Origin of the sequence: Amycolatopsis sp. WAC 04169, from assembly GCF_003947535.1 — a bacterium.
Classification (GTDB): Bacteria; Actinomycetota; Actinomycetes; order Mycobacteriales; family Pseudonocardiaceae; genus Amycolatopsis; species Amycolatopsis keratiniphila.
Genome location: NZ_QHJI01000014.1, coordinates 224,060 through 280,267 on the forward strand (window position 1 = coordinate 224,060; position 56,208 = coordinate 280,267).

58 protein-coding genes and 1 pseudogene (2 of these 59 only partly in view) are annotated in these 56,208 nt (G+C 68.5%); 23 read left to right on the plus strand and 36 right to left on the minus strand.

Features of this window, described 5'->3' with window-relative positions; genetic code table 11:
- A protein-coding gene (locus DMC61_RS35870) for an ATP-binding cassette domain-containing protein (RefSeq protein ID WP_125694982.1) crosses the window boundary here: on the minus strand, positions 1 to 652 show its 5' portion. 326 nt of this gene lie to the left of the window's left edge; 652 of the gene's 978 nt are visible here — the first part of the coding sequence; the start codon lies at positions 650 to 652; its stop codon lies beyond the left edge, outside the window.
- Positions 653 to 789: 137 nt separating this feature from the next.
- Here DMC61_RS35870 and DMC61_RS35875 point away from each other — a divergent pair, with 137 nt between their 5' ends.
- Complete coding sequence (locus tag DMC61_RS35875; protein WP_125694983.1) at positions 790 to 1,812, plus strand: endonuclease/exonuclease/phosphatase family protein; 1,023 nt, start codon at positions 790 to 792, stop codon at positions 1,810 to 1,812.
- Here DMC61_RS35875 and DMC61_RS35880 read toward each other — a convergent pair.
- Together DMC61_RS35880 and DMC61_RS35885 are read right to left on the minus strand one after the other, a co-directional pair.
- Positions 1,809 to 2,621, minus strand: a complete 813-nt coding sequence (locus DMC61_RS35880) for a Sir2 family NAD-dependent protein deacetylase (protein ID WP_125694984.1) — start codon at positions 2,619 to 2,621, stop codon at positions 1,809 to 1,811. The two genes, DMC61_RS35875 and DMC61_RS35880, sit on opposite strands and share 4 nt — an antisense overlap.
- The gene (locus tag DMC61_RS35885; protein ID WP_016337748.1) at positions 2,614 to 2,922 is read right to left on the minus strand and encodes an antibiotic biosynthesis monooxygenase; all 309 of its coding nucleotides are present in this window, start codon (positions 2,920 to 2,922) and stop codon (positions 2,614 to 2,616) included. Before DMC61_RS35885 ends, DMC61_RS35880 begins: the two co-directional genes overlap by 8 nt.
- Positions 2,923 to 2,983: 61 nt before the next feature.
- On the opposite strand from DMC61_RS35885, the gene DMC61_RS35890 reads away from it, so the two are divergent.
- Positions 2,984 to 4,174, plus strand: a complete 1,191-nt coding sequence (locus DMC61_RS35890; protein WP_233595060.1) for an FAD-dependent monooxygenase — start codon at positions 2,984 to 2,986, stop codon at positions 4,172 to 4,174.
- A gap of 67 nt (positions 4,175 to 4,241) precedes the next feature.
- Here the strand turns inward: DMC61_RS35890 and DMC61_RS35895 are convergent, their stop codons facing one another.
- Positions 4,242 to 5,684, minus strand: coding sequence for a M1 family metallopeptidase (locus DMC61_RS35895; protein WP_370456442.1), 1,443 nt, complete (start codon positions 5,682 to 5,684; stop codon positions 4,242 to 4,244).
- On the opposite strand from DMC61_RS35895, the gene DMC61_RS35900 reads away from it, so the two are divergent.
- Positions 5,683 to 6,480, plus strand: coding sequence for an alpha/beta fold hydrolase (locus DMC61_RS35900; RefSeq protein ID WP_125694986.1), 798 nt, complete (start codon positions 5,683 to 5,685; stop codon positions 6,478 to 6,480). The genes DMC61_RS35895 and DMC61_RS35900 overlap by 2 nt on opposite strands.
- Here the strand turns inward: DMC61_RS35900 and DMC61_RS35905 are convergent.
- The 3 genes from DMC61_RS35905 to DMC61_RS35915 form a co-directional block, all read right to left on the minus strand.
- The gene (locus DMC61_RS35905; RefSeq protein ID WP_063273490.1) at positions 6,462 to 6,896 is read right to left on the minus strand and encodes a co-chaperone YbbN; all 435 of its coding nucleotides are present in this window, start codon (positions 6,894 to 6,896) and stop codon (positions 6,462 to 6,464) included. The two genes, DMC61_RS35900 and DMC61_RS35905, sit on opposite strands and share 19 nt — an antisense overlap.
- 12 nt (positions 6,897 to 6,908) lie before the next feature.
- A complete protein-coding gene (locus tag DMC61_RS35910; RefSeq protein WP_016337743.1) occupies positions 6,909 to 7,259 on the minus strand; it encodes a rhodanese-like domain-containing protein in 351 nt (116 codons plus the stop codon).
- Positions 7,260 to 7,352: 93 nt separating this feature from the next.
- A complete protein-coding gene (locus tag DMC61_RS35915; RefSeq protein WP_125694987.1) occupies positions 7,353 to 8,306 on the minus strand; it encodes a LysR family transcriptional regulator in 954 nt (317 codons plus the stop codon).
- A 159-nt stretch (positions 8,307 to 8,465) separates the two neighbouring features.
- On the opposite strand from DMC61_RS35915, the gene DMC61_RS35920 reads away from it, so the two are divergent.
- Genes DMC61_RS35920 through DMC61_RS35930 form a run of 3 tightly spaced genes read left to right on the plus strand, consistent with a single transcriptional unit; the run spans position 8,466 to position 11,445 of the window.
- Positions 8,466 to 9,152 (plus strand): tRNA-dependent cyclodipeptide synthase, encoded by a 687-nt coding sequence (locus tag DMC61_RS35920; RefSeq protein WP_125694988.1) that lies wholly within the window; start codon positions 8,466 to 8,468, stop codon positions 9,150 to 9,152.
- A 2-nt stretch (positions 9,153 to 9,154) separates the two neighbouring features.
- On the plus strand, positions 9,155 to 10,468 hold the full coding sequence (locus DMC61_RS35925; RefSeq protein ID WP_125694989.1) for a cytosine permease: 1,314 nt from the start codon (positions 9,155 to 9,157) through the stop codon (positions 10,466 to 10,468).
- Positions 10,465 to 11,445, plus strand: a complete 981-nt coding sequence (locus tag DMC61_RS35930) for a LysR family transcriptional regulator (RefSeq protein WP_125694990.1) — start codon at positions 10,465 to 10,467, stop codon at positions 11,443 to 11,445. The genes DMC61_RS35925 and DMC61_RS35930 overlap by 4 nt, the downstream gene beginning before the upstream one ends.
- 212 nt (positions 11,446 to 11,657) lie before the next feature.
- Here the strand turns inward: DMC61_RS35930 and DMC61_RS35935 are convergent, their stop codons facing one another.
- Positions 11,658 to 13,097: a M1 family metallopeptidase gene (locus DMC61_RS35935; RefSeq protein WP_125694991.1), complete on the minus strand. Its 1,440-nt coding sequence runs from the start codon at positions 13,095 to 13,097 to the stop codon at positions 11,658 to 11,660.
- A gap of 166 nt (positions 13,098 to 13,263) precedes the next feature.
- Here DMC61_RS35935 and DMC61_RS35940 point away from each other — a divergent pair, with 166 nt between their 5' ends.
- Positions 13,264 to 14,418: an MFS transporter gene (locus tag DMC61_RS35940; protein WP_125694992.1), complete on the plus strand. Its 1,155-nt coding sequence runs from the start codon at positions 13,264 to 13,266 to the stop codon at positions 14,416 to 14,418.
- On the opposite strand, the gene DMC61_RS35945 is transcribed toward DMC61_RS35940, so the two are convergent.
- From DMC61_RS35945 to DMC61_RS35960, 4 genes are all read right to left on the minus strand, one after another.
- The gene (locus tag DMC61_RS35945; RefSeq protein ID WP_125694993.1) at positions 14,363 to 15,325 is read right to left on the minus strand and encodes an N-acetylmuramoyl-L-alanine amidase; all 963 of its coding nucleotides are present in this window, start codon (positions 15,323 to 15,325) and stop codon (positions 14,363 to 14,365) included. The genes DMC61_RS35940 and DMC61_RS35945 overlap by 56 nt on opposite strands.
- Before the next feature lie 88 nt (positions 15,326 to 15,413).
- Positions 15,414 to 16,289, minus strand: coding sequence for an A/G-specific adenine glycosylase (locus tag DMC61_RS35950; protein WP_125694994.1), 876 nt, complete (start codon positions 16,287 to 16,289; stop codon positions 15,414 to 15,416).
- A gap of 18 nt (positions 16,290 to 16,307) precedes the next feature.
- Positions 16,308 to 16,799 carry a carbonic anhydrase gene (locus tag DMC61_RS35955; RefSeq protein WP_125694995.1) on the minus strand — a complete coding sequence of 164 codons (492 nt, stop codon included), beginning with the start codon at positions 16,797 to 16,799 and terminating at the stop codon, positions 16,308 to 16,310.
- A 51-nt stretch (positions 16,800 to 16,850) separates the two neighbouring features.
- The gene (locus DMC61_RS35960) at positions 16,851 to 17,951 is read right to left on the minus strand and encodes a LacI family DNA-binding transcriptional regulator (protein ID WP_125694996.1); all 1,101 of its coding nucleotides are present in this window, start codon (positions 17,949 to 17,951) and stop codon (positions 16,851 to 16,853) included.
- A gap of 200 nt (positions 17,952 to 18,151) precedes the next feature.
- Between DMC61_RS35960 and DMC61_RS35965 the strand changes: the two genes are divergently transcribed.
- Genes DMC61_RS35965 through DMC61_RS35975 form a run of 3 tightly spaced genes read left to right on the plus strand, consistent with a single transcriptional unit; the run spans position 18,152 to position 20,803 of the window.
- Positions 18,152 to 19,084 carry a metal ABC transporter solute-binding protein, Zn/Mn family gene (locus DMC61_RS35965; protein WP_016337731.1) on the plus strand — a complete coding sequence of 311 codons (933 nt, stop codon included), beginning with the start codon at positions 18,152 to 18,154 and terminating at the stop codon, positions 19,082 to 19,084.
- On the plus strand, positions 19,084 to 19,917 hold the full coding sequence (locus DMC61_RS35970; RefSeq protein ID WP_016337730.1) for a metal ABC transporter ATP-binding protein: 834 nt from the start codon (positions 19,084 to 19,086) through the stop codon (positions 19,915 to 19,917). Before DMC61_RS35965 ends, DMC61_RS35970 begins: the two co-directional genes overlap by 1 nt.
- 4 nt (positions 19,918 to 19,921) lie before the next feature.
- Positions 19,922 to 20,803: a metal ABC transporter permease gene (locus tag DMC61_RS35975; RefSeq protein WP_063274691.1), complete on the plus strand. Its 882-nt coding sequence runs from the start codon at positions 19,922 to 19,924 to the stop codon at positions 20,801 to 20,803.
- On the opposite strand, the gene DMC61_RS35980 is transcribed toward DMC61_RS35975, so the two are convergent.
- From DMC61_RS35980 to DMC61_RS35995, 4 genes are all read right to left on the minus strand, one after another.
- A complete protein-coding gene (locus DMC61_RS35980; protein ID WP_125694997.1) occupies positions 20,800 to 22,113 on the minus strand; it encodes a hypothetical protein in 1,314 nt (437 codons plus the stop codon). The genes DMC61_RS35975 and DMC61_RS35980 overlap by 4 nt on opposite strands.
- A 312-nt stretch (positions 22,114 to 22,425) precedes the next feature.
- Positions 22,426 to 23,649, minus strand: a complete 1,224-nt coding sequence (locus DMC61_RS35985) for a DUF445 domain-containing protein (protein WP_125694998.1) — start codon at positions 23,647 to 23,649, stop codon at positions 22,426 to 22,428.
- 50 nt (positions 23,650 to 23,699) lie between these two features.
- Positions 23,700 to 24,926: a DUF445 domain-containing protein gene (locus DMC61_RS35990; protein ID WP_125694999.1), complete on the minus strand. Its 1,227-nt coding sequence runs from the start codon at positions 24,924 to 24,926 to the stop codon at positions 23,700 to 23,702.
- A gap of 50 nt (positions 24,927 to 24,976) precedes the next feature.
- On the minus strand, positions 24,977 to 26,206 hold the full coding sequence (locus DMC61_RS35995) for a DUF445 family protein (RefSeq protein WP_016337725.1): 1,230 nt from the start codon (positions 26,204 to 26,206) through the stop codon (positions 24,977 to 24,979).
- 123 nt (positions 26,207 to 26,329) lie between these two features.
- Here DMC61_RS35995 and DMC61_RS36000 point away from each other — a divergent pair, with 123 nt between their 5' ends.
- The 4 genes and pseudogenes from DMC61_RS36000 (at position 26,330) to DMC61_RS36015 (ending at position 29,209) form a co-directional block, all read left to right on the plus strand.
- On the plus strand, positions 26,330 to 27,289 hold the full coding sequence (locus tag DMC61_RS36000; RefSeq protein WP_125695000.1) for a hypothetical protein: 960 nt from the start codon (positions 26,330 to 26,332) through the stop codon (positions 27,287 to 27,289).
- Between the two features lie 87 nt (positions 27,290 to 27,376).
- Positions 27,377 to 27,838: pseudogene (locus DMC61_RS36005) on the plus strand (FGGY-family carbohydrate kinase); the annotation flags it as partial.
- A 2-nt stretch (positions 27,839 to 27,840) separates the two neighbouring features.
- The gene (locus DMC61_RS36010) at positions 27,841 to 28,491 is read left to right on the plus strand and encodes a class II aldolase/adducin family protein (protein WP_125695001.1); all 651 of its coding nucleotides are present in this window, start codon (positions 27,841 to 27,843) and stop codon (positions 28,489 to 28,491) included.
- A 121-nt stretch (positions 28,492 to 28,612) separates the two neighbouring features.
- Positions 28,613 to 29,209: a hypothetical protein gene (locus tag DMC61_RS36015; RefSeq protein ID WP_125695002.1), complete on the plus strand. Its 597-nt coding sequence runs from the start codon at positions 28,613 to 28,615 to the stop codon at positions 29,207 to 29,209.
- A gap of 4 nt (positions 29,210 to 29,213) precedes the next feature.
- Here DMC61_RS36015 and DMC61_RS36020 read toward each other — a convergent pair whose 3' ends face one another.
- From DMC61_RS36020 to DMC61_RS36040, 5 genes are all read right to left on the minus strand, one after another.
- Complete coding sequence (locus tag DMC61_RS36020; protein ID WP_125695003.1) at positions 29,214 to 29,906, minus strand: HD domain-containing protein; 693 nt, start codon at positions 29,904 to 29,906, stop codon at positions 29,214 to 29,216.
- A 67-nt stretch (positions 29,907 to 29,973) separates the two neighbouring features.
- A complete protein-coding gene (locus DMC61_RS36025; protein ID WP_016337711.1) occupies positions 29,974 to 30,612 on the minus strand; it encodes a hypothetical protein in 639 nt (212 codons plus the stop codon).
- Between the two features lie 40 nt (positions 30,613 to 30,652).
- A complete protein-coding gene (locus DMC61_RS36030; RefSeq protein ID WP_228688429.1) occupies positions 30,653 to 31,699 on the minus strand; it encodes a hypothetical protein in 1,047 nt (348 codons plus the stop codon).
- Positions 31,700 to 31,848: 149 nt separating this feature from the next.
- Positions 31,849 to 32,454, minus strand: a complete 606-nt coding sequence (locus tag DMC61_RS36035) for a transglutaminase family protein (RefSeq protein ID WP_125695004.1) — start codon at positions 32,452 to 32,454, stop codon at positions 31,849 to 31,851.
- Positions 32,451 to 33,011: a TetR/AcrR family transcriptional regulator gene (locus DMC61_RS36040; RefSeq protein ID WP_125695005.1), complete on the minus strand. Its 561-nt coding sequence runs from the start codon at positions 33,009 to 33,011 to the stop codon at positions 32,451 to 32,453. The genes DMC61_RS36035 and DMC61_RS36040 overlap by 4 nt, the downstream gene beginning before the upstream one ends.
- An 87-nt stretch (positions 33,012 to 33,098) precedes the next feature.
- Between DMC61_RS36040 and DMC61_RS36045 the strand changes: the two genes are divergently transcribed.
- Complete coding sequence (locus DMC61_RS36045; RefSeq protein ID WP_125695006.1) at positions 33,099 to 33,818, plus strand: alpha/beta fold hydrolase; 720 nt, start codon at positions 33,099 to 33,101, stop codon at positions 33,816 to 33,818.
- A gap of 193 nt (positions 33,819 to 34,011) precedes the next feature.
- On the opposite strand, the gene DMC61_RS36055 is transcribed toward DMC61_RS36045, so the two are convergent.
- The 10 genes from DMC61_RS36055 to DMC61_RS36100 form a co-directional block, all read right to left on the minus strand.
- Entirely contained in the window at positions 34,012 to 34,356 is a 345-nt protein-coding gene (locus DMC61_RS36055; RefSeq protein WP_125695007.1) for a hypothetical protein, read from the minus strand.
- A 12-nt stretch (positions 34,357 to 34,368) separates the two neighbouring features.
- Positions 34,369 to 35,802 carry an MBOAT family protein gene (locus tag DMC61_RS36060; protein WP_016337705.1) on the minus strand — a complete coding sequence of 478 codons (1,434 nt, stop codon included), beginning with the start codon at positions 35,800 to 35,802 and terminating at the stop codon, positions 34,369 to 34,371.
- Positions 35,803 to 36,058: 256 nt separating this feature from the next.
- On the minus strand, positions 36,059 to 37,015 hold the full coding sequence (rlmB, locus tag DMC61_RS36065; protein ID WP_016337704.1) for a 23S rRNA (guanosine(2251)-2'-O)-methyltransferase RlmB: 957 nt from the start codon (positions 37,013 to 37,015) through the stop codon (positions 36,059 to 36,061).
- Between the two features lie 35 nt (positions 37,016 to 37,050).
- A complete protein-coding gene (cysS, locus tag DMC61_RS36070; RefSeq protein WP_125695008.1) occupies positions 37,051 to 38,442 on the minus strand; it encodes a cysteine--tRNA ligase in 1,392 nt (463 codons plus the stop codon).
- A 46-nt stretch (positions 38,443 to 38,488) separates the two neighbouring features.
- Positions 38,489 to 39,175 (minus strand): HAD family hydrolase, encoded by a 687-nt coding sequence (locus DMC61_RS36075; RefSeq protein WP_125695009.1) that lies wholly within the window; start codon positions 39,173 to 39,175, stop codon positions 38,489 to 38,491.
- 107 nt (positions 39,176 to 39,282) lie between these two features.
- Complete coding sequence (locus DMC61_RS36080) at positions 39,283 to 39,678, minus strand: PPOX class F420-dependent oxidoreductase (protein WP_016337701.1); 396 nt, start codon at positions 39,676 to 39,678, stop codon at positions 39,283 to 39,285.
- Between the two features lie 14 nt (positions 39,679 to 39,692).
- Positions 39,693 to 40,088, minus strand: coding sequence for a PPOX class F420-dependent oxidoreductase (locus DMC61_RS36085; RefSeq protein WP_125695010.1), 396 nt, complete (start codon positions 40,086 to 40,088; stop codon positions 39,693 to 39,695).
- Positions 40,089 to 40,116: 28 nt separating this feature from the next.
- Positions 40,117 to 40,587: a 2-C-methyl-D-erythritol 2,4-cyclodiphosphate synthase gene (ispF, locus tag DMC61_RS36090; protein ID WP_125695011.1), complete on the minus strand. Its 471-nt coding sequence runs from the start codon at positions 40,585 to 40,587 to the stop codon at positions 40,117 to 40,119.
- A 170-nt stretch (positions 40,588 to 40,757) separates the two neighbouring features.
- A complete protein-coding gene (locus tag DMC61_RS36095) occupies positions 40,758 to 41,408 on the minus strand; it encodes a 2-C-methyl-D-erythritol 4-phosphate cytidylyltransferase (protein WP_370456443.1) in 651 nt (216 codons plus the stop codon).
- Positions 41,409 to 41,467: 59 nt separating this feature from the next.
- Positions 41,468 to 41,959, minus strand: a complete 492-nt coding sequence (locus DMC61_RS36100) for a CarD family transcriptional regulator (protein WP_005165253.1) — start codon at positions 41,957 to 41,959, stop codon at positions 41,468 to 41,470.
- Between the two features lie 297 nt (positions 41,960 to 42,256).
- On the opposite strand from DMC61_RS36100, the gene DMC61_RS36105 reads away from it, so the two are divergent.
- The 4 genes from DMC61_RS36105 (at position 42,257) to DMC61_RS36120 (ending at position 45,499) form a co-directional block, all read left to right on the plus strand.
- Positions 42,257 to 42,976 (plus strand): hypothetical protein, encoded by a 720-nt coding sequence (locus DMC61_RS36105; RefSeq protein WP_125695012.1) that lies wholly within the window; start codon positions 42,257 to 42,259, stop codon positions 42,974 to 42,976.
- A 111-nt stretch (positions 42,977 to 43,087) separates the two neighbouring features.
- Positions 43,088 to 44,446, plus strand: coding sequence for a DNA repair protein RadA (gene radA, locus DMC61_RS36110; protein WP_016337697.1), 1,359 nt, complete (start codon positions 43,088 to 43,090; stop codon positions 44,444 to 44,446).
- A gap of 156 nt (positions 44,447 to 44,602) precedes the next feature.
- Positions 44,603 to 44,890 carry a hypothetical protein gene (locus DMC61_RS36115; RefSeq protein WP_125695013.1) on the plus strand — a complete coding sequence of 96 codons (288 nt, stop codon included), beginning with the start codon at positions 44,603 to 44,605 and terminating at the stop codon, positions 44,888 to 44,890.
- A gap of 6 nt (positions 44,891 to 44,896) precedes the next feature.
- On the plus strand, positions 44,897 to 45,499 hold the full coding sequence (locus DMC61_RS36120) for a hypothetical protein (RefSeq protein WP_125695014.1): 603 nt from the start codon (positions 44,897 to 44,899) through the stop codon (positions 45,497 to 45,499).
- Here the strand turns inward: DMC61_RS36120 and DMC61_RS36125 are convergent.
- On the minus strand, positions 45,496 to 46,629 hold the full coding sequence (locus DMC61_RS36125) for a CU044_5270 family protein (protein ID WP_125695015.1): 1,134 nt from the start codon (positions 46,627 to 46,629) through the stop codon (positions 45,496 to 45,498). The two genes, DMC61_RS36120 and DMC61_RS36125, sit on opposite strands and share 4 nt — an antisense overlap.
- Positions 46,616 to 47,245, minus strand: coding sequence for an RNA polymerase sigma factor (locus DMC61_RS36130; RefSeq protein ID WP_199750180.1), 630 nt, complete (start codon positions 47,243 to 47,245; stop codon positions 46,616 to 46,618). The genes DMC61_RS36125 and DMC61_RS36130 overlap by 14 nt, the downstream gene beginning before the upstream one ends.
- Before the next feature lie 158 nt (positions 47,246 to 47,403).
- Here DMC61_RS36130 and DMC61_RS36135 point away from each other — a divergent pair, with 158 nt between their 5' ends.
- The 4 genes from DMC61_RS36135 (at position 47,404) to DMC61_RS36150 (ending at position 50,596) form a co-directional block, all read left to right on the plus strand.
- On the plus strand, positions 47,404 to 48,057 hold the full coding sequence (locus DMC61_RS36135) for a C39 family peptidase (RefSeq protein WP_125695017.1): 654 nt from the start codon (positions 47,404 to 47,406) through the stop codon (positions 48,055 to 48,057).
- A gap of 91 nt (positions 48,058 to 48,148) precedes the next feature.
- The gene (locus tag DMC61_RS36140) at positions 48,149 to 49,105 is read left to right on the plus strand and encodes a glycoside hydrolase family 6 protein (protein WP_125695018.1); all 957 of its coding nucleotides are present in this window, start codon (positions 48,149 to 48,151) and stop codon (positions 49,103 to 49,105) included.
- Positions 49,106 to 49,270: 165 nt separating this feature from the next.
- The gene (locus tag DMC61_RS36145; RefSeq protein ID WP_125695019.1) at positions 49,271 to 50,323 is read left to right on the plus strand and encodes an exo-alpha-sialidase; all 1,053 of its coding nucleotides are present in this window, start codon (positions 49,271 to 49,273) and stop codon (positions 50,321 to 50,323) included.
- Positions 50,324 to 50,596 (plus strand): MoaD/ThiS family protein, encoded by a 273-nt coding sequence (locus DMC61_RS36150; RefSeq protein WP_016337690.1) that lies wholly within the window; start codon positions 50,324 to 50,326, stop codon positions 50,594 to 50,596.
- A gap of 46 nt (positions 50,597 to 50,642) precedes the next feature.
- On the opposite strand, the gene otsB is transcribed toward DMC61_RS36150, so the two are convergent.
- The 3 genes from otsB to DMC61_RS36165 form a co-directional block, all read right to left on the minus strand.
- Positions 50,643 to 53,171: a trehalose-phosphatase gene (gene otsB / locus DMC61_RS36155; protein WP_016337689.1), complete on the minus strand. Its 2,529-nt coding sequence runs from the start codon at positions 53,169 to 53,171 to the stop codon at positions 50,643 to 50,645.
- 36 nt (positions 53,172 to 53,207) lie between these two features.
- Positions 53,208 to 54,659, minus strand: coding sequence for a trehalose-6-phosphate synthase (locus DMC61_RS36160; protein WP_016337688.1), 1,452 nt, complete (start codon positions 54,657 to 54,659; stop codon positions 53,208 to 53,210).
- Between the two features lie 81 nt (positions 54,660 to 54,740).
- On the minus strand, positions 54,741 to 56,208 hold the 3' portion of the coding sequence (locus DMC61_RS36165) for a threonine/serine exporter ThrE family protein (protein WP_125695020.1). It continues 98 nt past the right edge of the window; the window shows 1,468 of its 1,566 coding nt (coding positions 99-1,566); its start codon lies beyond the right edge, outside the window — the gene reads right to left on this strand; its stop codon occupies positions 54,741 to 54,743.

Consider the following 56,208-nt stretch of genomic DNA (forward strand, 5'->3'; position numbering starts at 1 on the left):
GCCCGTTCGCCACGACGTGCCCGTGGTCGAACACGGTGATCGTGTCGGCCAGCTGGTCGGCCTCCTCCAGGTACTGCGTGGTGAGCAGCACCGTCGTGCCGTCGGCGACCAGCGTCCGGACCACGGCCCAGACCTCGTTGCGGGCGTGCGGGTCGAGGCCCGTGGTCGGCTCGTCCAGGTACAGCACCTTGGGACGGCCGACCAGGCTCGCGGCTAGGTCGAGCCGCCGCCGCATCCCGCCCGAGTAGGTCTTGATCGCGCGGCCGGCGGCGTCGGTCAGCTCGAACCGCTCCAGCAGTTCGGCCGCGCGCTTCTTCGCGTCCGCCCTCGAGAACTCCAGCAGCCTGCCGATCAGGACGAGGTTCTCCGTACCGGAAAGGTCCTCGTCGACCGACGCGTACTGCCCGGTCAGCCCGATCATGCTCCGGACCGCCATCGGGTTCTTGACGACGTCGTACCCGAAGACGCTCGCGTGGCCGCGGTCCGGCCGGATCAAGGTGGCCAGGATCCGGACGGCGGTCGTCTTCCCCGCGCCGTTCGGCCCCAGCACCCCGACCACCTTGCCCGCCGGCACCTCCAGATCGACCCCGTCGAGCGCCTTCGTCTCCCCATAGTGTTTGACCAGGCCCTCGGCCCTGATCGCGTGAGTCATCGCTTTCCTCCTGTGGATCTCGCCCCGCGGACAAAGGTGCCCGCCGGTGCTGGCAGATCGCGCACAGCGCGCTGTCAGCGGCTGACAGGAACTGATAAGCGCTGGTAGACGCCGTGTGAGGAGGTTGTGAAGGTGTTGTGGAGACCGCCGCCCCGCCGCGCGTGATCGGCATACTCGACGGCATGGTGATCGAAGAACGTCCGGTTCGTCCGGCGGCGCGTCCCGGCACCGGACGGAAGCTGGTCGGCGGGCTCCTCATCGCGGCGGTCGTTCCGTTCGCGGTGCTGACCGCGCTGCGGCTGGTCGGCTACGACGGCAACACGTACACGATCGCGGCGCTCGCGCTCACCCCGTACGCCGGGATCGCGACGCTCGTGCTCGGCGTCCTCGCGCTGGTCCTGCGGCGCTGGTGGACCGCGGTCGTCGCACTGGCGCTGACTTGCACGATCGCGTCGATGGTCCTGCCGCGCGCGTTCGCGAACGAGCAGAAGGCGCTCGACGGGAAGCACGTCCGCGTCCTGGCGTCGAACATGCTCGGCGGCGGGGCGGATCCGGACAGGATCGTCGGCTACGTGAAGGAACACCAGGTCGACGTGCTGAGCCTGACCGAGCTGACCCCCGAGGCGATCACCGCGCTCGACCGGGCGGGGCTGTTCCAGGTCCTGCCGTACCGCGTGCTGCATCCGGCCGAGTGGGCGTCCGGCTCCGGGCTGGTGTCGAAGTACCCGCTCACGCCGTTGAAGCTCAGCGGCGACTCGGACTACAAGCAGCCCAGCGCGAGCGTGGATCTCGGGGACGGCGTCCGCGTCGAGGTCGTCGCGGTCCATCCGTCGGCGCCGATGTGGGACCGGTACGAGTGGGTCGCCGAGGCCAAGGACCTGCCGTACGCCGACGCGGAGCACGACATCCGGATCCTGGCGGGCGACTTCAACGCGAGCCTCGACCACGCGCTCTTCCGCGAGCTGCTGACCAGGGGATACGTGGACGCGGCCGACGAGCTGGGAAAGGCGTTGCAGGGGACCTGGACGAACGGGATCGCGCCGCCGGTGGCGATCGACCACGTGCTGGCGGACAAACGGACGGCCGTCGCGGACTTCAAGGTGCTGGAGACGCCGGGGAGCGATCACGACGCCGTCTACGCGGAAATCGTGCTGCCTTAGGCCAGCAGCGCGTCCAGTGCCTTGAGCGTTTCCAGGCCGTTGGTCGCGAGGGAGACCCCGCGACCGTGCCGGATCGCGGGTTCACGCGGGTTGATCCGCACGAGGGCACCGGTCGCGGCGCTGGCCAGCTCCGAATACCGCCGCACCGTCGGCACGGCCTGTCCGGCGCCGAGTTCCACCACCACGAGGTCGCGATGCGCGCGGCGCCACGCGTTCAGCTCGTCGAGCTGGGCCTGGCTGCGCTGCCCGAGCCAGTCGTAGTCGCCGAACATGAGGATGTTGGGCCTGGCGAGACCGCCGCAGCGCGGGCAGGACGGCAAGGGCGCCTGCGCGCGCATGGTGTCTTCGTCGATCGGGACCTCGACGTCGTCCGCGGGCCAGATCTCCTTGGTGCACCTGTCGAGGCACTGCAGGTGATGGATGGAGCCGTGCGCCTCGGCGACCTGCGGATAACCCGCCTTCTGGAACTGTCCGTCCACATTGGACGTAAACGCGCGGGTGCCGCCCGGTTTCCGCGCTCCCCAGGACAGCAGGAGCCGGAACCCGTCGTGCGGGACGGTGGCGCGGTACAGCGCGAGCCGGTGCCCGTAGAAACCCCAGGCCAGCTCGGGATCTTCGGCGAAATGCCGCGGGTCGGCGAGCTCGACGAAGCTGATGCCCAGCCGCTCGTACGGCGGATACGCCTTCCAGAAACCTTCATCGCCCCGGAAATCGGGCAGGCCGGAGTCGACGCCCATCCCGGCGCCGGCGCAGACGAGCAGCGCGCCGGCGCCGTCGATCAGTTCCGCGGCTCGTTCGAGTTCACTCACCCGGCTTCGAAGCCTGGACGACCTCGAATTCCAGCAGGTTCGCACCCGTGGAGACCGGCTTCGCGCGCTCGCCCGCGTGCGCCTCACGCGCCGGGCCGGACGCCCACGCCTGGTACGCCTCTTCGGACTCCCACTTGGTGTAGACGAAGTAGCGCGACTCGCCGGAGACCGGGCGGAGCAGCTCGAAGCCGAGGAAGCCGGGCTGATTGTCGACGGCGTGCAGCCGCGCGGCGAACCGCTTCTCCAGCTCGGGGCCAGCGCCTTCGGGGACCTCGATCGCGTTGATCTTCACGACAGCCATGCCGCCAGCCTACGACGAAATCGTTTTGCGCCGCGATGTGATGCGTGGGACCTTCCAGATGATGGCTGACACCAAGATCCTCATCTCCGGAGCGAGCGTCGCCGGACCGGCACTGGCCTTCTGGCTCACCCGGTACGGCTTCCAGGTGACCGTCGTGGAGCGCGCGCCGTCGCTGCGCCCCGGCGGCCAGGCCGTCGACCTGCGCGGAACGGCCAAGGAGGTCGTCCGCCGGATGGGGCTGGACGAACGCATCCGCGCGGCCTGCACGGACACGAAGGGCGAGACCCTCGTCGACCGGAAGAACCGCACGAAGGCCACCATCCGCGCCGACGACTCCGACGGCGACGGCGTCGTCGCGGAGATCGAGATCCTCCGCGGCGACCTGACCGAAGTGCTCTACGAAGCGACCAACGAGCGGACGGAGTACGTCTTCGGCGACCGGATCACCGCGCTGGACGAGCGGGACGACGGCGTCGGCGTCACCTTCGCGAGTGGTTCGAGGGCGACGTTCGACCTGGTCATCGGGGCGGACGGGCTGCATTCGGGCGTGCGGGCGCTGGCCTTCGGCGAGGAGTCCCGGTTCGTCCGGCATCTGGGTTCGTACCTGGCGTTCTTCAGTGTGCCGAACCGGCTCGGGCTGCGGAGCTGGGCCGTCGGCTACGACGACGTCGGCCGGTCAGCCGGGATCCGCGCAGTCCGCGACGGCGACGAGGCGATGGCGTACTTCGGGTTCGCTTCGCCGAAGATCGACTACGACTATCGCGACGTCGAGGCGCAGAAGGCGCTGGTCCGCCGGTTCGCCGCCGGGATGGAGTGGGAGGCGCCCTGGCTGCTCGACCGGATGGACGAGGCGCCCGACTTCTACTTCGACTCGTGCGCCCAGGTGATCATGGACTCCTGGTCGCGCGGTCGCGTCGGGCTGCTGGGCGACGCCGCTTTCTGCCCGTCGCCGCTGTCCGGGCAGGGCACGAGCCTGGCGTTCGTCGGCGCGTACGTGCTCGCCGGGGAACTCGCCGCCGGTCTCGACACCGGGCTCAAGCGCTACGAAGCCGTCATGCGCGAGTTCGTCGAGAAGACGCAGGAGCTGGGGCGGGAGAACGCGGAGTCGATCTTCGCGAAGTCGCGGACGGGCTTGCGGATGCGGTACCTGGCGATGCGGGTCATGCGGCTGAAGCCGTTCGCCGCGCTGGCCTCGCGGAAGATGCGGGACGTCGTGAACGGCATCGACCTGCCGGACTACCCCCGCATTTAGAGGACTAAATGCGTGGATCGGGTGCCCCGCACGACACGCATTTAGAGGACGAAATGCGGGGGTGTTGTCAGCCGCGCAGGGTGCCCGGAAGCAGTTCGGCGTCCGGCGGGATCGTCGTCCCGTGGAACCACGCGTCGAAGAACGGCCGCAGGTCCTGCTCCGAAAGCTTGATCGTGAACGCCTCGAAGTCCGCCCAGGTCGCGTTGGCGTTCCGGTACGCCGCCGGCCATTCCTTCAGCAGCCGCGCGAACGCGCCTTCGCCGATCTTCCGCCGCAGCGCGTGGACGGCCAGGATCCCCTTGTCGTAGACGCCGCGGAATTCCTGCCCGGCCCCCATGCCGACCAGCTTCGGCTTCCAGAAATCCGCGCTGCCCCGCATGATCTCCAGCGCGGCGCGATAACGGACGTCCAGGTTCTCGTTGTCCCGCGACTCCTGCCACAGCCATTGCGCGTACGAGGCGAGACATTCGTTGAGGCAGATGTCCGACCACGAATTCAGCGTCACCGAATCGCCGAACCACTGGTGCGCGGTTTCGTGCACCACGGTGATCAGGTCGGCCCATTTCGCGTAGGTCGGCCTGGCCTGGGTCTCCAGTGAGAAGTGGATGTCCTCGTCGAGGTAGATACCGCCCGCCGCGTCCACCGGATACGGCCCGAACTTCGAGCTCAGGAAGCCGATGATCTCCGGCAGCCGCCTGCCGGTGTCGCGCCGGTCCTCGGCGCCCGGCGCGTACGCGTTGACCACCGGCGTCCCGTCCGGGAGCGCCATCCGGTCGACGGTGAACTTGTCGATCGCCACCGTGGTCAGGTACGCCGCGACGGGGGTCCGTTCCTGCCAGGACGTCGTCGTCCAGCCGTTCGCCGCGGCCTTCTGGATCTCGCGCCCGTTCGAGATGACGGTCCAGCCGTCCGGCACGCGGGCGGTGAGGGTGAACATCGCCTTGTCGCGCGGGGTCTCGTTGACGGGATACCAGAACGACGCCGAATGCGGCTCGCCGACGATGAACGCGCCGCCGTCCTTCGACTTCTGCCAGCCGTTCTCGCTGCCACCCGCCTTGGGCGTCGTCGACGGGTCCCCGCCGTAGAGGACCTTCGTGCGGAAGGAAGTCCCGTTCCGGATCGGCTCGGCGGGCGTCACCACCAGCTCGAACTCGCCCTCGCGGGCGAACTTCGCCGGTTTACCGTCCACTTCAACGGATTGGACCGTCAAGCCGCGTAAGTCCAAGTTGTACCGATTGAGGTCTTGGGTCGCTTTCGCGATCACCGTGGTGTCGCCGTCGAGCCGCCCTTTCGCGGGGTCGTAAGTGATCCCGACCTGGTATTCGGTCGCGTCGTAGCCGCCGTTGCCGTCCATCGGGTAGTACGGGTCGCCCGCGCCAGGAGCACCCGGCGCCGGGTTCATCGGCGGCGGCGGAGGGGGCGTGGCCGGAGGGGGATCGGCACTGCAGCCGATAATCAGGGCGCAGACGACCCCCAGGACCAGACCGGCGGCGGGGACACGGCTGCGCATGGAGGGGAGCTTAGTGGTGATTCAGCGCGACGGGTTGGTCACTTTCGGCGGCGATGGGCCGCCGATCGTCCTTCTGCACGGGTTGATGGGCAGGGCGACGACGTGGTGGCGGGTCGCGCGAAGGCTCGAACCGTACGGGCGTGTCCACGGCCTCGACGCGCGCGGACACGGGCGGGGACCACGCGGCGGGCCCTGGCGCACCGAACGGTTCGCCGACGACGTCGCCGAGGTGCTGCGGACCTTCGACGAACCCGCGGTCCTGATCGGACATTCGATGGGCGGCTTGCACGCGTGGGTCACCGCGGCCACGCATCCCGAGCTCGTCCGCGCCGTGGTCTGCGAGGACTTCGCGCCGGATCAGCGCGGCCGGACCGTGGACACCTGGCGCGGGTATTTCGAGTCGTGGCCGGTCCCGTTCCGGTCGCTGGCCCACGTGCGCGAATTCTTCGGCGACACCGGCGACTACTTCATCGAGTGCGTCGAGGAACGCGAAGACGGCTACCACCTCATCGCGTCGCTCGCGGACCTGTACGAGATCGCGGCCGAGTGGGGACGGCGCGATTTCTGGGAGTTCGTCGAACGCGTCGAGTGCCCGCTGCTCGCGATCGAGGGTGAACGCACCGCGATGCCGCACGGTCAGCAGGCCGAACTGGCGGCGCGTGTGCCCGGCGGCCTCGGACGGCACATCGTCGTCCAAGGCGCCGGGCACGTGGTGCACGACGAAGCGCCGGAGACCTACCTCGGTGCCGTCGAAGCGTTTCTCTCCGACGTCATCGGTCAGCCCTTCGCGAGCTGAGCGTCGATCCACGCGCGCAACCGCGCTTCGCCCGGGTAACCGATGTTCCGCGACGACGGCAGTTCAGCGGCGTTGCGGACACCGACCAGCGTCGGGAGATAGCGGATGTTGTACCGGGTGGACAGGTCACGGCTCTGGTCGACGTCGACCTCTCCCAGCAGGAACCGCCCGCCGTATTCACCGGCGAGCCGCTCGATCACCGGCTTCATCTGACGGCACGGCGGGCACCAGGTCGCGCCGAAGTCCATGATGACCAGCTTCTGCTTCGAGATGTTCATGACCTCGGCGTAGTTGGCCGAGGTCACCGTCATCACGTTCTCGGCCGTCGGCGCGGCCGAAGCCACTCCGCCGCCGAATCCGGTGACGAGTGCCAGCGCACCGGCCAGCACGCAGACGAATCGTTTGACCTTGGACAAGACGATCTCCTTTCAGGACGAAGACCAGGTCGGAAGATCGTTCGCGACCCAGTCTTCGATGCCTTCGCGGTACTTGCGGACGTTCGTGTACCCGAGCTCCAGCAGGCGCCGCCCGACGAATTCGCTGTTGCGGCACGGCGTGTTCGCGCAATAGACGACGATCGCGGCGCCCTTGTCCGGAAGCACCGTGGGTGCCAGCCGGTCGGTGAATTCGGCGGCCTGCTCGTACGGGAAACCCGGAATGTTGCGCGCTTCCGGCAGATGCTCCTTTTCGAAATAGGCGACCGGCATCGTGTCGACCACGACCACCGAGCCGGACTCCATCCGGGAAAGCAGTTCCGTACGGGTGATCAACGGCAGCATGGTGCCCCTTCTTTCCGGCGACCGTGATTGACGATTCACATCGTCGGCCGCCTCGCGGGACACGCTCTAGTGCCGCCTCGGCATGCCGAGGGGTTATCCGGCGGCCACCCTGCCGTGGCGATGCAGCCAGGAGCGGTACGACGCCGTCCGTTCGGCGAGCCGCCAATAGCCCGCCCTCGCCTCGGTGGCGAGTTCCGGGACACCGCGTGCGCACGGACCGTCTTCCCGCCACGCGAGCACATGCCGCACGCACATCGGCGCGCCCGCCAGCGGCCGGATGGCCAGCCCGTCGGCCGGTGGCCGGGTCGGCTGGACCAGCCCGACCCCGTATCCGCCGCTGACCAGGTCTTCCCGCACGGTGTCGATGTCGACGTCGTGGGTGATCCGCGGATCGAAACCGTGCGCGAGACACATTTCCCGGAACACCACCCGGCAGCCGTCGCCGCCGCTCGACACGATCCAGTCCTCCCCGGCGAGTTCGGCGAGCTCGATCTCCTCTTCGCCGGCGAGCGGGTGTTCCGCGGGGATGGCGACGAAAGACGGCTCCTCGACCAGGGTCAGCGTCCGCACTTCCGGTGGTACCGGAAGACCGCGACGGCCGCAGATCATGATCAGCGCGAGGTCGATGCCCCGGTTCGCGACCTGCGCCAGCAGCCGCGTGCGCGAAGTGTCGGCGCGCGTGCGGAACGGCTCGCCGGGGCGCAGGTCGCGCAGGCCGCCGAGCAGGGAACCCGTGATGGCGCTGTCGTTCCAGCCGATCCGGATCGATTCGCCCGTCTCGGGTTCCTGGCGGTGGAAGTCGTGCTCCAGTTCGTCGAAGGTGAGCACGATCGCGCGTGCCCGTCGCAGGATCAGGGCGCCGAGTTCGGTGGGCCGCACCCCGTGCTGGTCGCGGTGGAACAGCGGGCCGCCGACCATCCGCTCGATCCGGCGCAACTGGTGGCTGAGCGCCGGTTGACCGAGCCCCAGCCCGGCCGCGGCACGATTGAGACTGCCGGCGGCGGCGATCTCACAGATCACGCGAAGATGCCGAACCTGAATCTCCATGACTTCGTATACCGCGACCGGTTCGCGCCCGGCACCCCCGAAAGTAGAGACAGCCGATTTCTCATAACCCGGTGACAACATTCGACGGCAATACCCGCACGACCGTGCCGTGGCTACGTTCGGTCGACGCCTTGCAGATCACGCGAATCAGGAGCCGTCTTGCCGCGACCACTGCCACTCACGGAGCATTGCGCCGATCCGCTGGCGCGGGCCGAGCACGTTTGTCTCGGCGTCAGCCCGTTCAACAGCCATTTCACCGTGGAACGTATCGCCGATCTCGCCCGCTGGGCCATGTCGGCCTTTCGGGGATTCCATTTCTTCGTCCCGGACGGCCCGTCCGCGTTCACGCTCGAAGCGCTCGGTTACGACCCGGTCCGCGCCGCGCAAAAGGCGCAACGACAGGGGAATTACACGCGTAACAAGATCGTCCGCGCGCTACAGCAGGTCTGCCCTTCGGATCCGCACACGTTGATACTGGACGCCTCGATGCTGGAGGCCGACAGCGCGTATCTCGGCCTGCTTTCCGAGGCACACCACCGGTTCGCCACCGATCCGGAGTTCGCCGAGCAGTGCCTCGGCGCCACGGGCTGGGTGCTGGACCGGCGCCTGCCCGAAGGCGAACACCCCACTCGTGACCAGCTGCGCAGTGCGGTCCGGTACTTCCTCGCCGAATTGCCGATGTTCGTCGGCACCGTCGCCGTGGCCGGCGTCGAAAGCTCCGTGTTCGCCTATCACCAGCGGGTCGGTTTCCTCGAACGGCTCTACCGCGGCGAACTCTCGTGGCGGCCGTTGCCGGGCCAAGGTTTCGTCGTCCTCGAACAAGCCGTCCCGGAACCGGTGGAGTGAGCGTGGAACACGACGACTTCTCCTTGCGCCGGGTGCCCGCCGACCGCCGCTACTCCTGGGTGTCCGTCGCGCTGCAACGGTTCGGGCAGGTTTCCTCGTTCCATCAGTTCCTGCTCGGCGCGGTGCTGGGCTTCGGGATGACGTTCTGGGACGCGGTACTCGCCATCACGATCGGCTCCGTGCTGCTGGAGATCATCACCATCCTGATGGGGGTCGCCGGCACGCGGGAAGGGCTTTCGACGTCGGTGCTCGCACGCTGGGCCGGCTTCGGCACCGGCGGATCGTCGCTGGTGGGGCTCCTGATGACGGTGAGCCTGGCCGGCTGGTTCGGGGTGCAGAACGACGTCTTCGCCCACGGTCTGCACGCGTTGATGGGCGGCCCGCCGGTGTGGGTGTGGGCGCTCGCGGGCGGTGCGCTGGTCACCGCGATCGTCGTGTTCGGCTTCCACGCGATGGCCTGGACGGCGTATCTGACGGTGCCCGCTTTCCTGGCGCTGGCGGGGTTTTCGATCATTTCCGCCCTCGGCGACCATTCGTTGCCCACGCTGATGTCCGAGCCGCCGCCGGGCCCGGCGATGTCGCTGGCGCAGGGCACCACGCTGGTGGCGGGCGCCTTCATCATGGGCGCGATCATGACGCCGGACATGACCCGGTTCAACCGCACCGCGTCCGACGTGGTGAAGCAGACCCTGGTCAGCGTCACCCTCGGCCAGTACCTGATCGGCCTGATCGGGGTGCTGCTCGCGCACGCGGCGAAAAGCGCCGACGTGGTCGGGATCATCACCTCGTCGTCCGGGGTGCTCGGCACGCTGATCCTGGTCACCGCGATCCTGAAGATCAACGACTGGAACCTCTATTCGTCCTCGCTCGGGCTGGTGAACGCCGTGCAGGTGCTGCTGTCCCGGCGGCTGGACCGCACCACCGCGACCCTGCTGCTCGGCGGCCTCGGCACGGTGCTCTCCGCGATCGGCATCCTCGACCACTTCACCACCTTCCTGACGTGGGTCGGCGTGCTCACGCCGCCGGTGGCGGGGGTGGTGATCGCCGAGTACTACGTGGTCCGGCGCTGGAAACCGGATCTGGAGGCCGGCCGCGCGTCGGGGGAGCTGCCGTCCACCTGCCCGTCCTGGGTGCCCGCCGCGCTGATCTGCTGGGCGGCCGGAGCGGCGGTGGGGATCTGGCTGCCGTGGGGGATCCCCACGGTGAACTCCGTTTTCGGCGCTTTTCTGCTGTATGTTCTTCTCGGCAGACGGACCACGGCCGCGGCGGTTCCCGCGGCCACGACTTCTTTCGGCGGGTCGAAAACCCGTTCGTGACAAAGGAGTTCGACGTCGTACAGCTGGATGTCCACCACCTGCGGGTGATCCGGGCGATCGCGGACACGGGCAGCCTTTCCCGTGCCGCGATCGCGCTGGGCGTCACCCAGCCCGCGGTTTCCGCGCAACTCAAACGGCTGGAGAACATGCTGGGCTACCAGCTGTTCGATCGGTGCGAGGGCGGCGTGACCCCGACCCCGATGGGGGAGCTGCTGTTGCGCCGCACCGCCGCTTTGCTGCCACAGCTGGACAAACTTCTCGAAGACATCGAGCAACGCGTCTGCCCCAGCGGCCCGCCCGCCGTCGTCCGGGTGGCCGCGGTGGCCAGCGCGCTGGTGGCGTGCCTGCCGTCGCTGGTGACCCGGTTGTGGCCGGAGGTCACCGAGGTGCAGGTCGTGCACGACGACCATCCCGAGCGGCTGCTGCCGCTGCTGGCCCAGCGCCGCGCGGAATTGGCGCTGGTCAAGGACTATCCGGGCTACGAGCTCGAAATCCCCGAGAATGTGGACACCGCGGTCGTGGTGACCGAGCCGACCTTCGTCCTGCTGCCCGCCTGCCATCCGCTGGCGCGGGAGAAGGTCGTCGACCTGCGCGACCTGCGGGACGAATCGTGGGTGATGGTGTCCGATTCGTCGGCGGCCACGTTCACCAAGTACTTCGCCGACACCTGCGCGCGGCACGGCTTCACGCCGAAATTCACCCATCAGGTGACTTCGCAGCAGGTGGCGCTGCTGGTGGTCAAGGCGGGTGCGATCGGACTGTCCCAGCCGATCTGCGTCCCGGGTGACCACGGCATCGTGACGCGTCCGTTGCGCGGGGATGTGTTGCCGCGCAGGCATGTTCTCGCTTGGAACAAGGAGACCTTCGTGGCGGGGCGGCGGGAAGAGCTGCTCTCCGCGGTGGTCGACGCGTACTGGGCCGAGGCGCGGACGGCACCCGTTTATGCGGAATACCTGGACAGGCCTCGTGAGTGGTGAGGACGGTCTTGGGCGGTAAGGCAAAGGTGGCATCTTGTGCGCGGTCCATCGTCCACAAGGGACACCGAGGGGGTCTGTGCGGGTGAAGGCTCCCTTCACCGCATTAGACGCGGCGAAGGGAGCCTTCACCTCACCACCGACCCGCCCGCGATCACGACACCTCTGCCCTACCCCTCAATAGAACCACTGTCCTCACTCGCTCACGAGGTCGTTCAGCTCCCGGGAAAGAGCAGCGAGTCCGGCGGCCGCACCGTGCCGTCCAGCCAAGCGTGGGTGAACTCGCCGAGATCGCGTTGCGTCATCGCGGAGACGTAGAGCTCGAAGTCGTGCCAGTTCTGGTTTCCCTGCGGGTTGATCACCGGAAAGCCCGCCAGGATCTGGAAGAACGCGTCGTCGCCGACGAGACGGCGCAGCGCGTGCACCATCAGCACCGCTTTGGCCGTCGGCGCGAATTCTCTGCCCTTCCCGGGATCGGTGAGCTTCGGCGCCCAGAAAGCCGCGTCGTCGCGCACCTTCGCGACCATTTCGCGGTAACGCCGATCCAGATCGACGCCGTTCTTCTCGTCCCACAGCCACACCGCGTACCGCGCGATGGACTCGGGCATCAGCGCGTCGCGCCACATCTTGCCGCTCACGCCGGCTCCCCACCATTGGTACGCGCTGGCGTACACGAGATCGGCGATGCCGGCGGCGCGGCCGTGCACCGGCCTGGTCTGGGCGCCGTGCGTGTAGCCGAGGGAGCGGTCGAGGAACAGCCCGCCCGCCGCCGACTGCGGATAGTCGCCGAACTTCCCGGTGAGGAATTCCAGCACCTCGGGTAGCCGCCCGCCGATCTTCCGCTTGTCCACGGCGCACGGGTGGTAGGCGTTGATCGCGGTCCGCCCACCGGGAAGGGTGATCCTCTCGACCTCCCAGCGGCCGATGCCGAGCATCGCCGTGCTCGGCGCGAGGGCGGTTTCCTCCGACCAGGTGACGGTGTGCCGCCCGACGCCCGCGGGCACGTCGGAGACCTGGAAACCATTGCCCAGAACGGAGAATTCGTCCAAGACGGTGACGGAAACGCGCAGGGTCGCTTTGTCGGCCTCGGTGCCGTTGACGGGGAACCAGGTCATCGCCGAACGCGGCTGCCCGGTGGCGACGGCGGAATCGCCGTACGCGGCCAGCCACCCGACGCGTCCCCGCGCCGTGGGGATCGGTTCCGGACGCCCGTCGTAACCGACCACCACGGTGAACCGCGCTCCGTTGGCGAGCGGGGTGCGAGGCGTGATCACCAGCTCGTGTTCGCCCTCCCGGCGGAACGCCGCGGCCACGCCGTCGACGGTGACCGACCGGACGGTGAGACCACGCAGATCGAGGTCGAACCGGTCCAGGTCCTGTGTCGCGGTCGCGGTGATGGTCGCCTTGCCGCTCAAGAACATCGAGTACGGCGCGTAGTCCAACGCGAGTGAGTACCGATCGACGTCGTAGCCGCCGTTGCCGTCCTTCGGGTAGTAAGGATCGGGTCCGAGGACGGTGCCGTCGGGTGAGACGTGCACGTATCCGTCGCTGCCGGGGGCCGGCTTGGCCACCGCCGAAGCCGGGCAGGCGCCGAGCACCGTGGTGGCGAGCAACGCGGTGCACAGTGGCTCCTGCCACCGAATCCGCACGGTCATGAACGAGCCTTCTCTCTAACGGGGAGGATGCCCGGCCATCGTGCGTACGCCCGCGCGGCGCGCGGCACTGCCAGCCGGTCATGCCGCCGGGTTATCCCGGCCGATAACCGCGCGGCATACCCGCCAGGTACTACCCGCGTCGTCCAGGGGAAGAGATCGTCGGGGCATGCTGCCCCTCCCGGCGCTGCTCGCGCTGACGACCACGGTGTTCCTCGGCTGCCTCACCGAAGTGCTGCCCGCCGGGCTGCTGCTGGGCATGTCCGAGGAGTTGGGCGTTTCGCCGTCGGCCACCGGGCAGCTGGTGACGGTCTACGCGATCACGACCGCGCTCACCGCCGTCCCGCTCACCGGCGCGACCCTCCGGGTGCCGCGCAAACGCCTGCTGCTGGTGCTGATCTTCGGCTTCCTGGCGACCAATCTGGTGATCGCCGTGTCCTCGTCGTACCCGCTGATCCTGGCCACTCGGGTCGTTTCCGGTGCGCTGACCGGGGTGATGTGGTCGCTCGTCGCGGGTTATGCGATGCGGCTCGCTCCAGCGGGACTCACCGGGCGCGCGCTGGCCGTGGCCATGTCCGGCACACCGATCGGCTTCGCGCTGGGCGTGCCCGCCGGTACCGCGCTCGGTGAATTCGCCGACTGGCGCTGGGCGTTCGCCGCGATGGCGCTGATCTCCGTGCCGTTGCTGGCGTGGGTGTCCGTCGCGGTGCCCGCCGTACCCGCGGAACGGACGGAAGTCACCCGCCCGCTGGCCGCGTCGAGGCTGCCGGGAATGCGCCCCGTACTGGCGACGGTGGCGTTGTTCTCCTTGGGGCACAACGTGGCCTACACCTACATCGGCCCGGTGCTCGCCGGGCTGGGCGTGGAGCAGATGCTGGGCGCCGCGCTCCTGGTGTTCGGCTGCGCCACGGTGGGCGGGTTGATCGCGGTCGGCTCCGCGCTCGACAGCCGTCCGCGCGCCGTGCTCCTGTCGTGCTCCGTCGCGACCGCCGCCGCCATCGTCCTGATGGGGATCAGCGACGGCGTCCACGGACTGGTGCTGGCCGCCGCGGGCTTGTGGGGCCTGGGGTTCGGCGGCGCGCCGACCGCTTTCCAGGCCGTCACCGCGGTGCTCGCGGGCCCCACGGCCGACGCCGCCCAGTCGCTCACGATCGCGGCCTGGAACGGCGCCGTCGCCGGGGGAGCCCTCGTCGGCGGGCTGCTGCTGCCGCTGGGAACGTCGTCGCTCCCGTGGTGCGCGGCCTTGCTGATCCTCGTGCCGCTGCTGTTCAGCCGGCGAGTCGTGCTTTCAGCGCCCGCGGATCGGTGCCGGAGCCGACGATGAGCGGCCAGACGTCGGAGCCGAGGAAGCCGGTCTCGTCGGTCGCCGCCGTCGCACCGCAGGTATCGCGTTCCAGCCCGTGCCGGGCAGCCACCGCGGCGACCGCGTCCTTTGTGGACTGTCCGAACAGGCCGTCGACCGGGACCGCGAAACCGCGTGCCCGCAGGAGTTCCTGCGCCATCCGCACGCGAGGCCCGGAGTCGCCGGGTTTGAGCAGCGGCCACTCCGGCAGGTCGACCTTGGGCGACGCGGTGCCCAGCAGCTTGCCGACCTCCGTGCGCAGCTCGGGAAGCCGGTTGTACAGCACGGTTCCCGGGCATTCGGTCGAGTTGAAGTCCCGGTGCCCCTTGATGAACTCGGGTGAGATGTCGTACTGCGACGCGATGTACGCGACCAGCTTCACCAGCGAGTCCCAAAGCGCGGGCGTGACGTCCTCTTTGCTGTAGAGGCCCTCGTTCTCGATCCCGATGCAGGTGCTGTTGTTGTTGCCCACGTTCGCGCCCAGCACGTGCTGGGTCCCGCCGCGCAGGATCTCCAGGCTGCGGTGCCGCCCTTCGGTGATGTGCCCGCCGCGGCTGTTCGTGAACTGCTGGCCGGTGTCGATCCAGCCACGGGTGTCCATGTGGAAGTTCTGGATCGAACGTGACGCCCAGAAGGCGTGTTCGAGCGTGTAGTCGGTGACGTTCCCGGGCTCGACCGTGTGGTGCACGACGATGTACGTCGGTTTGTGGTTCTGCACCTCGATCGCCCCGCTCGGCGGCCGCGCGTTCCACGCGGCCGTTCCGTAGATCTTCGGTTCCGCCACCCCGGAGGCCGCGTTCGCGGCGGAAATCGTCGTTGTCCCCAGTAGCCCGACGGCGCTTACCGTCAGGCCGCCCTTGAGCGCGGTACGTCGGTCGAAGTCGGCCACGGGCGTAACTCCCATCATGCGCGTTGGCCGGAAAACTAACCCGCCATCGCGCCGATGACAACCATTGACCAACTTTTGTCGTAATGCGTTAGTGTTCGCCAGGTAGGGCGAACAGGCCGTCCCGGGTCTGTTCGAGGAGGCCGTCGACGAGCAGGGAGTCGAGGCACCGGTCGCGCTGCCCGGATTCGTGCCACACGAGATCGAGCCGCGCCTTCTCGACCGGGCCTTCGCTGCCGCGCAGGACGTCGAGCAGCAAACCGCGCACCTGGCGGTCGGTGCCGGCGAACTTCTGGACCTGCTTCGCTGGCCCGGCGTAGGCGGGTCTGCCCGCGTGCTGCCACGCGCAGTCTTCGTAGATCGGGCAGTCGGCGCAGCGCGGCGAGCGCGCGGTGCAGACGAGGGCGCCGAGTTCCATCAGGGCCGCGGAGAGTTTCGCCGCGGGCGCGTCCTCCGGCGGGAGCAGCGCCTCGACGTCGGCCATGTCGCGGGTGTTCGACGGCGGCCCGGCGTCGCCCGCTCCGTGCACCGCCCTGGCGACCACGCGCCGGACGTTCGTGTCCACCACCGGCGCCCGCTTGCCGTAGGCGAAGGCCGCGACCGCGCGGGCGGTGTACGCGCCGATACCCGGCAACGCGAGCAGAGTGTCCACATCGGACGGAACGACGTCGCCGTGTTCGGCGGCGATGACGGCCGCCGCGGCATGCAGCCGCAGCGCGCGCCGCGGGTAGCCGAGTTTGCCCCAGGCGCGCACGACCTCGCCCTGCGACGACGCCGCCAGCGCCGACGGCACCGGCCAGCGCGCCATCCATTCGAGCCAGATCGGCTGGACGCGCGCGACCGGGGTCTGCTGCAACATGATCTCGCTGACGAGCACGCCCCAGGCGGAGCATTCCGGTTCACGCCAGGGCAGGTCGCGCCCCACTTCGTCGAACCAGCCGGTCAGCACATCCGCGTCGACGCCCACCGGGCCAGCTTAAAACCCTTACTCGACCTCGGTCAGGCGACCCGTCTTCACGTCGTAGACGAAGCCGCGCACGTTGTCGGTATGCGCCAGGAAGTCGCTGCGCCGCACGCGCTGCACCGACCGCCGCACACTGTCCTCCACCACCCGGAACGCCTCGACCGACCACGTCGGGCGCAGCCCGCTGGCGGCTTCGAGTTCGTCCTTGAAGTCGTCTTCGGTGACCATGGACAGGCCGCAGTCGGTGTGCTGCACGATCAGCACCTCACGCGTGCCGAGCTTCCGCTGGCTGAGCGCGAGCGAGCGGATCATGTCGTCGGTGACGACGCCGCCCGCGTTGCGCAGGATATGCGCTTCACCCTGGATCAGGCCGAAGATCTCGAACACCCGGATCCGGGCGTCCATGCAGGTCAGGATCGTCACGTGGAGCGATGGCCTCGGAGACGAGCGGTCACCGGGAGTGACATCACCCAGCTCCTGGTTCCGCTTGAGCAGTACGTCGATTGAGGTCACGTGTTCATTGGAACCGACGCGCGGAGCGACGGCAACGCGGGTGGACGCGGATCACGGTCCGAACCAGCGTTCTTCGGCCGTCCGCGGCGGCGCGGACGTGCGCCCGACGCGGAGTTCCGTCTGCAGGGTGATCACCTTCGGCCCGACCCGGTCGGCGGAGCTGAGCAGCAGCTTGCCCGCAGCCTTGCCCTTTTCCAGCACCGGCTGGTGGACCGTGGTGAGCCCGGAACGCTCGGCCTCGGTGATGCCGTCGAATCCGGTGACCGTCAGATCCTGCGGCACCCGCAGCCCGCGGCGCTCCGCCTCGGCCAGCGCGCCGAGGGCGAGGATGTCCGAAGTGCAGATCGCGGCCGTGACCTGCGGATACGCGTCGAGCAGCTGGCGCGCGGCCGACGCGCCGTCGTCCACGGTGTGGTCGAAGCGCTCGACCACCGGCACGGTCGCCCAGTCGACCCCGGCCGCCGAGAACGCGGCGGCCAGCGCCTCCAGCCGGATCCGCTGGACGTGGAAGTGGGCGGCGCTCTGCCGCTGGATGGAGACGAAGTCGTCGTTGCGCTCGCGGGCCAGCCGCATGCACAGCACGCCGATCTGCCGGTGGCCCAGCGAGATGAGGTGCTCGGCCATGGCGGTGACCGCGGCCGCGTCGTCCGGGCCGACCCGGTCGACGCCGTCCACCCGCGGCTGGTCGACGATCACCGTCGGCACCGGGCGCTCCAGCACGGCGCCCAGATGCGGGTCGTCGTCGGGCACCGAGTAGACGACGAAGCCGTCGACACCGGCACGGTGCACGGCCGCGACGTCCTCACGGCCCGGGCTGGCCGGGACCAGGTGCAGGCCGACGCCCGCGTCCTCGCAGGCCAGCGCGAGCCCTTCGAGCACGCCGACGGCGGCGGGGTCGCGGAAGGCGTAGGAGAGGTTCTCGGTGAGCAAAAGACCGACAGCGCCGGCCTTGCGCGTCCGCAGTGAACGGGCCACCGGGTCCGGGCCCGGGTAGCCGAGGCGGCGCGCGGTCTCGAGGACGCGGCGGCGCAGCTCAGGGGACAGCTGGTCGGGTCGGTTGTAGGCGTTGGAGACGGTGGTCCTCGACACACCGAGCTCTGCGGCCAACGACGCCAGTGTCGCCTGCCTCCTGGTGCGGATAGGACGGCCCATCCGCAAACCGTAACGGTTCAGAACGTTTTGCAGAAGCATCACCCGACGTGTGGCAGGTCTCGATTCAGAGTGACCCTGGGTACAGCTCGCGCCTGGACGGGCAACGCGGTAATCCGGATGGGGTACAGTTGAATCTGACAACGGTTTCCATTACCCGGCATTGGGGACACCTGGCCTGGGCATCCGCAGGAGTGCAGTAAATGAATTCCCGCCGTACTAAGAGTGTTTTCGCGGCCGTGTCGGCCCTGGCCGTCCTCGCGCTCGGCGCGACGGCTTGCGCGTCGAGCGACAAGGCGTCGACGGGCTCCGGTTCGCCGAACGCGTCCGCCGCGAACCCGGGTGGTGGCGAGAAGATCAAGGTCGTCGCCTCGACCGACGTCTGGGGCAGCGTCGTGACCGCCGTCGGCGGCGACAAGGTCGAGGTCACCTCGATCATCCACGACCCCTCGGCCGACCCGCACTCCTACGAGACCACCGCGAGCGACGCCATCGCCGCGAAGAACGCGAAGCTGACGCTGTCCAACGGCGGCGGCTACGACGACTTCTTCTCGAAGCTCGCCGACCAGGCCACCGGCGCGCAGAAACTGGTCGCCGTCGACATCGCCGCGACCGGCAACGAGAACGAGCACGTCTGGTACAGCCTCCCCGGCGTCGAGAAGATCGCCGACCAGGTCGCCGCGAAGCTCGGCGAGATCCAGCCCGCCTCGAAGGACGCCTTCACCGCGAACGCGACCGCGTTCAAGGGCAAGACCCAGGAGCTGCTGAAGAAGGTCTCGGGCCTGGGCGCCTCGAACGCGAAGGTCGTCGCGACCGAGCCCGTCGCGCACTACCTGCTCGACAGCGCGAAGGTCACCGACGCGACGCCGCCCGCCTTCGCCGAGGCCGTGGAAGCGGAGCAGGACGTGCCCGCCGCCGCGCTCAACGAGGTCAAGCAGCTGATCTCCGGCAAGCAGGTCAAGGCCCTGATCAACAACGCGCAGACCACCACCCCGGTCACCCAGCAGGTCGTCGGCGACGCCAAGACCGCCGGCATCGCGGTCGTCGACGTCACCGAAACGCTCCCGCAGGGTGTGACCGACTACATTGCATGGATGACCAAGGAAGTGGACGCGCTGGCCGGAGCACTGAAGTAGTGACCTCCGTACCCGCCGAAGCCCGCCCCGCGGTCCGTGTCCGCGGGGCGAGCCTCGCGTTCGGCACCCGGACCCTCTGGTCCGGGCTCGACCTCGACGTCGAACCCGGCGAGTTCCTCGCGATTCTCGGGCCCAACGGTTCCGGGAAGAGCAGCCTGCTCAAGGTGCTGCTCGGTCAGCAGGGACTGCCCGAGGGCACGGTCGAGATCGCGGGGCGGCGCCCCGGCGGGACCAACCGGCGGATCGGCTACATCCCGCAGCAGCGCGCCCTCGATGAGGGCCTGACGATGCGCGGGGTGGACCTGGTCGGCCTCGGCCTGGACGGGCACCGGTGGGGCACCGGGCTCTTCGGGATTTCGAAGCGGCGTCAGCTGGTGGCGAAGGCGATCGAGTCCGTCGGCGCCCAGGCGTACGCGAAGCAGCCGGTCGGGCGGCTTTCCGGCGGCGAGCAGCAGCGGCTCCGCGTCGCGCAGTCGCTGGTCGGCGACCCCGAAGTCCTGCTGTGCGACGAGCCGCTGCTCTCCCTCGACCTCGCGCACCAGCGCGCGGTCAGCGAGCTGATCGACGAGCGGCGGGCCTCGGCGGGGACGGCCGTCCTGTTCGTCACCCACGAGATCAACCCGATCCTGTCCTATGTGGACAGGGTGCTCTATCTGGTGAACGGCCAGTTCCGGGTCGGCAAGCCGGACGAGGTGATGAACTCGGAGACGCTGTCCGAGCTGTACGGGACGCGGATCGAGGTGCTCAAGGTCGGCGGGCAGATCCACGTCGCCGGGGCGCAGAGCGCGCTGTGCGAGGACGAACCCCACCACATCGACGAACGGGCCAGTTAGCACCGTGGACAAGATGTTCGACTTCGCCCTGACCGGCGAACTCCTCGGCCTCGACTTCGTGCAGACGGCGTTGCTCGCGGCCGCCGTCCTCGGCCTGGTGGCCGGCGTGCTCGGCCCGCTGGTGGTCATGCGGCGGATGTCGTTCGCCGTGCACGGCACCGCCGAACTGGCCTTCACCGGTGCGGCGGGTGCGCTGCTGCTGGGCGTCGGCGTCGAGCTCGGCGGCCTCGCGGGCGCGGTCATCGCCGCCCTGCTGATCGGGCTCCTCGGCGGCCGCGAGTCCGAACGCGACTCCGTGATCGGCGTGATCCTCGCCTTCGGCCTCGGCATGGGCGTCCTGCTGCTGTCGTTCTACGAAGGCCGCAGCGCCAACAAGTTCGGCATCCTCGTCGGGCAGATCATCACCATCGACTCGACCAACCTGAACCTGCTCGTCGGCGCGTCGGTCGTGGTGCTGGTGGTGCTCGCGGTGATCTACCGGCCGCTGCTGTTCGCCACGGTCGACCCGGCGGTCGCGACGGCACGCGGTGTGCCGGTGCGGCTGCTGTCGCTGATCTTCGCGGTGCTGGTCGGGATTTCGAGCGCGCTCGGCGTGCAGATCGTCGGCGCGCTGCTGGTGGTCTCGCTGATGGTGACCCCGGCCGCGGCGGCCGCGCGGGTCACGGCGAGCCCGTGGAAGGCGACCGTGCTGTCGATCGTGTTCGCGGAGATCGCCGCGCTCGGCGGGATCATCCTTTCGCTGGCGCCGGGGAAGCCGGTGAGCGCGTTCGTCACCACGATCTCGTTCGTGATCTACCTGGTCTGCCGCCTCATCGCGTGGCTGCGCGGGCGTTCTTCGCGGATCCGCGTCGAGCCGACCGCGACCGCGCAGCCCGCCCTGCGCTAGCGGATCGGGTTCTCGGCGAGCGCCTTCTTGAGCGGTTCGAGGAAATTCGGGTCGATGAAGGCGAGCTGACCGCCGGCCACACTGCGCTCCACCGCCTCGACGACCACGACGTTCGCGTTCACGAAAGCATCGACGGCTTCGGCCTGCGACGTCTTCTGCGTGAAGTGCGCCAGCATCGTCAGGTTCGTGAACGCGCCCGAGAGATATCGCGAAGACGCCTTCGTGAACGAGTCGCCGTAGATCAGGATCTTGTCGTCCACAGTCCCGATCAAGGGGCTCGCCGTGCGGTACACGGGCCGGTCGATGTCGCCGTTCGGCTCGCCCGCGCGCTCGACGACGCCGTCCGGGCGGAGGCTGTACAGCGTGTTCGTCTTCGTGCCCTGCTTGCTGATCAGCGGCGGCAGGTCGGCGACGGTGTCGTACTGGCCGACGGGAACGCTGACCCAGGTCTGCGTGACCCCCGGTTTGATCGCGTTCGCGATGGCGCGCGTCATCACCAGGGCGCCCTCGTCGGCCCAGTGCGTGTCGTTCGGCGGATAGATCGGATGCTGCACCCGTCCCTCGGACGCGCGGAGTTCGGGCCGCAGGTCGATCGCGCGCGCGTCCTTGAGCATCCGGTGCCAGGTGCTCGCCTCGGCCGAGCGCGAGCAGTCCTTGCCGGGGTAGGTGTCCGGCAGGAACTGCGGCACCATCGTCGACTTGTCCGGCGCGATGACGAACTCGAACCGGCGCCCGGACTGCTCGACCGCACGCCGCAGCTCGTTGATCTTGGCGATGGTCTCGGGCAGCGGACGGGACGGATCGCATTTCGCGTCGGCGTCGTAGCCGTAATACAGCCAGCCGTCGCGGCCCTGCACGACACGGCGGTAACCGGACGCGGCGTTCGGCGTCGGCCCCTGCGTGGGCGCGGTCTTGGACGGCGACGGTGCGGGCGGCGCGGGGATCGGGCCCGCCTGCTGCTGCGGTGGCGGCTGGTCGAGCGGGGCGCCCTCGCCGAAGACGCCGCGGCTGATCGCGTCGGCGGCGGCGATCGCGCCTGGCCGGAACGACAGCTGGTCGATCGCCCAGGCGGGCATGTCGGTGAAGAAACCCCAGCCCCGGTCCAGCCCGGGGAAGCTCGCGAGCTTGTGGTTCTCAATCTCGCCCGGCCGGACGCCGAACACCCACAGCAGCGCGGGCGTGGTGAAGAACAGGAGCGCGCTGATCAGCGCGGTCAGCTGCCTGCCACCGTGGCGGGGACGGTGCAACGCGTGCTCGCGCGGAAGCCACGCCTCGTGGACGGCTGGCAGCTGCTGGGGTTCGGACGCCACCCCTCCACCGTAATCACCCCGTGTCTCCCGCACGTGAGAACGCCTCACTTCCGCGCCCCGGGTCGCGTTTAGCCCGCTAAACGCGATCCGGAGCGCGCAGGGACCAGCGCCCCCAATGCGGCATTGGAGACACTGAGCGCCCCCAATGCCACATCGGGGACAACGACCTCCAAGCGGCCCCACGCACCCTCGCGCCTCCGATCGCATTTAGCGGGCTAAACGCGATCTAGCTGACTGGAGACCCGGGATCGCGATTAGCCCGCTAAACGCAGGTGCGCCGCCCCGGATCGCGTTTAGCCCGCTAAACGCAGGTCAGTGCAGCATCAGCAGGACCTGCAGCTCACCGACCACGAAGCCGATGAGCCCGCCCACCGCGATGAGCTTCCACTCGTCCTGCCGGAACGCGGGCCTCAGCAGTCCCTCGAACTCCAGCGGCGTCAGCCCGAGCATCCGCCGTTCGACGATCTTCGCGACGTCCATCGCCTCGGTCAGGTAACCCTCGGCGTACCGGATCGTCGGCGGCAGCCGCTCCAGCGCCTTCCGCGCCGCCGCCTGCTTGATCTCCTGCAGCCGCTGCCCGCCGACGGCCATCGCGACCATCGGCTTCGCGACACTCGCCTGCTCGTCGACGGCCTGCGTCACGAGCCGCTCGACCAGCGCGTACAGCCGATCCGACCGCGGCCCGCGCAGGACGGCGTCGAGCAGGTTCGGCACGGTGAGGATCTCGTTCGCGATCATCTCGCCGTACTGATGCGCGACCTCGGCCCGCCGCCGCTGGAACTTGCCCTGAAGGACCACCCGGCCGACCCGCACCGGCTCGCGCGGCACGAAGATCAGCTTGATCGCGAGCCAGTCGGTGAACAACCCGATGCAGCCGCCGAAGATCGGCAACACCCACGGCTCCTTCGTCAGCGCCCAGACGAACGCCTGCACGATGCCGAGCCCGAAGCCGAAGTAGATCCCCGTGCGCGCGATGAACGCCATCTCCGGCCGCGACGTCTCGCGGATCAGCCGGACGAGCAGCTTCTTGTCCCTGGTGAGCCGCTGCACGGTCATGTGCTGGAAATCGAGCACCTCGTCGAGGTTCTCGGTCATCTCCTCCATGAACTCGCGCACCAGCCGCGGCGTCGACGCCTGGACCTGCTTGATCAGCAGCTCCTGCGCCATCGTCGGCATGACCTCCCAGAGCCTGGGATGGTGCTTTTCGAGCACTTCGCGGGCGACCTCGTCCACGGCCCGCAGCAGCGGCTGCTCGATCTCGCGCGTGATGATCGCCGGATCGATCCGCCGGAAGACCTCCTTGACGTCCAGCAGATTCGACGTCAGCAGCTCGGTCGCGACGGCGGCCATCCGCCCACCGTGTTTGGGCACCACGCCCTGCCAGCCGAGGAAGGGTTTGATCCCGATGAACTCGAGCGGTTTGAACATCATCTCGATGGCGACGCGTTTGGTGACGTAGCCGATCAGCGCGGCGACGAACGGGATCGCGGCGTACAGCCACCAGTGCCGGGCGAGGTCGTCCAGGACGGCGTCCACACGACCTCCTCGCTTCGCTCAGGGAAGGGGGAAACCGTATCGGTTGGCCTTCAGTGAAGCAGTAGAAGCACCTGAAGTTCACCGACAAGGCCGCCGATCACCGCGCCGACGGCGATCAGCTTCCACTCGTCCTGCCGGAACGCCGGGCGCAGCAGCTGCTCGAATTCGAGCGGCTTCAGCCGCCGCATTCTGTCCACAATGGTGTTCCGGACGTCGAGCGCGTTGACCGCGTAGCTCTCGGCGTGGCGGATCGTCTCCGGGATCCGCGCCGCCGCCTTCGCGGCCGCCGTCTGCTTCATCTCCTGGAACCGCCTGCTCCCGACGGCCATCGCGACGAACGGCTTCACGACACTCGCCTGCGCGTCGATCGTCCGCTGCACCTCGCGCGTGATCATCGAGAACAGCTTGTCCGACTTCGGTCCGCTCAGCACGGCTTCGAGCAGGTTCGGGATGGTGATGATCTCGCGCGCGATCATGTCGCCGTAGTCGGCGGAGACCTGGTCCTTGCGCTTCTGGAACACGCCTTGCCAGGTGTAGAAGCCGAAGAACCGTTTCGGCTCGCGCGGCAGGAAGATCATCTTCAGGGCGATCCAGTCGGTGAACCAGCCGATGCCGATACCGAACAGCGGCAGCACGATCGGCGACTTCGTCAGCGCCCACACCAGCAACTGCACGCAGCCGAGGGAGAACCCGAACACGATCCCCGACCGCGCGATGAACCGCATCTCCGGCCGCGAGATGTCCCGGATCAGCCGGTTCAGCAAGGCCTTGTCGCGCACCAGGTTCGTCACGACCATGTGCTTGAGGTCGAGGACGTCCTCGATGTTCTCCGAGATCTCGCCCATGATCTTCGTGATCGCGCGCGGCGCCTCCGCCTGCACGCGTTTGAGCAGCAGTTGCTGGGCGGTGTTCGGCAGTACTTCCCAGAGTCTGGGCTGGTACTGCTCCATCACCTCGCGGGTGACGTCCTCGACGATCCGCAGAAGCGGTTGCTCGATCTCCTTCGCCACCTGGGCCGGGTCGAGCCTGGCGAAGATCTCCTTCGGGTCGACGAGGTTGTTCGTCAGCATCTCGGTGGCGGTGGCCGCCATCCGTTCCGCGTTCGCCGGCAGTACCCCTTGCCAGCCGAGGAACGGTTTGACGCCGACGAATTCCACCGGTTTGAACATCATCTCGATGGCGACGCGTTTGGTGACGTAGCCGATCAGCGCGGCGATGAACGGCATGGTGACGTACACCGGCCAGTGCTCGCCGAGATCGGCGATGACGGCGTCCACTTCCGAGCCCCTCCCGCGTCTTGCTTGAGGGGCAACCTAGCCGCCTGTCCTCAATGGAGGAGTAACAGGACCTGAAGTTCACCCACGAGCCCGCCGATCACCGCGCCGACCGCGATCAGCTTCCATTCGTCCTGCTGGAAGGCGGGACGGAGGATCCCCTCGAACTCGAGCGGGGTCAGCTGCTGCATCTTCGTGACGATGGTGTTGCGGACGTCGAGCGCGTCAGTGGCGTAGCTCTCCACGTGTTTCACCGTTTCGGGGAGATACGCGATCGCCTTTTCCGCCGCGGCCCTCTTCATCTCCTGGTACTGGACCCCGCCGACGGTCAGCGCCACCAACGGTTTCGCGATGCTCGCCTGCGCGTCGATGGTCCGCTGCACCTCGCGGGTGATCATCGCGAACAGCTTGTCCGATTTGGGCCCGGTGAGCACGGCCTCCATCACGTTCCGCACGGTGAGCACCTCGTCGGCGATCAGTGCGCCGTAGTCCTTGGCGACCGCCTGGCGGCGTTTCTGGAACATGCCCTGCCAGCTGAAGAACAGGAACCGGCGCGGCTCACGCGGGTAGAAGATCATTTTCAGGGCCAGCCAGTCGGTGACGAACCCGGTGACGAAACCGAAGATCGGCATGATCAGCGGCTGCTTCGTCAGCGCCCACGCGACGAACTGGATCAGGCCGATGACGAAGCCGAACCAGATGCCGGACCGGGCGATGAAACGGAGCTCCGGGGTCGCGACCTCCTTGATCAGGCGGCAGGTCAGCGATTTGTCGCGGACCATCGAGTTGATCAGCATCTCGTTGACGTCGAGGACCTCGTCGATGTTCGTCGACACCTCGCGCATCAGCCTCGCGACGACCTTCGGCGCCTGCGCCCGGACCTGGTCGACCAGCATGCGCTGTGCCCGCGTCGGCAGCAGTTCCCACAGTCTGGGCTGGTACTGCTCCATCACTTCGCGGGTGACGTCCTCGACGGCCTTGAGGAGTGGCTCTTCGAGTTCCTTGACCATTTCCTCGGGATCGAGCCGGGAGAAGATCTCCTGCGGATCGACGAGGTTCTTGGTCAGCAGGTCGACGGCGGTGGTCGCCATCCGGCGCGAGTTGGCCGGGATGACCCCCTGCCAGCCGAGGAACGGTTTGATCCCGACGAACTCCAGCGGCCGGAACATCATCTCGATGGCCACGCGTTTCGTGATGTACCCGATGAGTGCGGCGATGAAGGGCATCGTGGCGTAGACGTGCCAGTGCTCGCGAATGTCTTCGAGGATCGCCGAGATGTCCAACCGGGCCTCCGCTGCTTACGACCTGTCAACAATGCAGGATGCCATGTGATCGGTCCACCACACGCCGAGTGCAGCCGTTTGGCGGTACTGCCCGACGGGTGCCCGCTCATTAAGGTGACCGCCATGGTCGCTCCTGAGAAGACGGCGCCTCAGGCGCCCTCAGCGAAATCGTCCCCGTTCGCGGGCTCCGTCCGCGGTTACGACAAGCGTCAGGTCGACGAGCGCCTCGCCGAGCTGGCGACCGAACTCAAGCAGACCTCACGCAGCCGCGACGAAGCCGTGGCGACCGCCGGTGAACTCACGAAGGCGCTCGGCCACGCCCAGAAGGAACTGGACGAGACCAAGGCCGCCCTCGTGCGGATGAGTTCGAGCCCGTCCGGCGCCGGCGCGATGGCCGAACGCGTCCGCATGATGATGCAGCTCGCCGAGGAGGAGATCGCCGAACTCAAGGCCGCCGCGGAAGCCGACGCCAAGTCGACCCGGGCGGAGGCGGACAAGTACGCCCACGAGACGCAGCGCGCGAGCGACAAGGCGGCCAAGGACGCGCAGGCGGAACGCGAGAAGCTGCTCGCGGACGCCAAGGCGGAGATCGAGCGGCTGAACTCCGAGGCGGCGCAGAAGCGCAAGGAACTGGACATGGAGAGCGTCCGGGCCCGCGCCGCCGCGGACAAGAAGGCCGAGGAGGCTTCGGCGGCTCGTCGCGCGGCGGCCGAGAAGGCGTCCGCGGACAAGATCGCGGAAGCCGATCAGGTGTCGGCGGCCAAACGTGCCGAGGCCGAGCGGATCTCCGCGGAGAAGATCGCCAAGTCGGAGAAGTCTTCGGCGGAGGACATCGCCGCGAAGCAGGAGCAGGTCGCGGAGGCCCTCACCGACGCGAAGACCCAGCAGGCCGAAGCCCAGCAGGCCCGGAAGCTCGCGCTGGAACTCCGGTCCAAGGTCGCCGATCGGCTCTCCGCCACGGACGTCGCCGTCCAGGAGGCCATCCGGCTGCTGGCTCCCGCCCCTGATGCCGACGAGGCACCCAAGCCGGAGGCCACGCCGAAGCCCGCTCCCACCAAGTCCAACGGCCCACGCCCTTCCTGATCCCTATCGGCGCCGGACGACGGCGAACAGCTCGTCGTCGATCCAGCCCCTGGTGTGCAGCTCGGCGCAGAATCGCTGGTACGACTCGTCCGCGCGCTCCCGTTCCTCTCCGCGTCCGGTGAGCGGGCGCCGTTCGTCGACGCTTCGGCGAGGGCCCAGTTCTCCGGGCTGAGCCTGGAGAGCGAGCGTGGTGACATCGTCCGGGCGCTGTGCGAGTCGATCGCTTACGCGGCAAGGCATTGCTTCGAGGCGGCCGGGCTCACCGGTACGTTGTACGCCTGCGGCGGCGGGGTCCGGTCGCTCGAATGGACCCGGATCTTCGCCGACGTTCTCGGACGGCCCATCGTGATCCCCGGCGATCCCGGGGTCGGCGCGCGAGGCGCGGTGATCGTCGCGGCGGATGCCCTCGGCGAACCGGTCGACCGGGAACTCTGGGCGGAGAGCGCGCGCGTCGTCGAGGTCCGGCCCGAGAACGTAGGGTTCTACGAGCAGGGCTATGCCGACTATCAGGCCTCACTGGCCGCGGCCCGCGGACTTTGGAGGTTGTGACGGTGATCCTGGCCAAAGAACGCTTGGCGGTCTGCGAGTTCGCCCGCCGGATGACCGCGGACGGGCTCGTGGTCGGCACCTCCGGCAACGTCTCCGCGAGGCAGGGCGAGCTGGTCGCGGTGACCCCGACCCGGGTCGACTACGCCGGGCTGCGGCCGGAAGACATCCCCGTGGTCGGTCTGGACGGCGAAATCGTCGAAGGCACGCTCAAACCGACCAGCGAACTCCCGATGCACCTCACGGTGTACCGGCAGGCGCAGGATCCGGACGGCAAGCCCATCTCCGCCGTGGTGCACACGCATTCCGTGCACGCCACGGCGGTCTCCACCCTGGTCACCGAGGTGCCGCCGATCCACTACATGCTCGCCGCGATCGGTCCGACGGCCCGTGTCGCGCCCTACGCGACGTACGGCACCGAAGAGCTCGCCAAAGCCATGCTGGAGGCGCTGGACGGCCGCCGAGGATGCCTGCTGGCGAACCACGGCACCACCACCTTCGGCGACAGCCTCGGCTCCGCGTACAGCCGGGCGCAACAGCTCGAGTGGGTCTGCCAGGTATGGCTGACGGCGCGCGCGGCCGGAACGCCGAACCTGCTCCCAGCCGACGAGATCGAGCACGTCGTGGAGAAACTTCGCGGCTACGGGCAGCGCTAGGCCGCGCCGTCCCCCAAGCGACGGACCGGGTTCAAACCGGCGAGGGACGCGGGCGGGCAGCGGCGGCTGTGAGCGTGGGAACCGATCACCTGATCGGCATCCGATGGTCCGAGGAGCACGCATGACTGTCCACCAGCCCACGGCGCCCGGGCGGCTGCGCGCCGCCTGGCACAACGCGCACGCCCCGGTGCCGGGAGTACCGCGGTGGGCCCGGATCGCCGCCTACGCCATCCCCTTCGTCGTGCTGCCCTCCGGCCTGTGGCGGATCATGACCGTCGTCTTTCACATCGGCGACGACGCCACGCATGGCGCGGGCCAGCTCCCGTCGTGGTTGCCGGGGCCGGTGTACATCGTCGGCCTGTCCGTCTTCTCCGAACTGCTGGCCTTCACCGCCATCGGGCTGATCGCCGCCTGGGGCGAGGTCGTCCCTCGCTGGATCCCGTTGCTGGGCGGACGCCGAGTGCGGCCCCTCACCGCGATCCTGCCCGCCGCCCTCGGCGCCACGGTCCTGACCGTTCTGTGGACCACCGCCTTCGTCACCGGGATGTCCGGGCTCACCATCCAAGGCGACCCGCTCCCGGCCGACTACCCCTCGAACGCGATGCACGGCTGGCAACTCGCCTTCTTCGAACTCACCTACGCGCCGCTCCTGCTGTGGGGGCCGTTGCTGGCAGCGGTCACCTTCGCGTACTGGCGGAGGCGCCGGCACGTTCATTGACGCCCTAGGACGCCGCGGGCTCGACTTCGAAGTCCGTGGCGTCCACGGCGTGCACCGCGTCGAGAAGTTCGACGACCGTCGGATCGTCGACGGCTTCCTTGATGCACTGCCACAACTGGAGATTCGCCAACGCCCAGCGAGAGTAGTTCTCCGCTGCTTTCGGGTTGTAGAAGTAATAGCCGCTGTCGTGGACGTCGCGTTGTTCACCGACGATCTTGTGCGCCAGTTCGCGCAGGCTCAGCCCGTTCTCCCGCAGATAGCGGTGGGCGAGGACGACGGGCGTCACCGGCAGCGCCTTGAACAGCGTGTCGGCGTCGCTCAACGCTTGAGCCTCCAGCGAGATGTGGCGGCCTCTGGTGGCCATTTCGGCCTCGTCGATGATGTCGTCGACCCACCGGCCCACGTCTTCCTCGACCCCGCATTCCCGCAGGATCTCCATCCGGAGGTCGCGTCCGGCGGCCGCGGGGGAGTTGCGGAGCACGATGTAGTTCACATCGTGCACCAGCGCCGCCACCTCGACGACGGTGCGATCCGCGCCGTTGTGGTCGGCGAACCCCGCGGCCTTGGCCCGGACGAAACTCACGTGGTGCCAGCCGTGGAACTGCAGTTTGTCCGCATAACGCCAGCACAGTCGCCGGACGTGCTGCTCGACGGCGTCAATGGTATGGGAAGGAATCGTGCTCTTTCGCGCGCGCATACACCTCTCCGATCCCGTTCAGGAGACGGGTGGAGTAATGGTAAGCGCCCGCGACGGCGGTGTGTAGTTAGATGCGTCCGGCGAGATCCCCCAATCGGACCTCAACCGGAACGTGACGATGCCCTGTCCCGGTCTTCGGGTCAAAGGAAAGACTGAACTCGCTCACGGGGCGTGATTTCACCAAAAACGTCATAGTCCCTTCGGTGGCCTCGGGAATCCGATGGAACTCGTCCGCGTACATGACGCCTACCGACCCGGTCTGACACAGCGTGCTACGTCGTAACCGAACCGATGTGATCAATCCGGAGAGCTGGTCGCGCAAGGTCGAATAGCGTTCGTGGACGTAGTTGCCACGGAGGATCGTGGTGCAGAAGTGATATCTGTGATTGTGCACGGAATCGGCGTACCCCTCTCGCCAGTCCTCCGGCGCCTTGTACTCGTGCAGCCAGACCGAAAAGGGATCCGTCGGGCAATCGAGCAGGCACCAGGCGAAATGGGTGGTGGTCTCCCGGGACCGCTCGAGTACCGCGCTCGCCTCGTCCGGGCTCAGCGAATCCAGATGCCGTCGGAGGTCGTCGCGCAACTCTGGTCTCGACGTCCAGTCGCGGAAGATGCCGTCGACGATCCGCCAGTGCTGCGCCAGTGGCAGGTCCGTGGTCCGGAGCAGCGCGGAGAGCTGGGTGAGGGGGGACAAGCGAGTGAGCAACTTCAGCTCCTCAAATCTAGTGCTCTGCGACGCCGAGAGGTCAGGGGTTCAACTCGGCGAGTGTGGTGAACTCCTTCCGGAAGGAATGGAATTTCCCTTCCAGTTCGAGGAAGTTCTCTTCGGACAGGGGAGAGCCGGTGATCTTTTCGTACAGGGCGAGGAAATCCGCCCGGGTCGTCGTGGTGGAGATGCGGAAGTGCCGTCCGGACCGGGATTGGGACACGCGCAGGAACTCGGAGCGTTCCTTGTTGTACAGGAACGAACCTTCGCTGAACCGCAGTGTTCGCGGGTACAACGTGGTCGCGCCGCGGATGTCGCTGTACAAGGTCACCCAAACGCTCTCGTCGAACACTTCGAGCCGGTCCAACGGCGGGTCGGCGACGACGGTGATGTCCACCAGCGAGCACCGGCTGCGCGCCAGGAACAGCCCGACCAGGCCGATGCTGATCTCGTCGTTGAGCCGCGACCGGATCGTCTCGTAGTCCACGCCCGCTTCTTCGCTGCGCAGGAGATAGCGCGCCCGGCCACCGATCGCCCCCTCGTCGCGTGGGTCGGCGATGACCACGCGGAGCTCCCTTTCGGTGCGGGACAACAGCAAACGGGCCGCGGCATGCCTGCCGGAGAACCCGCGGAAGAAGTAGTGCCTGGTCACGTCGAGGTCTTCGGTCATGACCCGGTTGAACAACGGATCCGGATCGGTGGTCGCCTCGAAGACGTGGGTGGGGAAGAATTCCTTGTTGAGCGAACGGTATTCGGCGCTGAGCGCTTCCAGCGCTCGTCGGCTTTCCTCGATCACCGGGGTCACCATCGCGCGCTGTGACGCGGTGGCGGTGATCAGGGTCTGGCCGAAGCCGACCACCGCGGAGATCAGGGTGCCGGTGCCCAGTGAAGTGAGCAGTGTCTTGCCGGCGCCGGGATCCATCATGCTGGAGATCCACAGGCTGAGGCCCGCGACGACGACCAGTACGGTGAGCAGCAGACTCGTCCTGGTCCAGAAGATCTCTTGCAACGGGGTACGGCGGAGCCGGTCGGCTTCCGCGGGCACGAGGGTCACCTCCTTGATCAGCACCCGAACGGACGAACGCAGTGCGTATCTGTTTGAGTGCGGGGAGTTACTCTACGCGCATCGTGACAATGTCGAAATAAGAAAATCGGGGGAAAGGCACCAACAACGAATGTGACGCTCGGCGATGCCGGTTTCGCATCGGAGGTTTCGCCGGATCGCGGAAAAACCACTCACGGAGCGTGCGGAAGGATTCCTTCGTACCACTCGGGGCCGGGCTTCGCCGACGACAAGGTTTCGACGACGGCCGAAGACGGTGTGGTGTACACCGTGGGGAAGTCGATCTCGCCCTTCGACGGATCCAGCGTCCAGGCGAGCCGCTCCTCTTCCGGCTGACTCGCTCGTATGAAAGGAAAGTGCGCGTCCGCGCCGTTCTTGTTGCCCCTCGGGTCGAGCCGGATCCACCGGTCCGGACCACTGAGGTACACGGCGTTGAGCCCGTGCAGGACGCCGATCCGCTGATAACAGAACCCGGCCGGGATGCCTTGGCTGCGAAGCAAAGCGGCCAGCAGGTGGGCTTTCGCGTAGCAGAGCCCGACGCGCTCGCGCAAAACCTCGGAGGCCATAAGGGTGACGCGGGAATCGGCGGCGTCCACCGTATGGGCGATGTCGTCGCGCACGAAGTGAAACATCGAACGAATCACGTCGACCTCGGTGCCGCCGGCCGGTGACAGACTGTCAGCCGTTTCGCGGATCAGCGGATGATCGTGATCGACGATCGCGTCGGCGGCGAGATAATCTTCCAGCCGCTGGGATTCGATCTTCAACGTGATTTTCACGCGGCACCACCCAGTACTGTGTCGACGACTTCTTCGAGGAATTTCGGATCGGCTTCGCCGCCGCGCAGCAGCAATCGGAACCAGATCGCCCCCGCCAGCAGATCCATCACCAGCACCGGATCGGCTCCGGCGCGCAGTTCGCCTCGCGCGGTGGCGCGGTCGAAGATCGGCTGTTCGCGTGCCATGCGATCGGCGAAGAAACTCCTTGCCACGTCACCGAGTTCCGGCCGCCGGGGGCCGGCGGTCAGTGCCGCCGTGACGACCGGAGCGGTGCGCTCCGAGGTCAGCAACCGGTGGATTTGCGTTGCCACGGCGAGAAGATCGCCGCGCAGGCCGCCGGTGTCCGGGACGTCGACGGCGAACAGGCCCGAATCGCGCAGTGCGGCGGCCAGCAGCGCGTCCTTCGACGGCCACCAGCGGTACAGCGTCGTCTTGTTGACGCCGGACCGGGCGGCGACGGCCTCGATGGCGAGCTTGTCGTAGCCGTGCTCCGCCAGGAGTTCGAGGGTGGCGGCGAAGATCGCCTCCGCCTTGCGCGGGCCGTTCCGAGTGGTCACCGCCCGAGAATACAACGCACCGTTGCGTTGCAGGGCGAGCGCGCGTACTTTGCAACGCAACGGTGCGTTGCATTCAGGAGGTAGTCCATGGTCCCCGTCGTCTTCGTCCACGGCATCCGGCTCAGCGGTGCCGCCTGGTCCGGGCAACTCGAACTGCTCGGCCATCCCGCGAAAGCCGTCGATCTCCCAGGCCACGGCACCCGCCGGGAAGAGCGGTTCACCCTGGCCAAGGCGGCGGACGCGGTCGACGAAGCGATCGGCGAACCCGCGCTGGTCGTCGGGCATTCGCTCGGGGGCTACGTCGCCATCGCCGCGGCCGCGCGGTATCCGGAGCGCGTGGCGGGCCTCGTCGTCGCGGGCTCGACCTTCTTGCCCGGCAAGGCATTGGAGACGCCGTTCCGCGTGGCGCACCGCTTGCTCATGCGGCTGCCGGACCAAGGCGAACGGCTGAGCCGATGGCAGTTCCGGAGTGCCCTTCCGCCGAAACTCGCCGAAGCGGTGATCGGCGGCGGCATCGCGACCGAGGTCATTCCGGACGTCGCCAAGGCCTTCGCGGACTTCGACGTGCTCGCGACCCTGGCGGCCTATCCGGGTCCCACCTGGCTCGTCAACGGCTCACGCGACCACTTCAGGCGCCATGAACGCCGGTTTCTCGAAGCTTGCGCCGACGGCAGGCTGATCAACGTCCCGAAGGCGGGCCACTACCTGCCGATGGTGCGGGGGAAGGAGTTCGCTCAGCTGGTGCTCGACGCGGCCCGCAGCCTGTCGATCTCGCCGGCCAGTTCGGAGCGCAGCGGGTCGTGCTGAGGCCCGAGCGACGCGGCCCAGTTCTCCATCGGATACAGCCAGACCGTCCGGTTCCCGGTCGTATCGCGGCCAGACATGCGCGTGCAGGAACGGATCCGTGTTGCCGAGGATCTCCAGATTCACCCGGCGGAAGCCCGGATCCCTTCGCGCGCAGACGTTTTCGACCGCCTCGCCGAGTAACTCTACGGCCAAGTTAGGCGACCGGGAGGATCGAACCACCCTGGCTGGTGAGCTGGGTGGCCAGCCGGACCGGCTCGTGATGCGGCGCCAAGACGATCGAGGCGAACGGGGTCGCGCTGGACCCGGCCCCGTAGTTGGTCTGCATGTGGACGCTGACGTGCACGTTCCGGTCGGCGGGGATCTCGAACATGACCGACCCCCACGAGACCACGTACTGCCTGCCGTCGATGCTCGCGAACGGCACGTAGGGCAGCCTCATGCTGGGAAAGGGCCGCATGTCGACCGTGAGCAGACGGCGCGGGCCGTCGTGGTTGTCCACGTACGGGATCACTCCGGGCTGAGCCGCCAGGTTGGTCATTCTCGGGCTCCCTCAGAACTGGTAGTAGAGGAACGGGCTGAACGTCCCGGTCGCGATCAGGATGGCCGCGTACACCAGCCCGACGGTCATCACGCCGATCCGCAGCGCCGTGGCCGGGCGGCTCCGCGAGGATTCCAGCAGCGGCCCGGTCACCGGATGCGCGGGCAGGAACACGATCGCCAGCGCGCACAGCAGGATGACCAGCCGCTGGTTGGTCACCGCGCTCTCGACGACGTCGGTGAGACCGGTGAAGTCCGGCAGCACCATGTGCCCGATCATGCCGAGCGCGTGCGGCAGGTCCTTGGCGCGGAAGAAAACCCAGCCGAAGACGACAAGCACCAGCGTCAGCGCGCGGCGGCCGATGCGGGCGGCCTGCGACTTCGGGGTGACGTCGTAGCCGAAAGCGCGTTCCACGATCAGCAGCGCGCCGTGGTAGATGCCCCAGATCAGGAATGTCCACTGCGCGCCGTGCCAGAACCCGGTCAGCACGAACACGATGCACAGGTTCCGGTACGTGTGCCCGGCGCCGGTGCGGTTGCCGCCCAGCGGGATGTAGACGTAGTCGCGGAACCAGCGGGACAGCGACATGTGCCAGCGTCGCCAGAATTCGGTGATGGTCACCGACGAGTACGGTCTCGCGAAGTTCTCCGGCAGCCGGAAACCGAGCATGCGGCCGAGCCCGATCGCCATGTCGGAGTACCCGGAGAAGTCGAAGAACAACTGCAGCGTGTACCCGATCGCGCCGAGCCAGGCGATCGCGAAGGTCATCTGGTCCGGTGGCGTGTTGAAGCAGGCGTCCACCATCGGGCTGAGCGAGTCCGCGATGATCGTCTTCTTGCACAGCCCCAGCGCGAACCGCGGGAAACCGGCGGCGATGTCGTCGAGGCGGTGCGACCGCCGCTGCGGCAGCTGGTCGGCGATCTCGCGGTACCGCACGATCGGCCCGGCCACCAGTTGCGGGAACATCGCGATGTACGCGGCGAACGACACCGGGTCGCGCAGCGCGCGGCGTTCACCGCGGTAGATGTCCACCACGTACGAGATGTGGTGGAACGTGTAGAACGAGATGCCGATCGGGATGACCAGGTCGGCCACCGGGAAACCGCCGCCGAACCAGTGCGTCACGGCCGCGATCTGCTGGGTCGCGAACCCCGCGTACTTCCAGATCAGCAGCATGCCGACGTTGAGACCGATGACGCCGAGCAGCAGCCGTTTGCGCCGTTTGTTCTGCAGGTCCCACGCGTTCGGCTCCAGCGCGGGCCCGGCGAGGAAATTGACCACCATGCAGCCGAGCAGCACGAGCGTGTACGGCCCGGCGCCGGTGGCGTAGAAGATCAGGCTGCCGACCGCGACGATGCCGTTCCGCCAGCCGCGCGGGCACACCAGCACGGCGAGCAGGACCGCCGGCATGAAGTACCACAGGAACAGCGGTGAAATGAACGACATCGGTGCGGGGTCCCCCAGGCGGTTACGCGTTATCCGCTGGTGACCTTAGCCTGCGTGCCAGGTGGCGGAGCTGAGATGGCCCCGGAAAAGTGACCACACGCTTGAACCCGCCCGGCCGAAGGCCCCGCTATCGCGGTGGCAGGGCGCCCTGAAATCACCCGTGACGTGAAGAACCGGGCCGCGCCCTGCCGACGTCGATCGCGGACGCGGGTTCACCGAGAAACACCGCGCCCGCACCGTGTGACGAAGTGCGGGGTCAGACACGTCCCGCGAGCCGCCGGCGGCGCGCCACCTCGGCCAGCAGCACCCCGGCCGCGACCGACGCGTTGAGCGATTCGACGCCCGCCGCCATCGGGATCGACACGGTCGCGTCGCAGGTCTCGCGCACCAGCCGGGACAGGCCGCGGCCCTCCGAGCCGAGCACGATGACCAGCGGGTCCGCCGCGAGGTCCAGTTCGTCGATGTCGACCGAGCCGTCCGCGTCGAGGCCGACGACCATCAGGCCCTCGTCCTTCCACGCCTTCAGCTGACGGGTCAGGTTGGTGGCGACGGCGATCGGCAGCTTGGCCGCGGTGCCGGCGGAGGTCCGCCACGCGACCGCGGTCATGCCCGCGCTGCGCCGCTCCGGCAGGAGCACCCCCTGCGCGCCGAACGCGGCGGCCGAGCGGATCACCGCGCCGAGGTTGCGCGGGTCGGTGACTCCGTCGAGCGCGACGAACAGCGGGGTCTGCCCGGAGTCCTTCGCGACGGCCATCAGGTCGCGCGGGTCGGCGTACTGGAACGGCGGGACCTGCAGGCCGAGGCCCTGGTGCATGGCCCGGTTGGTCTTGCGGTCCAGTTCCTCGCGCGGGATCTCCAGGATCGAGATGCCCTTGTCGCCGGCGAGCCGGACGGCCTCGTTCACGCGGTCGTCGATGTCGATGTTGATCGCCACGTACAGCGCGGTCGCGGGCACGTCGGCACGCAGCGCCTCGACCACCGGGTTGCGCCCGGCGATCAGTTCCGGCTTGTCGGCCTTCTTCTGCCGCGCCTGATCCTTGCGGTCACGCGCGTTGGCCATCCGGTACGCCTTGTGACCGGGCCGGTCCTCGGCCTTGGGGGTCGGGCCCTTGCCTTCGAGGCCCTTCCGGCGCTGGCCGCCGGAGCCGACGACCTGACCCTTCTTCGTGCCGGGCTTGCGAATAGCGCCCTGGCGCCGGGAGTTGCCTGCCATCAGTGAGAATCCTTGAGCTAGAAACCGAGTAAGTGTCAGACGTCCTTGACGGTCCACTGTGGACCGTTCGGCGTGTCCTCCACCACGATGCCCGCCTGCTGGAGGCGGTCACGCGCGGCGTCCGCACGGGCGAAGTCCTTGTCGGCGCGGGCCTGCTGCCGTTCGGTGAGCAGCCCTTCCACGAGATCGGACAGTGCCTGCCGGGTGGGCGTCTCATTGCCGCCCGCCTCGGACCAGCGCGCGGAGAGCGGGTCGAGGCCGAGCACGTCGGTCATCGCGCGCACGGAGGCGGCGATTTCGAGTGCCTTGGAATTGTCGGCCGCGTCGAGGGCCGCGTTACCGTCCCGGACCGTGTTGTGCAGCACGGCGAACGCCTGCGGGGTGGCCAGGTCGTCGTCGAGAGCGGCGGCGAACCCGGCCTGGATCTCGCCGAGGTGCACGGAGCCGGCGCTGCTCGCGGTCCGGCGGAGGAACTGCTCGATCCGCCGGTAGCCCTGCGCGGCCTCGGTGAGCGCTCCGTCGGAGTACTCGATCGTCGACCGGTAGTGCGGCTGGACCAGGTAGTACCGCAGTTCGGGCGCCCGGTAGTTCTTGAGCATCTCCGGGATCGAGACCGTGTTGCCCAGCGACTTCGACATCTTCTCGCCGGACATGGTCACCCAGGCGTTGTGCAGCCAGAACCGCGCGAACGGGTCACCGGCGGCGTTCGACTGGGCGCGCTCGTTCTCGTGGTGCGGGAACACCAGGTCGACGCCGCCGCCGTGGATGTCGAACTCGGCGCCGAGGTACGCGGTCGCCATCGCCGAGCATTCGAGGTGCCAGCCAGGGCGGCCGGAGCCCCACGGCGTCGGCCACGACGGCTCGCCCGGCTTCGCGCTCTTCCACAGCGTGAAGTCGCGCGGGTCGCGCTTGCCCTCGCCGAGGCTCTCGCCCTGCTGGACCTCGTCGAGCTTCTGGCCGGAGAGGTCGCCGTAGCCGTCGAACGCCTTGACCGAGAAGTACACGTCGCCACCCGAGGCGTAGGCGTGCCCGCCGTCGATCAGCCGCTGCATCAGCTCGACCATCTGCGTGACGTGCCCGGTCGCCCGAGGGGCGATCGAGGGGGGCAAGCAGCCCAGCGCCTCGTACGCCGACTCGAAGGCGCGCTCGTGCGTGGCCGCCCACTCCCACCAGGGACGATCCGCCGCGGCGGCCTTGGTGAGGATCTTGTCGTCGATGTCGGTGACGTTGCGGACCATCAGCACGTCGAGTCCACTGTGGACGAGCCAGCGACGCAGGACGTCGTAGTTCAGCGCGCCGCGGACGTGGCCGATATGCGGGATGCCCTGCACGGTGGCACCACACACGTACATGGACGCCGTTCCGCTACGGGCGGGATGGAACTCCCGCACGCTCCGGGTCGCCGTGTCATAGAGGTGTAGTGCCACCCTAAAAGGGTACGGGGTCGGCGTGAGCGGTGTCGCAGTGACCGTATTACAGCACGTTATGGGTGCGCAGGGCGCTGAGCAGGGCGTCCGGCCGTTCCGTCGTCGGCAGCGGCTCTACCAGCGCGAACGAGCAGCCGATGTCGCGCGCGGCGCCGTCCGCTTCCTCGCTGTCGCCGATCATGAGCGTTTCCGCCGGTTCGACGCCGAGCCGCTCGACGGCCGCGCGGAAGATCTCCGGCTCCGGCTTCACCGCCCCGACCTCGAACGACAGGATGAACTCGTCGACGTAGGCGTCCCAGCCCCGGCGGCCGAACGCGGGCCGGATGTCGAAGGCGATGTTGCTCAGCACCCCGAGCTTCACGCCCTTGCCCGAGACTCCCTTGAGGACGGCCTCGGTGTCCGGGTACGGCGTCCACTGGGTGGGATCGATCAGCCGGGTGTAGAGCGCGACGGCCTGGTCGGCGTGCGGCACCCCGGACTGCTTGAGGACCTCGAGGTACACCTTCCGGTGCAGCACCGGGTCGCGGTCGCGGTGGTTCCAGGCGTGCAGGTGCTCCTCGTCGAGATCGACGACCTGGCCGACCGGCGCGGTCATCCGGCGCATCAGTTCGGTCTGGGCTTCGAGGTCCAGGCTCTCGCCCTCGTGGTCGGTGAGGTCGGCGAGCCAGGTCTCGTCCTGTTCGAGCCGGAAGACCGTGCCGGAGAAGTCGAACAACACAGCGCGAAAGGTCACGAGGTCCACATTAGCCACGATCGTGGGGTTCCTGCCGCCCCTCGCGTGTGAGATGAAAGGTCCTTTCCTTGCAAATTTTGCAAGGAAAGGACCTTTCATGGCGCGTGTCAGGCCGCGTTGCCGGTGATCTTGGTGGGCGTGATCCGGACCAGCACGCGGACGACGTCCGCCGGCTCCTCCGGGTAGTCCTTCCCGAGGTACTTGTGCGACAGCTCGTTGATCAGCTCGCGCCCGCCCTCGTCGGTCATCTCCACGGTCCCGCGGATCTCGACGTAGTCGTACGGGTTCTCCTGGTCGAAGACCGAGACGGACACCCGCGGGTCCCTGGCCATGTTCCGCTCCTTGAGACGGCCGCGCACGGTCGCGAAGACCACCGTGTCGCCGTCCCGCTTCGCCCACAGCACGGACGTCTGCGCGGAGCCGTCGGCGTTGATGGTCGCGAGGATCGGGAAGTTGTTGCCGTCGAGGAGTTTCTTGGTCGCGTCGTTGAAGGTCACACCCATGCCCGAGAGCCTAATCACCGCACGTTCCCGGCGATCCGTTCGACGCGCAGGCGGACGATCACCCGCTCGACCTCGTCGCCTTCCGGCGGCGGGTCCTGGCCGAGGTACTTGTGGCTGAGTGTCTTCGGCAACGTCTTCCCGGGATCCGGGGTGATCGTCACCGTGCCGCGCAGCTGCGTGTGCCGGTACGGGTTGTCCGCGTCGGTGATCGAGACGCTCGCGCGCGGATCACGGCGCAGGTTTCGCACCTTGAGCCGGTCTTCGGTGGCGCTGAAGACCAGATCGCCGTCGTCGAGGCCCACCCAGACGATCGAGGTCTGCGGGCCGCCGTCGGCGTCCAGCGTGGCCACGGTCGCGAAGTTCTTGCCGTCCACCAGTGCTCGGACCGGTTCGGGAAGTGTGACTGCCATGACAGCCCGAACCGGCTTCCGGCCGCGGCTATTCCTGCGAGGGCAGCAGCAGTGCCGTGGCGAACGCCGCGATGCCCTCGCCGCGCCCGGTGAGGCCGAGCCCGTCGGTCGTCGTCCCGGAGACGCTCACCGGCCCGCCGACGGCCTCGCTCAACACCTTCTGCGCCTCTTCGCGGCGTTTCCCGACGCGCGGCGCGTTGCCCACGATCTGGACGGTCGCGTTACCGACGGTCCAGCCGTCCGCCTCGACCAGCCGCCGCGCCTCCGCGAGGAATTCGACGCCGTGTTTGCCCGCCCAGCGCGGATTCCCGGTGCCGAACACCGCGCCGAGATCACCGAGCCCGGCCGCGGACAGCAGCGCGTCGCACAGCGCGTGCGCGGCGACGTCGCCGTCGGAATGGCCCGCGCAACCGTCGACACCGGGCCAGAGGAGCCCGGCGATCCAGCACTCGCGGCCCGCCTCGACGGGGTGGACGTCGACGCCGTTCCCGATCCTCACAGCACTTCCTTCTTTCCTCGCCGTTCGCGCGCGACCGCGATCGCGTCGCCAGGGCGCACGTTAGCGACCTGCCTCGGGAATCCGGCGAAGGCGCCCCGCCGCCGCGATAGCGGGGCCTCGCGGCCATCCGCGCGCTCTTCGGCCCGCTCGGGTGCCGCGGCGCGCGCAGATCACAGGACTTCCTCTGCTTCCCCGGCCCGGGCGATCGCCTCGGCCAGCTTCAGTTCGAACGAATTGGTGACGCGCATCGCATCCGGGTGCCCGGCGACGGTGTGCGCGCCGTCGAGAGACGGCTTGGCGGCATACGAGAGAAAAGTCTCACGGGTGAAGCCGAGCGGGGTTTGCGCCGTACGCAGGTATGCGCGGTCTTCGGTCCCTGTAATCACTTTCGCCGCATCAGTCACCTTCACGGTGTCCGCCATCGGCAGTACCGGGACCACGAAGGGAGATCCGGCACGGACCGCGTCCGTGACGGCACGGACCGTGTCCAGGGGAGTGAAAGCGCGCAGAGCGTCGTGCACGAGGAAAACCGGATTCCCGGTGATCTCTTTTTCGACGATGTCGAAAGCATGCTTGAGCGACGAGCCGGGTACTATCCGGCAACGCTCCTCGAAGCCGCTCAAAGCGGCCGAAAACAAATCAGCACACCGCTCGGGGGCCGCTACGACCACCAGATCGAGATCCGGCAGAGCGAGCAGCCCCCGCACAGTGTGCGTGAGTAACGCTTCACCATTGACCGGCGCGAGAGCGAGCTCCGCGTCGGAGGCATGGTGTCGAACGACAGTGACGAACACGATTGTGCTCATATGGACGGTGCTCATATGTGCGCGATCGTAGAGGTATCCCCCGCAGCCTCACCCGGCGTGGGACACCCGCCGGTTCAGACTGCCGCGGTTTCCAGAACTTCGTCGAGGAGGACTTCAGCCTTGTCCTCGTCGGTGCCCTCCGCGAGCGCCAGCTCGCTGACCAGAATTTGCCGCGCCTTCGCCAGCATGCGCTTCTCGCCGGCTGAAAGTCCGCGGTCCTTCTCTCGCCGCCAGAGGTCGCGCACCACTTCGGCCACCTTGTTCACATCGCCGGAGGCGAGCTTCTCGAGGTTGGCCTTGTACCGACGAGACCAGTTGGTGGGCTCTTCGGTGTGCGGAGCACGCAGAACGTCGAAAACCTTGTCCAGTCCTTCTTGCCCGACGACATCGCGAACGCCGACGATCTCGGCGTTGTCCGCGGGCACGCGAACCGTAAGATCCCCTTGCGCGACTTTGAGGACGAGGTACTTCTTCTCCTCGCCCTTGATCACGCGGGTCTCGATGGCTTCGATGAGTGCGGCACCGTGGTGCGGGTAGACGACGGTCTCTCCGACCTTGAAAACCATGTGTCCTCTGCCCCTTTCGCTGAATTCATCTTAGCACGTGCCGACGAGGCCCACCTAGTGGCCCGCGATCGTCGTCGCAGGTCAGCGGCCTGACGGTGGTCCGCCCGGGGGTTGACAAACCCAATTCGCCCATGCTCACGCTGGTGAGAAGCGAACGATTTCCAAATCCTTTGTGGACGGTTGATCTTGGGCACGTCACCGCATTGGTGGGGTGCCAACACGCACCGGGTTCTTGGTCCGCGAAGGCGCCCGGCTAGTCTTCGCGGTGAAGAGGCCGTGAGATGGAAGGACTCCGACGTGAGGCTGCAGAATCGTCGCGTGTTCGGCGCAGGTGTGCTGGCGCTCGGCGCCGCGCTCTTGCTCGCCGGCTGCGGTGCAGGTCAGATCACCCAGACCGACTCGCAGCAGCCCGCGGTCAACGGGACGTACGCGCAGGCGAAGGAGCTGGTGCTGCGGAACGCCGCGCTCCAGTTCCCGACCGAGGGGCAGGCGTACCCGGCCGGTGCCGCCGCGCCGCTGACGCTGACCATCGTGAACCAGGGCAAGCTGGACGACGAGCTCGTCTCGGTCTCCTCCGAAGCCGCCACCGGTGACGCCAAGATCACCGGCTCCAAGGTCGTCGCCGCGAGCCACGCGCTCGTGATCGGCCCGTCCGACGCGGTCGAGTCGACCAAGGAGGTCGCGCCGACGAGCGCCCCGTCCTCCGCGCCGCCGTCGTCCTCGGGCGCGCCGTCCTCGTCGGGGGCGCCCTCGTCTTCCGGGGCCCCGTCGAGCTCCGCCGGGACGGTCACGCCGTCCGTGGGCCCGGAGCAGACCAACGCGCCGGACCAGGTGGGCAAGGCCACCATCGTCCTGCAGGGGCTGAAGCAGCCGGTGTGGGCGGGCCAGACCATCAAGGTCACCTTCGTCTTCAAGAACTCCGGCTCCATCACCGTGGACCTGCCGGTCGCGGCGCCGTCGCACCCGGGCAGCCGGGCGCCCGCGCCGGAGAAGGAAGCCAAGGGCGGCGGGCACTAGATCTCTCGCAAGTACATGAAGGCCCCCTTCACAGCGCTAGACGCAATGAAGGGGGCCTTCATGTACTTGTCGCTCCCCGGGTTTGTCGGTGGTGGCCGCTAGCCTCGCGGGGTGGTCAAGAAAGGCAGCACCTACCGCTGCGGTGAGTGCGGGTACGAGGCGCCGAAGTGGGTCGGGCGCTGCCCCGAATGTCAGGCGTGGGGAACGCTCGAAGAACGCGGTGACGCCCGCCCCGCGATAGCCAGGGTCGCGGCCGGCGCGCCCAGTGCCCCCGCGCGTCCGATCGGCGAGGTCGACGTCGAGACGGCGCGCGCGAAGCCCACCGGGGTCTCCGAGCTGGACCGTGTGCTCGGCGGCGGGTTCGTGCCGGGCGCGGTCATCCTGCTCGCCGGGGAGCCCGGTGTCGGCAAGTCGACCCTCCTCCTGGAGGTCGCCTACCAGTGGGCGGCCACCGCGGGCCGCGCGCTGTACGTCACGGGCGAGGAGTCGGCCGGGCAGGTGCGCCTGCGTGCCGAGCGCACCGGCAACGTCCACGACGAGATGTTCCTCGCGGCCGAGAGCGATCTCTCCGCGATCCTCGGCCACGTCGACGCGGTGAAGCCGGGGGTGCTGATCGTCGACTCGGTCCAGACCATGGCCTCCCCGCAGGTGGAGGGCGCGCCGGGCGGGGTCACCCAGGTCCGCGCGGTCACCTCCGGGCTGGTCGCGCTGGCCAAGGAGCGTGGGTTGCCCATCGTGCTGGTCGGCCATGTCACGAAGGACGGGTCGGTCGCCGGGCCGCGCGTGCTGGAGCATCTGGTCGACGTGGTCCTGCAGTTCGAGGGCGACAAGCATTCGACGCTGCGGATGCTGCGCGGCATCAAGAACCGCTTCGGCGCCGCCGACGAGATCGGCTGCTTCGAACTGGTCGAGGAGGGCATCGTCGGCGTGCCCGACCCGTCGGGGCTGTTCCTGAGCCACACCGCGGAGCCGGTCGCGGGCACCGCGGTCACGGTGACCATGGAGGGCAAGCGGCCGCTGCTGGGCGAGGTGCAGGCGCTGGTGTCGGCGACCCAGTCACCGCAGCCGCGGCGCGCGGTGAGCGGCCTCGATTCGGCACGTGTCGCGATGGTGCTGGCCGTGGTGGAGAAGCGGGCCGGCATCAAGGTCGGCGACAAGGACGTCTACGTCGCGACGGTCGGCGGCATGAAGATCACCGAGCCCGGCATCGATCTCGCCGTGGTGCTGGCGCTGATGTCGTCGGCGCGGGACACCCCGCTCTCGCCCAAACTCGTCGCGATGGGCGAGGTCGGGCTCTCGGGTGAGGTCCGGCGGGTGCCGAGCGTCGGACGGCGGCTCGCGGAGGCCGCCCGGCTCGGTTTCACGTACGCGCTGGTCCCGCCGGATTCCGGCAAGATCCCGCCGGGCATCCGGGTGTTGGAGGTCGGTGACGTCGCGAGCGCGCTCAACGCCGCGAAACACGCTCGTTAGGGGCACGAGTGGACAGATCGCCGTCGCCTCCGCGGCGGATCAAGCGCGTGCCGACGCGGATGGGCGGCGACGGACGCCACAAAGCGGCCGCTCGTACGGCGCAAACGCTCCCAAGTGATATGCCGTGGAGCAGCTGAATTCAAGAGGTGTGCCGAGATGAAGGTGTTTTCCGAAGATCAAATGCATGGCCGAAGCGACCCTGGCCGAGAGGTGACGGAGTCTCTGCTGAGGCTTGTCGACGTCGCGAAGACGGGTGAACTTCTGGATGGCGTGCACAGTTACGCCGACACGATGTTCAACGTCTCGCAGCTCGCCAGGATCAGCGCTGAATCGACGGGCATGCTGGCGCGACATCCGGAACTGCGCTCCGACGTGAACAGAATTCGCGAGTTCTTCTACTCGGTGGAGCGGCGAAGGGGTTACGTTTGGATTTCCGGGGACTGACGACAAATGGTGGTCAAGGTGGCTTCGTTCGGTGAAGCAAGGGATGCGGTGGTTTCCCGTGTCGAAAACGTGCCGTTCACGGTGGCGTGGGTGCCCTGCAAGATTGCCGGATCCGGCCTCTGGTTATGCATTGAAGACCGAAAAAAGGGCTTCGCCGGCGGCTATGTCGAATTGAGGATAGATCCCATGTCGGCGGAAATCGTCGGCCTTTCGGTGCTCAGAAATCCAGTTGCCTCGACCCATGAGTCGGCGAGTGATACCGACGACCTGCCGGTTGTTTCGATCGGAGACCTTCCGAAAATTGCCTTCGGCCCCAAGGTGGATGTGTCGATGTGGGAGCCAGGGCCACGTCGAATTCCACGGCGGGCGGTCGTGCAAGAAGCCCGAAATCTCGAATCCTGGCGACTGCGAAACGGAATCTACATTTCGTTCTCCGAAACGAAGCCGAAGAAGAAGATCCCCTGTGGTCCCGTCGAATTCGTGGTGGACGAGGGATGTGACCTGGTCGGGATCGTGGTTATGGCAGGTGATGGTCACCGCGGCCGCCTTGATGACCGGCCTGGCCGGTGTAACCGCCGTGCCGGGGATGAACAAGTGGAAGGCGCTTAGCTGGGCTCGGGGCCGTCGTCGTCGGTGATCACCACCGAGATCGTCGTGTCGAACAGGGTCAGCCCCGGCCAGCCCTCCCGTATGTCGTTCGACCGGACGGCGCGGCTCCCGACGACGGCCGCCGTCGCCCGGTCGACGATGAACGTGCGTGTCCGGTCGGGCATCGTGACCGAGAACGACAGCGCGGGCCGTCCGTCAGGAGTCGTCACGGTCTCCAGGGCGATGCCGGGCATTCTCGCGAGCGCTTTGCACAGGGCCACCCGCTGCGCGCCGAAGCCCTGGGACGAGCGGAGCACGTTGAAGGCCATCTCGAACATCTCGGGCGCCGAGTTCGGCTGTTCCGCGGGACGGCCGTCCGGCCAGATGCCGTCGTGGCGGAGCCGGTCGGCCATCTTCCCGGGGTCGATGGGCAGTTCCTTGAGGAAGTCCGTGGCGGGGTGTGTCCAGCCGCTCTCCGAGGGCAGCCGGTCCTGGGGTGGGAGGGCCGGAGGTGGCGGTGGCGACGTCGTGGTGGTGGTCGGCGGCGGCCCGTCGTTCACGCTGACCGAGGACGACGGGCCCGGCAATGCTTCCCCGTTTCTCTTCGCCGTCTGGTAGTCGCCCTTGATCCAGCGGATCTCGCCGGTGCCGGTGAACCGGCTCTTGACCGGCTTCCAGCCCGGCGCCGGCAGCCAGCGTTCGAGGATCTCGTGGGTCTGGTAGACCAGCCCGGACTTGGTGACGCGTGTGGTCCAGGTGGATTCCGTGACGAGCCGGTACTGATCGTCGCGGAGCGGGAAGTCGTCGCCGTGGAGGGATTCGAGCGCGTCTTCGTTCGGCCCGACGACCGAATGGTCCGCCGGTGCCGGGCCGTCGCCGCCGGTGAAGGCGTTCGTCGCCACGATCCCCCCGCCGGACACCAATGCGGCGGCGGCCGCGGCGGCGATCCATCGCCACGCGCCGGACCGTTTCCTCGCCGGGGGCGCGAGTGTCGGGAGCAGTTCGTCCTCGACCTCGCCGGCGGCGCGCAGGAGCGCCGCCCTCGCACGGGACAGTTCGTCCCGCCGGGTTTCCGGTTCGGCGTGGAGGCAGGCCAGCGCCTCGTCGAGTTCCGCCTCCGACCACACCTTCCTGACACTATCGCCGTGCACTTTCGCCCTCCTCCTGTTCGCTCGATCCGTCCTTTGTGGACTCCGGTGCGTTGGCGCGCAGCCATCTCCGGATCCGGTGCAGCCGTGATCTCACCGTCCCGGCGGGAATCCCCAGCGCCTCGGCGACCTCGCCGGGATCCAGGCCCGCCCACGAGACCAGCAGCAGGGTGTCGCGGTCCGCGACGCTCAGCTCGGCCAAGGCGCCCGCCAGCTGGGCCGCGCGGGACTGGGCATCGACCCGCTCGGCGACCCGGCTGTCGTGCCCGGCCGAGACCGTCCGGTCGACGGCCGCGAGCCGGGCCGTCGCGTTGAGGGCCCGCATCTCGGTGCGGACATGATGACGCAGCAGGTTCGTCGCGATGCCGTAGAGCCACGCTCGCGCTGTCCCGGCCTCCGGGCGGTACGTCTCGCGCCTCCGGAGCGCCACGAGGAACGTTTCGGCGACGAGGTCGTGCGCGGTCTCCGTGCCGACGCGGCGCGCGAGATAGCGCTGCAGCGGTGCCGCGTGGGCGTCGAAGAGCATGCCGAAGACGGGTGCGGGATCGGGGCCGCCCAGATCCGGCCTGTCCGGTCCACGCGAGCCGGCCTGCTCGTGATCGTCTTTCATCACCTGCACGATCGCTCTTGCCCGATGCCCCTCCCAGCGTTCATCCGATCCTACTTTCGTCGTGGGCCGAACGGGGAAAGCGCAGGTGAAGCCGCAGACAAAAGCCGCGCGACCGGAGATCATGTTCACTATTCACCATTCAAAAGTGAAACTGGGGAAGGATTACCATGCGTCGACTCAGGATCGTGGTCGTCGCCGCACTCGCGGCGTCCGCGCTGATCACCGCTCCGGCGGTGGCCGTCGCTCAAGGTGAAACAGTCGTCGATGTGGAGTCGATGGCGCCGCCCGCCAAGGTCGAAGGGGTCAGGGCGGCCGCCGAACTCAACATCCAGTACCAGATCCAGGAGACCGGGTACTGGTGCGGCCCGGCCGCCACCCGGATCGCCATTTCGGCCAAGAACGGCAATCCGCCGAGCCAGCAGCAGCTCGCGAACGAACTGCCGACCACCACCAACGGCACCGACTGGATCGGGCAGGTCACCCGCGTCCTCAACAACCACGTCGCCGGTGGCTGGTACGAGACCAAGGAGATGCCGAACGACCCGCCGACGCAGGCGCAGCGCGACCTGCTGTGGCGCGACATCGTGCTGGACATCGACAAGGGCTACGCGATCGTCGCGAACATCGTCGCCCCGGCGAACAACCACCCGCCGGGCTACCCGAACTACACGATCTACCACTACTTCACGATCATCGGCTACAACAGCGACAACATGACGGTGAAGATCGCCGACCCGGCCAACTTCGGCGGCAACCAGATCTACTGGCTCACCTTCAACCAGCTCGCCACCCTGATCCCGCCGAAGGGCTACTCGGCCTGACCCACGCCGCGTTTCGTCCTCTGGATGCGTCCGGAGGACGAAACGCGTGGGTTGTACGAATCTTGTACGGGAGGGCCCGAAGCTGGGGCACATGCGCATCAAGACGCTCGGTCTGCTGGCCGCCTCTCTGCTGGCCCTGGTCGCCACGCCGGCCATGGCCGCCGACGGCAACCCGCTCGAGAAGACCAACGGCTTCTACGTTGACCCGAACTCCAACCCCGCGGTCTGGGTCAGGGACCACCCGGGCAGCACCGCCGACAAGATCAAGGCCGCCATCTCCACGAAGGCGGGCGCGCGCTGGTTCGGCAACTGGAGCGGCGACGTCAAGAAGGCCGTCGACGGCTACACCTACGCCGCCGACGTCGCGGACAAGCTGCCGATCCTGGTCGCCTACAACATCCCCGGCCGCGACTGCGGCGGTCACTCCGGTGGCGGCGCGGGCAGCCCGGAGGCCTACCGCACCTGGATCTCGAACTTCGCCGACGGCATCGGCGGCAAGCCCGCGGTCGTCGTCATCGAGCCGGACGCGCTCGCGCAGGTCGACTGCCTGCCCACCGGTGAGCGCCAGACCCGCCTCGACCTCCTCAAGTACGCCGCGGAGCAGTTCGCCGCGAAGGCCCCGAACACCTGGGCCTACATGGACGGCGGCAACTCGACCTGGATCCCGGCCGCGACCATGGCCGACCGGCTCAACGCCGTCGGGGTGAAGTCGATCCGCGGTCTCGCGATCAACGTGTCGAACTACAAGACCACCACCGACTCGGCGAACTACGGCAAGGCCGTCAGCGCCGCGCTGTCGAGCAAGTACGGCTACACCAAGCCGTTCGTGATCGACACGAGCCGCAACGGCAACGGCCCGCTGGGCTCCGAATGGTGCAACCCGGCCGGGCGCAAGCTCGGGGCGACCTCGCAGACCGGCGGCGGCGCCGAGATGCTGCTCTGGGTCAAGGTGCCCGGCGACTCCGACGGCAAGTGCGGGATCGCGCCGAACGTCGAAGCCGGTCAGTTCAGCCCCGATCTCGCCCTGCGCCTGATCGGCGGCACCTGACCGCCCCGAAAGCCCGTCGCGCCGGCTGCTCGTCTGTGACCCTCGTTCTCCCGAGAAGGCGAAGGCCACGACCCCTTGGACAGCAGCCGGCGCGACGCCTCCATTTCCGCGCTCCGGGTAGTACGGTGACCTGGGTCACATAACCGGAGCGAGGAGGACGGCGTCGTGGAGTTCCAGCTGGGGATCGGTACCAGGAAGGGCTTGTTCCTCGCCCGCAGCGAGGATCGCGAGAACTGGGAACTCTCCGAGCCGAAGTTCCCGATGGAGGCCGTGCGCGCGGTCGCGCTGACCCCCGGCAAGATCTACGCGGCCGCGGTCAACGAGCACTTCGGACCGACCATCGCGACGTCGGAGGACTTCGGCGAGACCTGGTCCGAGCCCGATCACGCCCCGGTCGCCTTCCCCGCCGACACGGATATCGCACTCGAAGGCATCTGGCAGCTCGTGCTCGCCGGTGGCGTCGTCTACGCCGGTGTCGAGCCGTCCGCGCTGTTCCGGTCCGAGGACGGCGGCGAGACCTTCGAACTCGTACGCGGGCTGTGGAATCACGAGCACCGTCCACACTGGACTCCCGGGGGCGGTGGCCAGATGATCCACACGATCCTGCCGCATCCCACCGACTCCCAGCGGATCACCGTCGCCATGTCGACGGGCGGCGTCTACCGGACCGAGGACGGCGGCAAGAGCTGGACGGCGTCGAATCGCGGGATCAGCGCGGGATTCCTGCCCGACGAGGAACCCGAATTCGGGCAGTGCGTGCACAAGGTCGCGATGCATCCGGCCCGGCCCGAACGGTTCTACCTGCAGAACCACGGCGGTGTCTACCGCAGCGACGACGACGCGAAGACCTGGAAGTCGATCGCCGGCGGGCTGCCGAACGACTTCGGGTTCGCCATGGTCGTCCATCCGACCGAGCCGGACACCGTCTACAACTTCCCGTTGGTGGCCGACGTGCTCCGGTTCCCGCCGGAGGGCCGCTGCCGCGTCTACCGCAGCGAGGACGCGGGCGAGACCTGGACGGCGCTCGGAAACGGCTTGCCGGACGAGGATTTCTACGCCGGTGTGCTCCGGGACGGCATGTGCGCCGACGCGCGGGACGGCATCTATTTCGGCACGCGATCCGGTGAGGTGTGGGCCGGTCCCGGCGGGGGCGAAACCTGGCATCAGGTGGCCGCGCATCTGCCGGACGTGCTGTGCGTCCGGGCCCAGGTGGTCTAGATGGTCCGGGTCCTGCTGCCCGCGATGCTGCGGCCGCTCGCGGGCGGGGCGGGGACGCTCGACGTCGACGCTCCGACGCTCGACGCGGTCCTGGACTCGCTCGGCGCCGGTTTCCCCGCGCTGGAACGGCGTCTGCGCGACGAGACGGGTGCGCTGCGGCGGTACGTGAACTTCTATGTGGACGGTGAGGAGTGCCGCCGTCTGGACGGTGCGAAGACCTCGCTCGCGGAGGCGGAGGAAGTCCAGATCATTCCGTCGGTCGCCGGGGGCTGAAGGGAGCTTTCCCCGCATCGCATGCGGGGAAAGCGTCCTTCGGCTCCTACTGGGAAAGCAGGTTCGCGCACCGGATCAGCCCGATGTGCGAGTACGCCTGCGGGTGGTTGCCCAGCGAGCGCTCCGCGATCGGGTCGAACTGCTCGGGCAGCAGGCCGGTCGGGCCCGCGGCGTCGACGATCTGCGTGAACAGTTCCTCCGCCTCGGTGCGCCGCCCGGTGAGCAGGTACGCCTCGATGAGCCAGGCCGCGCAGATGTGGAAACCACCCTCGCCGCCGGGCAGGCCGTCGTCGCGGCGGTACCGGTACACGGTGGAGCCACTGCGCAGTTCCGCCTCGATCGCGGTCACCGTGGACTGGAAGCGCGGGTCGGCCGGATCGATCAGCCCGGTCAGCCCGACGAACAGCGATGCGGCGTCGAGGTCCGTTCCGTCGTAGGCGGTGGTGAAGGCCTGGACCTCTTCGTTCCAGCCCTTCTCCAGCACGTCCGCGGCGATCTCGTCACGCAGGGAAGGCCACGCGCCCGGCACCTCACGGCCGTAGACCTCACCCAGTTTGATCGCCCGGTCGATGGTCACCCAGCACATCACGCGCGAGTACACCCGGTGGCGCGGCACGTGCCGCTCCTCCCAAATGCCGTGGTCCGGCTCGTTCCAGCGCCGCGTGACGGCCTCGGCCATCGCGCGCACCATCTGCCAGTCCTCGTCGCGCAGTTCGCCGCGCGCCTCCGCGAGCGTCTGCACGAGTTCGACGACCGGGCCGAACACGTCCAGCTGCACCTGGTGGTTCGCCAGGTTGCCGACGCGCACCGGCCGCGAACCGGCGTATCCCGGCAGCGATTCGATGACCGCTTCGGCGCCGATCACGCTGCCCGCCAAGGTGTACAGCGGGTGCAGCCGTTCCGGACCGGCCAAAGTGGACAGAACGCCGTGCAGCCACCGCAGGTAGCCTTCGGCCTCTTCGGTCGAGCCGAGGTGAACCAGTTCGCGCACGGTCATGGCCGCGTCGCGGATCCAGCAGTAGCGGTAGTCCCAGTTGCGGACGCCGCCGATCTCCTCCGGCAGCGAGGACGTCGCCGCCGCGAGCACGCCACCGGTGTCGGTGTTCACCAGGCCGCGCAGGGTGAGCGCCGAGCGGCCGACGAGATCGGTCTGGACGCTGGGCAGCTTGAGCGTCCGCGCCCAGGTGCTCCAGTAGTCGCCCGCGCGGGCCCGTCGCTCCACTTCGGACAGTTCGTGCTCGCCGAGATCCGAGGTGCCACAACGGAGTTCGAGCACCACCGGGTTCTCCGGCGAGGGGGTGACGAGCGCGGTCGCGGTGTCGTTCATGCCGTCGGAGGTGATCTCCCACGTCACTCCCGGCGAGCGCAGCGCGAACGGTTCCGAGGTGCCCTGCACCAGGATCCCGTCGCCCTCGGCGACCAGCTTCACCGGCACACCGCCGAATTCGGGCCGCGGCGCGAACACGATCTCCGCCGCCGTCTCGCCCGAGATCACCCGGACGAGATCCGTGCGGTGCGCGGGGCTCTCCGGCTCGAGGTAGTCGGTGACGAGCAGCCGGGACCAGCGGGTCTCGACGGTCATCGTGTTCGGCAGGTAACGCTGCCCGAGCGGCAGGCCGTTGCGGTGCGGCTTGATCGAGAAGTGGCCCGCGCCGGCGCCGCCGAGCAGGTCCGCGAAGATCGCGGGCGCGTCGGGGCCGGGGTGGCACAGCCAGGTCAGCCGGGCGTCCGGCGTGACCAGCGCGACCGAACGTTCGTTGGCCAGCAGCGAAAGCCGCTCGATCGGCGGAGCCTGCTCGCCGTAGAGCCAGTTGCGCCGCTCTTCGAGCAGGAAGGCGAGCACCATCGCGACGTCGACGGTGTCCGGAACCCGGTACTGGGCGAGGCTTTCGCCGTCGCCGACCTTCACGCCGAGGTCCGGGCCGGAGATCCGGGCGAACGCCTTCTCGTCGGTGACGTCGTCGCCGAGGAAGACCGCCGCCGTCGCGCCGACCTGGTGGCGCAGGGTGTCCAGCGCGCGGCCCTTGTCCGTCTGGACGACCGCGAGCTCGACGACCTCCTTGCCGTCGGTCGTGGACACGCCCTCCCACTTCGAAGGTCCATTGTGGACATCGCGAAGGACCCGGCGGCCCGCCTCGTGCTCGGCGCGGCGGACGTGCACCGCGATGCTGGCGGGCTTGACTTCGAGCGAGACGCCCGGCACGTCGAGCACCAGGTTCTCCAGCTCGGCCTCCAGCCGTCTGTGGAGTTCGCGGGCCTTGTCGTCGAGCGCGTGGATGAAGCCGATGTCGAACTCGGACCCGTGGCTGCCGACCAGGTTCACCTCGGCCGGAAGGCGGGAAAGAGTGGCGAGATCACGCAGCGCGCGGCCGGAGATGACCGCGGTGGTCGTCTCGTGCAGGCCGGCCAGCGACCTGAGCGCGCCCACCGATTCGGGCAGGGGACGGGCTTCGTCCGGGTTGGCCGTGATCGGAGCCAGCGTGCCGTCGTAGTCGCAGGCGACCAGCAGCCGCGGGGTGCGCGCGACCTGAACGATCGCACGCCGCAGCTCGGCGGGCAGTGCCTCGGCGGTCAACGATTTCTCCTCGGGAAACTATGCGGGGTAGGGGGATCAGTCGGCCGGTTCGGCACCGAGCGCTTGGAGGAACGAGCGCGCCCAGCGGTCGACGTCATGCGTGAGGACCTGTCGACGCATGGCGCGCATACGGCGGCGTCCCTCTGCGGGGTCGAGCGTAATGGCAGTCTCCAAGGCGTTCTTCACCCCGTCCAGGTCATGCGGGTTGACCAGGAGCGCGCTGGTCAGCTCCGCCGCGGCGCCGGCGAACTCCGAAAGCACGAGCGAACCGCCCAGGTCGTGGCGGCAGGCGACGTACTCCTTGCAGACGAGGTTCATCCCGTCACGCAGGGGAGTGACCACCATGACGTCGGCCGCGGAGAAGAACGCGGCCAGTTCCGTCCGGTTCACGGACTGATGCAGATAATGCACGACCGGGTGACCGACGCGCGCGAACTCCCCGTTGATCCGCCCGACCATCTGCTCGATGTCGCCGCGCATCCGCTGGTAGTGCTCGACGCGCTCGCGGCTCGGCGTGGCCAGCTGGACGAACGTGACGTCCTCCGGACGGACGCGGCCCTCGTGCAGCAACTCGTGCAGCGCCTGCAACCGCAGGTCGATGCCCTTGGTGTAGTCGAGCCGGTCGACGCCGAGCAGCACCTTCTTCGGATTGCCCAGGTCACGGCGCAGCTGGGCGGCGCGTTCGGCGACGCCCTTGGTCTTGGCGAGTTTGTCGAGGCCGATGGCGTCGATGGAGATCGGGAACGCGCCGACCCGCACCGTGCGGTCGCCGACCTGCATCAGGCCGGGCCGGGTGCGGATGCCGACCGCGCCGCGGCTGGATTCGAGACCGGCCAGCTGCCGCGCCAGCCAGAGGAAGTTCTGCGCGCCACCCGGCCGGTGGAAACCGACGAGGTCGGCCCCGACCAGGCCGCGGACGATCTCGGTCCGCCACGGCATCTGCATGAACAGCTCGACCGGGGGGAACGGGATGTGCAGGAAGAACCCGATCCGGAGATCCGGGCGCAGCTCGCGGAGCATCGCCGGGACCAGTTGCAGCTGGTAGTCCTGGATCCACACGGTCGCGCCCTCGGCGGCGACCTTCGCGCTCGCCTCGGCGAAGCGCCGGTTCACCCGGACGTAGGACTCCCACCAGCTCCGGTCGAACACCGGCCGCGCCACCACGTCGTGGTACAGCGGCCAGAGCGTCGCGTTGGAGAAGCCTTCGTAGTAGTCACGGACGTCGTCCGACGTCAAGGAGACCGGGTGCAGCACCAGGCCGTCGTCGTCGAACTCCTCGACGTCGACGTCGGGCACACCCGGCCACCCGACCCAGGCTCCCTTGCGTGACCGCAGGAACGGTTCGAGCGCGGACACCAGCCCGCCAGGGCTCGCCGTCCAGCGCCTGCTTCCGTCGGCGGTCCGTTCGAGGTCCACCGGGAGCCGGTTCGCCACCACCACGAAATCCGCGGAGGCCGTTCTGCTCGTCTCGGCAATCACTTCGTCCACCAGCCGCTCCCTCGAATCGCGGGTCGCTGCCCTAAGCGGAAACCCTATCGCGCGAGGAGGCCGCGGCCCGTCGCCGAGCGATCACTCCAAGCGTCGTTCGGCGGGTTCCAGCGGACCCGCCATCCGCGGCCCGGCGAATTTGCGTTCCAGCCTGCCGAGCCCCGTGCGCACCGGTTGCGCCAGGTATTCGCCGAGTACCACACCCGCTGCCAGGGCAAGCCCGATCGCGACCGCGGTCATCAGCGTCGAGATGTTCCCGCCGGGCTCGACGCCCAATTGGTATAGACCACGATAGGTGGAGAGGCCGGGGAGGAGGGGCGTGATGCCGGACACAGCCACCACGAGCGGCGTCACCTTGAGGCGCCTGGCGAGCACGCCGCCGCAGAAACCGACCAGTGTCGCGGCGACCGCGGAGGAGCTGACGGCCTGGAAGTCGGTCAGCATCAGCGCGCCGTACACCGCGCCGCCGATCGCCCCGGCCGCTCCCGCGACGATCATCGCGCGCAGGGTCGAATACGAGGCGAGCGCGAAGCAGGCCGACGCGCCGACGCTGCCGATGACGATGATCGGCAACTGCTGCGGGGTCGAGGAAACGACCTCGGGCAGCGGGGTCAGCGGCAGGCCGAGCAGTACCGCGATCTTCAGGGCGAGCACCACGCCCGCGATCAGCCCGGCGCTCATCAGCGCGGTCTCGGTCGTGCGCCCGGCCGCCGTGACGTAGTAGCCGGTGATGGCGTCCTGCACGGCGGAAACCGTGGAGAGCCCGGACAGCAGCACGGTGACGGCCGCCGCGACGACCAGCGTGGGTTTGTCCGTGGTGAGCAGGTTGCTGCTGACTATCGCCATCGCGGACAGTGTCGCGACCAGGCCGCCGATCACCTGCTGGAAGAAGAACGGCAGCGCGAAGCGGTTCAAGAACCGGCCGAGCCGGTCGATGACCGCGCTGATCACCAGCGCGACCAGCGCGACGTCGATGCTGCCGCCGAGGATCAGGGTGATGAACGCGGCCAGTCCGCCCCAGGCGGCCGTGGCCACCCAACGGGGGTACGGGTGCGGCGCGGTCGTGATCCGCTGCAGTTCCTGCTGGGCCTCTTCGGCGCCGATGTTGCCGCGCACGATCCGGCGGACCAGGGTCTCGGTCTGGGTGAGCCGCGTGTAGTCGAGGCTGCGGGAACGGACCACGCGCAACGCCGTCACCGGGGCCATGTCGGTGCCGCGGTGGCAGGTCACCGTGATCGACGTGAAGATCACGTCGACCTCGCAGTGCGGGAGGCCGAGCGCGGAGGTCAGCGCGATGATCGTCGCGGTGACGTCGGAGGCGCCGGCGCCGCTCGACATCTGGACCTCACCGATGCGCAGGACGAGATCCAGGACGAAGTTGACCGTGGTGTCGTCCGGCGGCTGCGGGCCCATCGCCTCGTCGACGTCGACGGCGGGCTGCTCGGCCGTCGGCGCTTCGAGGATCTGCCAGGCACGGCGGCGCAGCAGGTTCGGCCGGTGCGAGCGAGCCTGGGGGATCGATCGCTCTCCGTCACGCTGGCGCGGCGCT

Coding starts and splice junctions, on each gene's coding strand:
- DMC61_RS35885 (WP_016337748.1), bottom strand. CDS start 2,922: ATGGCTGTCGTGAAGATCAACGCGATCGAGGTCCCCGAAGGCGCTGGC.
- DMC61_RS35890 (WP_233595060.1), top strand. CDS start 2,984: ATGGCTGACACCAAGATCCTCATCTCCGGAGCGAGCGTCGCCGGACCG.
- DMC61_RS35900 (WP_125694986.1), top strand. CDS start 5,683: ATGGAGGGGAGCTTAGTGGTGATTCAGCGCGACGGGTTGGTCACTTTC.
- DMC61_RS35895 (WP_370456442.1), bottom strand. CDS start 5,684: ATGCGCAGCCGTGTCCCCGCCGCCGGTCTGGTCCTGGGGGTCGTCTGC.
- DMC61_RS35910 (WP_016337743.1), bottom strand. CDS start 7,259: ATGCTGCCGTTGATCACCCGTACGGAACTGCTTTCCCGGATGGAGTCC.
- DMC61_RS35915 (WP_125694987.1), bottom strand. CDS start 8,306: ATGGAGATTCAGGTTCGGCATCTTCGCGTGATCTGTGAGATCGCCGCC.
- DMC61_RS35935 (WP_125694991.1), bottom strand. CDS start 13,097: ATGACCGTGCGGATTCGGTGGCAGGAGCCACTGTGCACCGCGTTGCTC.
- DMC61_RS35940 (WP_125694992.1), top strand. CDS start 13,264: ATGCTGCCCCTCCCGGCGCTGCTCGCGCTGACGACCACGGTGTTCCTC.
- DMC61_RS35960 (WP_125694996.1), bottom strand. CDS start 17,951: ATGGGCCGTCCTATCCGCACCAGGAGGCAGGCGACACTGGCGTCGTTG.
- DMC61_RS35965 (WP_016337731.1), top strand. CDS start 18,152: ATGAATTCCCGCCGTACTAAGAGTGTTTTCGCGGCCGTGTCGGCCCTG.
- DMC61_RS36000 (WP_125695000.1), top strand. CDS start 26,330: ATGGTCGCTCCTGAGAAGACGGCGCCTCAGGCGCCCTCAGCGAAATCG.
- DMC61_RS36015 (WP_125695002.1), top strand. CDS start 28,613: ATGACTGTCCACCAGCCCACGGCGCCCGGGCGGCTGCGCGCCGCCTGG.
- DMC61_RS36020 (WP_125695003.1), bottom strand. CDS start 29,906: ATGCGCGCGCGAAAGAGCACGATTCCTTCCCATACCATTGACGCCGTC.
- DMC61_RS36045 (WP_125695006.1), top strand. CDS start 33,099: ATGGTCCCCGTCGTCTTCGTCCACGGCATCCGGCTCAGCGGTGCCGCC.
- DMC61_RS36055 (WP_125695007.1), bottom strand. CDS start 34,356: ATGACCAACCTGGCGGCTCAGCCCGGAGTGATCCCGTACGTGGACAAC.
- DMC61_RS36060 (WP_016337705.1), bottom strand. CDS start 35,802: ATGTCGTTCATTTCACCGCTGTTCCTGTGGTACTTCATGCCGGCGGTC.
- rlmB (WP_016337704.1), bottom strand. CDS start 37,015: ATGGCAGGCAACTCCCGGCGCCAGGGCGCTATTCGCAAGCCCGGCACG.
- DMC61_RS36080 (WP_016337701.1), bottom strand. CDS start 39,678: ATGGGTGTGACCTTCAACGACGCGACCAAGAAACTCCTCGACGGCAAC.
- DMC61_RS36085 (WP_125695010.1), bottom strand. CDS start 40,088: ATGGCAGTCACACTTCCCGAACCGGTCCGAGCACTGGTGGACGGCAAG.
- DMC61_RS36095 (WP_370456443.1), bottom strand. CDS start 41,408: ATGAGCACCGTCCATATGAGCACAATCGTGTTCGTCACTGTCGTTCGA.
- DMC61_RS36100 (WP_005165253.1), bottom strand. CDS start 41,959: ATGGTTTTCAAGGTCGGAGAGACCGTCGTCTACCCGCACCACGGTGCC.
- DMC61_RS36115 (WP_125695013.1), top strand. CDS start 44,603: ATGAAGGTGTTTTCCGAAGATCAAATGCATGGCCGAAGCGACCCTGGC.
- DMC61_RS36120 (WP_125695014.1), top strand. CDS start 44,897: ATGGTGGTCAAGGTGGCTTCGTTCGGTGAAGCAAGGGATGCGGTGGTT.
- DMC61_RS36135 (WP_125695017.1), top strand. CDS start 47,404: ATGCGTCGACTCAGGATCGTGGTCGTCGCCGCACTCGCGGCGTCCGCG.
- DMC61_RS36140 (WP_125695018.1), top strand. CDS start 48,149: ATGCGCATCAAGACGCTCGGTCTGCTGGCCGCCTCTCTGCTGGCCCTG.
- DMC61_RS36150 (WP_016337690.1), top strand. CDS start 50,324: ATGGTCCGGGTCCTGCTGCCCGCGATGCTGCGGCCGCTCGCGGGCGGG.